This is a genomic window from Arcanobacterium hippocoleae (assembly GCF_040360365.1).
Lineage (GTDB): Bacteria > Actinomycetota > Actinomycetes > Actinomycetales > Actinomycetaceae > Arcanobacterium_A > Arcanobacterium_A hippocoleae_A.
Genome location: NZ_CP136412.1, coordinates 1,729,182 through 1,786,852 on the forward strand (window position 1 = coordinate 1,729,182; position 57,671 = coordinate 1,786,852).

The window sequence follows — 57,671 nt, forward strand, 5'->3', positions numbered from 1 at the left end:
AAAAGATGCATTTGATTGCGAAACCGTTCCCGGCAGGAACAGAAGTTACTTTCACTCTGCATTCTGACCCAATTTTGCTTGGCACAGTACGTGCTGCGGATGATGGTGCGGCAGTTCTGGACACGGTAATGCCGAATGTGTCTGCTGGTAAGCACACAATCGTGGCGAGTGCAGTTGTTGCTGGGAAGAAGATTGAGCTGCGGCAAGAGGTGCAAGTAACTGCAAAGTCAGATCAAACACAGCCATCTCAGCCTGCTCTTGATCAGTCAAAGGCTGATTCGGATAAGAATACCGGCAGCGGTTTAGCAAAGACCGGCGCTGGAGTGCTTGGTCTGCTCGTGATGGCAGGATTCCTTGGTGCGACGGGAATCTCGCTTATTTCACGCCGTCGTGATATCTAATCTGTTGCAGATAAGAAATCATAACTGAATCAAACTCGGGGAATTGGTTAGCTCGAAATTAATACGAAGCTGACCAATTCCCTGTTTTTCCGGTTTTAGATCCGCTGGATGCGGTGAGTGCGCAAATCTTTGCAGTAATCAGGAAACAGACGCAATTTTTCGAACTGTTTTTGGAAAAATATTCGCAATTTTGTGACGGTGCGTCGCCAGTATTTGAATCTATTCTCAATACTGGGTTACACTGCAAACAGTTTTTCGCGTTAAAATCGCGATTTCTGAACAGGTAATTTTGCATGAAAACTATTTATGAGCAGAAAGTTTAAGCGGCACATGCGAATTTTTTCATGATTTGCGGGTTTATTGCGCTCGGGTTAGCAGGTCTCGGTGTAGTTTTGCCGCTGCTTCCAACCACGCCGTTTCTGCTGCTCTGTGTTTTTGCTTTGCACGTTCCTCTGTAAAATGGCATAACTACGTGTTAAATCATCGGATTTTCGGACAATATTTGCGGGACTATCAAAACCATGAAATGACTACGGGGAGTAAAACTTCAACAATTCTCCTGATGTGGGCAGGAATGGGCCTTGGAGCATGGCTTTCAGGTTTTCGGCCAATCGTGGTTGTTTTGCTGGCGGTAATCGGTACCGGTGTGACAATTCACCTGATTTCGCTTGGGAGCCCGAATCGGGATTGCCGTCAGCTGCAGCAGAAAGATAATTCGAAAACCGCGGCTGATTTTTGAAAAGCGCGTTTCTCATATTTCCAGCTTGCTTCAGCTTGCGCAGCTAATGAGTGAAGCAATAATGAGACTGCAGCTGCAGGAGCGGAAAACGGCACAGCGGCTGATAATACGGGGACAAGATTGGAGAATATATGGGCGCTAACGATTTAGCAGCGGCAATTACGGGTGTCGCTGATATCATCACGCTCTATGGGACAATGTGGATTTTAATCGGGACGGGTCTCTATCTAACTTGGCGTACGAGATTTGTGCAGATTCGTTTCTTTAAACATATGGTAAAGACTGTGCTTGGATCGCGTTCCGGAGCAAATGGCGGGATTTCCTCTTTCCAAGCATTCTGTATTTCACTTGCTGCACGTGTCGGCATTGGGAATGTTTTTGGTGTGGCGGCGGCACTGCTGATGGGCGGCCCGGGAGCTATTTTCTGGATGTGGATTGTGGCGCTTATGGGCATGGCGACAGCATTTTTGAGGCGGTGCTGGCCCAGATTTTCAAAGTACGTGCGAACGACGGCACTTTCCGCGGCGGCCCGGCATACTATATTTCACTCGGTTTGCAGGCAAAACCGCTTGCCGTGATTTTTCCCTGATCACTGTGATTACTTGCGGTGTGGTGATTACTGGAGTGCAGTCGAATGCGATTGCGGAAACGTTAGCGTCTTCAGTAAACACGAATCCGGGGATCACCGCGGCAATTCTTTTTGCTTTCTCGGCGCCGGTGATTCTCGGCGGGATCCGCTCCGTGGCCCGGGTAACTGAAATTATGGCTCCGGTAATGGCATTAATTTATATTGTGCTCGCATTCGTTATTGTGATAATTAATATCGGCGAGTTTCCGCATGTTATCGGCACTATTTTCCATTCTGCTTTTGCTCCTGAACCTCTGGTCGGCGGGATGAGCGGCGGAATTCTCGCCGCAATCATCAACGGTACAAAACGCGGTCTTTTCTCGAATGAAGCCGGTCAAGGTACTGCTCCGAATGCTGCGGCGACAGCGACGGTGAACCACCCGGTATCTCAGGGGCTGATTCAGTCGCTTGGCGTGTTTGTTGACACGGTGATTATCTGTACAGCGACGGCGTTTGTAATTCTCGTTGCAGGTCCGGAAGTTTGGACTGCGGCGGGGGTAAATCCGGCAAATCTCACCACGCTTGCAATCGCACATTCACTTGGTGATTGGACAATCGTGCCGATGGCGGTAATGATTTTTGTACTGGCTTTCTCCTCAATTATCGCTGCATATGTTTATTCGGAAGTGAACCTCTGCTTTGTTACCCCGTCGAAGATCGGACCTTGGGTAATTCGGGTAGTGTCAATTACATCCGTCGTGATGGGCGCGCTGGTGTCATTAAATGTGGTGTGGGCGACGGTAGATATTGCAATGGCAGTAATGACGATTATGAATCTTGCTGCGTTGATTGCGCTTTCGAAGTGGGGAATAGCTGCGCTGCAGGACTATGAGAAACAATTAAAGCGCGGGGTGGAAGAACCGAAGTTCATCGCGAAAAATCTGCAGCTGCCAGGCGGATTAACAACCGGAGTTTGGGAGTAATTGCAAACTAATTACTGATTCGCGACGGCAAATACTGCGATGGGCGGAAGTTATGCGAATTAAGGCCGCGGATCAAAAGCGCGCAGCAAAACTTTTGAACCGAAATTATTCAGTGCAGCTGCCAGTTGATTGGGGCTGCACCTTGCGCTGCAAGCAGGGTGTTTGCTCGGGAGAATGGTTTTGAACCAAAGAATCCGCGGTTTGCGGATAACGGCGATGGATGTGCCGAAGCGATGATGGGAGTATTTTCCAGCAGCGGTGTAAGTTCTTGTGCCTGCCGCCCCCAGAGTATCGCGACTAACGGTTTTTGCCGGGCAACTAATGCTTTAATCGCGTATTCGGTAATTTCTTCCCATCCTTTGCCGCGATGTGAAGCCGGCGCTCCCGGACGGACTGTGAGAACTCGATTCAAAAGCATCACACCATTTTCACACCATGCGGTGAGATCTCCATGCTGCGGAATTTGAATCCCGAGATCGCTGAAAAGCTCGCTGTAAATATTATTCAGTGAACGCGGGAGCGGATGAACATTGCGGGCGACAGAAAAAGATAGCCCAATTGGGTGTCCGGGCGTCGGGTATGGGTCTTGCCCGACGATAAGCACACGCACATTTGCAAGCGGATATTTGAAAGCGTGGAAAACATTTTCTCCCGACGGCAGGTATGTTCTGCCTAATCCCAGTTCCTGCCGCAGAAAGTCTCCCATTTGATGAATTTTCGGTGCGATAGGTGAAAGTGCTTTTGCCCAGTCCGGAGCCATTATTTTGTCTAATGATCCGGCAGTATCTGAGCGTTGAGTACTATTGATGCTGCGGCAGGTATTGTCAATATTGGCGCCGTCGTGATTTTGCAGATTCTTCCCGGTTAGAGCGGAATTTCCGGTTTGGGGGAAATTTTCATCTTTCATGTTTTTAATTCTAGCTAATTTCAGTTGGAATACTGCGGGGAGAATCTGAATTAATTTGTACTAATTTGTATTAGGGAGAAGCAGAATCTTTTGGAGCGAACACGGTATTAGAGCAGATACAGCAGGGACAGTGAGAGTGCAGCGTGTACAGCAGGAACGCAGTTTACATAAGTATGTGTAAACGGTATGTTCAACAAATGAGTGAAAAGAACAGCGGCAGAATCGAAGCGAAGTCGGCAGATAATACAGGGAGATTAAGCGGTAATGGGAAATCGTGAGAAAGCAGAGCTGGAAGCAGAAATTGAGTTAGAAGCGCAAATGGAGCTGGAAGCGCAGCCTGAACCTGCGAATCGGAAAATACCGCAAGCAAGTCAAACGAATTCAGCGCAGAATGAATTGCCTGATTTGCAGGAGAAAATTTTGGAAATCGAGCGGGGGTGGTGGAAAATTGCCCCCACCCGCGCTGATGCGATCGCGAAAGTCCTGGGGTTTTCCGAAGCGCGGTATTATCTCATTCTCGGTGTTTTACTTGACTCGCCAGAATTTTGGAAACTTGATCCGCCGCTTGCAGGCAGACTCAAAAATCTTCGTGATAACAGATTAGAAGAGCGTCAAATACGTTCAGAAAACGAAAACTAGGGTAAGCTGAGCCTGTGGCAGATATTCAAAATCATTATGAAACAGACGAATTTGACGAACTCGCAAAACAGCGCCAGACCTATGGCGCCCATCGTGTGCGTCGGAAAAAATACGGCTGGTTGATTGCGGTTATTTTAATCGCCGTTTTGGCTCCGGTTGCCGGCGTGCTTGCCGGCGAATGGCTTTCACACAGTGAAGTTGCGCAGGAAACTATTTCGCAAGCTCAAAAGGGAAAGTCGGATCGTGTAAAGTCCGATACTGCGGATAAAGAGCAAAACACAGCCGGTGATACCGGCACGGATCAGAAGGCTGATTCGAAAGCCGCGGTCAATTCAGAAGATACAGAAGATTCAAAAACCGCTGCCGGCGCGCAATCTGAAAAAGAAAAAGAGAAAACTGTGCCTTCTCCCGAACCGAAACCGGCACCGGAACCGGTAATCGCGTTAAATACACCGCTCTCGGTACTTAACGCAACAAATATTAGCGGTCTTGCCCGAGAGAAAACACAGTTGCTGCGCAATGCGGGATTCACAAAAGTGAGCGCGTCGAATTACACCGGTCCGGGAATTCAACGGTCTACGGTCTACTATGGAGACGCAGCGCTCGCGGATACTGCAAAGAAAGTTGCGGCAAGTCTGGGGATTGCGGCGGCTGTTGAGAATGCGAATATGGTCCGGGCGGGAACAATCGTTGTTGTTTTGAAGTCGCGGTAAATTTTTCTCCCGCTGCCGATAATGTGTTCAGCGGCGGGATAATGCAAATATAGCGCGCCGGTTCTTAGCTTGCAGTGAAAACTTTTTAATGGATGAATACTTATCTTGCACTCGCGCCGTTAGAGTGCCAAAATCTAATTAGCACTCGCGTTAGGTGAGTGAAAGTTTTCGTCGATGAGGTTTGTGCGGAAGCGAGATGTGAACGCTTTCAAGGAAGCCGTCCGTCGCGGGCATCGGCAAAATATCGAAACTCCAACAGGAGGAAAGAAACAGGCATGAGCAAGCTGATTGCATTTGATGAAGAAGCACGTCGCGGGATGGAGCGCGGTCTCGATACCCTCGCAAACGTTGTAAAAGTTACCCTCGGTCCGAAAGGCCGGAATGTGGTGCTTGAGAAAAAGTGGGGTTCACCTACAATCACCAACGATGGCGTTTCAATCGCAAAAGAAATCGATCTTGAAGAACCATTCGAAAAGATTGGTGCAGAGCTCGTAAAAGAAGTTGCAAAGAAGACTGACGATGTTGCCGGCGACGGCACCACCACTGCGACCGTGCTTGCGCAAGCACTCGTAAAGGAAGGTCTGCGCAACGTTGTGGCAGGAGCAAACCCAATCGCACTTCGCCGCGGGATTGATCTTGCAGTAGAAGCAGTGGCAAAGCAGCTGCTTGAGAATGCGAAAGAAGTTGAAACTAAGGCTGAAATCGCTGATACGGCAGCAATCTCTGCGGGAGACCGTGAAATTGGTGAATTGATTGCGGAAGCTCTTGATAAGGTCGGTAAGGAAGGCGTTGTGACCGTAGAAGAGTCCAACACTTTCGGGACTGAACTTGAGTTAACCGAAGGTATGTCTTTCGATAAAGGCTACCTTTCCCCATACTTTGTTACTGATGCTGAACGTCAGGAAGCAGTACTTGAAGATGCATACGTGCTTCTTGTCGAGTCCAAGATTTCAAATGTGAAAGAACTTCTTCCGCTTCTTGAAAAAGTAATGCAGACCGGTAAGCCGCTCGTAATTATCGCCGAAGATGTAGAAGGCGAAGCACTTGCAACCCTCGTGGTAAACAAGATTCGCGGCACTTTCAAGTCTGCTGCAGTGAAAGCTCCAGGTTTCGGTGATCGCCGCAAGGAAACCTTGCAAGATATGGCAATTCTTACTGGCGGTCAGGTAATTTCTGAAACCGTCGGCTTGAAACTTGAGACCGCTGATATCGATCTGCTTGGTCAGGCACGCAAGGTTGTGCTCACCAAGGATTCCACCACTATTGTGGAGGGTGCAGGTGCTGCGGAAGATATTGCTGCACGTGTGGCTACGATTAAGTCGCAGATTGAAAAGAGCACTTCTGATTACGATCGCGAGAAGCTGCAAGAGCGTCTGGCAAAGCTTGCAGGCGGCGTTGCCGTAATCAAGTCTGGTGCTGCTACCGAGACTGAGCTGAAAGAACGCAAGCATCGAATTGAAGACGCTGTACGCAACGCAAAGGCAGCCGTCGAAGAAGGTATTGTTGCCGGCGGCGGCGTGGCGCTAATTCAGGCAGCCGACTCGGCATTTGAAAAGCTTGATCTTGACGGCGACGAAGCTACCGGCGCAAATATTGTGCGTGTAGCAGTGTCTGCGCCGCTAAAGCAGATTGCAGAGAATGCAGGGCTTGAAGGCGGAGTAGTGGCTGAAAAGGTGCGTGCGCTTCCTTCTGGTCACGGTCTGAATGCAGCAACCGGGGAATATGAAGATTTGCTTGCAGCAGGTGTGAATGATCCAGTGAAAGTGACCCGTTCGGCACTGCAGAATGCAGCTTCTATTGCCGGACTCTTCCTCACCACTGAGGCAGTTGTGGTTGACAAGCCAGAACCTCCGGCAGCTCCGGCAGCTGGCGGCGACGATATGGGCGGAATGTACTAAGCCATTTCAAGTCGATAATTTGTTATAACACAAATATTCAGGGGCGGATTTCTAATATTTGATCCGCCCCTGAATATTATTTTTCTATATTCCAATATTGCTTTCGTGGTTTTGCTGCGTAAATTAACGACGGAGATACAAACACTGCGTGAGCGGCGGTAAGAACTAGATTTCGTTACTGGCGGCGGGAACTTGTTTTCGTTACGTAAGCGGCGGCAAGAACTCGGGCTGCGGTTTTCATCTTCGAAACTGCTCACGTTTCCGCAGGTCGCAGGCTCGCACTAACGACGGCTTTCCCGTCGTTAATCAAAACCATCCATTTCGCCACCGCTTACGTTTAAAAATACAAATTTCGCCATCACTTACGTTGACTCATAAGCACATTTCGCCACCAGTTACGTTACCCGAAGCAGATTCTGCCGCCGGCTACGTAAACCGAAACCGATACCCGCGGCATAAACAAAGTGCACAGAAGCCATGATCAGGCTAGATTGAGTGCTTGCTCGACCTGGCCGAATCATGGCTTTAGTGTCTGGCCGAATCATGGCTCTAGTGTTTACCGGAACTTTTAATTCGTGTTTACTTTTCCAATGCCGCTATTTCATATCGGCTTCTGGGTTGTCTGAATCTGGTGGGGATGCAGGAGCAGTATCGGATTTTCTGGGAGGAGTAAACGGGGTGCCGGTGCTTGGCGCCGAAAAGAACTCTCCTGCTGACCTTTGCTGCGGTGCCGGCGGAAAGCTGCCCTGACTTTGCCATGCTGTTTGCGGATGCTGCGGCTGATATCCCGATGTTTGCGCATGGTCATATTGGTTATTCTGCTGGAATGCATTCCCGGAATAACTATTCGCTGAATACTCGCTATTGTTGGGCGAACCGTTAGGCATATCATTTTTCGGAGCGCTGCCGTAATAATCACCGTAAGGATTGCTATGCGGGTTCCCATGAGCGCCGCCGTAAGGAGCAAAGTAAGAATTATCGGCAGAATATGGACTGCCGCCGGAAGTTTTCTTGTCTTTTTCCGCTTATTCCGCAGCATTAAGAAAATAATCAGTGCTGCTGCTAACACAAGAATTGCTATCGCTGTGACGGCAATAGTATGCAAAATGGTACTTCCTGTTCCCTGGTTATCGGGGCCGGATTTGAATCCAAGAGCGGAACCATTATCCGGAGCAGCTCCGGCGGTTTTATCAGGAGATTTCAATCCTTCCACTTTCACGCCTTTGAGAAGTGCGGTAAATTTTGTAAATCGCGCCGTGTTTCCGGATATTTCTGCACCGTCGGCACTAATAATTTTGCCGGGCATTTTTACGGTAAAAGAAAAATCAAAATCAACAAGTCCGAGTAAACCTAACTGGTCTTCGTCAACGAAACTGGTTTTATCTCCGTTGAGATAAAAGATGTATGTGTCGTCTGTCTCAACCAAATTTTTTCCATCGATGATGGGATGTGAAGAATTTGCAGTAATTAAACAGTCCAGTTCTCCATCGGCGGAGTTATCTTTAACCGTGAGTGTGCCGTTTTCGTCATTGATTGCGGTATCAATCCCGGCCTGTTCGGTGAGTCCCTGGCAGCTTAATCCCATCTGCTGCATCATTCCTGTGTCGTCGGCAAGATGTATTTCCATTGCAACCTTGCCGCCGGGTTTAATTTCCATAATTCCCTCAACTTCACATGCTGTGAGCAGCAGCAGCGCTGGAAAAAGGAAAACAAGGAACTTTTTAAATCTCTGTGATGTTTCCATACTGTTCAGACCTTAACTGAGTTCGGTAAGTTTAATTGTGATTTAAACGGGGAGCAGGGCGACGGTTTTATTTGAAAATCAGCGCCTTTCAAATCCGCTCCAGTTGAATTCATGCTAACAGACTTCTTCTGCGAAAAGAGTTCTTTCTTAGTGAAAATCTTGCTTTCGAGCTGTTGCCGTATCAGAAGTTTGCGATAATGAGAGCACGGACGTGCAAAATGATGGCATAATATTTGAAAGTTTGTCTAAAGTCTAGGTGGTGTGCCTCACGGAAAGTTCCGTTAACGTTATTAATCCCGAGGAAACAGCGATTTTCGAAGTCAATAGTCCCATTATTTTGCAGTTCAAAGTAGCATAATTGTTTTCGGAACAATTCCAGAAACACGTCGCCAAATTTCTAGGAGGAAATGCGATGGCAGAAAAGACGTTCACCGTCGAAGAAGTGCGTGCGGGTGCTCCGTCAATCGCACCAGCTGATTTAGTTGAATGGGTAACCGAGATTGCTAATCTCACCCAGCCAAAAGATATTTACTGGGCAGATGGTTCCCAGGAAGAATGGGATCGCTTAACAGGCGAAATGGTTGAATCGGGGATGTTTACACGGCTCAGCCCGGAAAAGCGTCCGAACTCTTTCTTGGCGCGTTCTCTTCCGTCCGATGTGGCTCGCGTGGAATCCCGTACTTACATCTGCTCTGAAAAGGAAGAAGATACCGGCCCAACCAACAACTGGGCAGATCCGAAAGAAATGAAAGAAACCCTGATTGGTGAAAAGGGTGTATTCCGCGGCGCAATGGCTGGCCGGAGAATGTACGTTATCCCATTCTCAATGGGTCCGCTTGGCGGTCCAATCTCGCAGCTCGGTATTGAACTGACTGACTCCCCATACGTTGTCGTTAACATGCGCATTATGACCCGCATGGGTGAAGGTGCACTGAAGCTCATTGGTGAAGGTAAGCCATGGGTGCCGGCAGTTCACTCGGTAGGCGCTCCGCTTGCTGAAGGTGAAGCTGATGTTGCATGGCCGTGCAATGACGAAAAGTACATCACCCACTTCCCGGAGACCAACGAAATTTGGTCTTTCGGTTCCGGTTACGGCGGAAATGCACTCCTCGGCAAGAAGTGTTACGCACTGCGTATCGCTTCCACGATGGCACGCCGCGATGGCTGGATGGCTGAACACATGCTCATCCTGCGTCTCACCGATGAAAAGTCCGGCAAGCAGTACCATGTAACTGCTGCATTCCCGTCTGCATGCGGTAAGACCAACCTCGCTATGCTCCAGCCGACCATCGAAGGATACAAGGTGGAGACCGTTGGTGACGATATCGCTTGGATGCGTCCAGGTCCAGATGGCCGTCTTTATGCAATCAACCCAGAAGCAGGCTTCTTCGGAGTAGCTCCAGGAACCTCATATGACACCAACCCGATGGCGATGGAATCGATGAAAGAAAACGTTGTCTTCACAAACGTTGCACTCACCGATGACGGCGATGTTTGGTGGGAAGGTATCGACGGCGAACAGCCAGAGCACCTTATCGACTGGCAGGGTAACGACTTTACCAAGGCTGACTCTGAAGCCGGTAAGAAGGCAGCTCACCCGAATTCCCGCTTCACTGCTCCGGCAGCACAGTGCCCAATCATCTGCCCTGACTGGGAAGCTCCGCAAGGCGTTCCGGTCGACGCAATTCTTTTCGGCGGCCGCCGTGCATCGAATGTGCCGCTGGTAGCAGAATCTTACGATCAGAAGCACGGCGTATTCGTCGGTGCAACGGTCGCTTCCGAGCAGACCGCAGCAGCTGAAGGTTCAGTTGGTTCTCTCCGCCACGACCCATTCGCAATGCTCCCGTTCTGCGGATACAATATGGCTGACTACTGGGGCCACTGGCTCGAAATGGGCGAAAAGCTTGGCGAGAAGTTCCCGAAGGTCTTCCAGGTGAACTGGTTCCGTAAGGACGAAGACGGCAAGTGGCTCTGGCCGGGTTATGGCGAGAACTCCCGTGTGCTTGACTGGGTAGTGCGTCGCTGTGCAGGAGAAGTTGAAGCTATCGACGGTGTAACCGGCCGTTACCCGAAGTTTGAAGATTTCAATCTTGAAGGCGTGGATGTGACCGAAGAAGACTGGAAGAAGATGTACACCATCGATCCGGCAGCATGGTCCGCTGAAGCAGCAGATTCTGAAGAATACTTCAAGCAGTTCGGCGACAAGCTTCCAGCAGAAATTGCTGCAGAGCTTGAGAAGCTCAAGGCTCGGATTGCTGAAGCAAAGTAAATGCAGCTAAGTGAGTTAGCTGCGGGCAGCTGTTCGATTCCATAATTTATTGGTTGAATAACTGCTCACCGGCTTTTCGCTTGGAATGCGGGAGTTAGAATATTTATCTAACTCCCGCATTCCAATATATTCGAGATGTAAAACACCTAGGAAAACTTACCGCAAAGTGATTACAATCAAATTAGTTGCCAGTTAGTATTCGGCAATGCAGAGCAGTTTCTCGTGTTGATACACACTGCACGATTTAGGCGGGAGTAGACTAATTAACCACGGAATATTGCAAATCCCAGGCTGGACCCACGTGTATTCAGGTAAGGTCCGCGACCTTTTTGTGCCTACAACCTATCAATCGCCTTACGGCCGTGAGATTGTATTGATGGTTGCTTCTGATCGAATCTCCGCTTACGATTATGTGCTGCAAAATCAAATTCCAGGAAAAGGTGAATACCTGACGTTTCTGAGTGAATGGTGGTTTCGGCAGCTTTCAGGATTAGTGCCGCATCATTACATTTCCAGTGAAGTTCCGGACGAAGTATTCGGGCATGCGATGCTCACTGCACGGCTAAAAATGTATCCGGTCGAATGTACTGTGCTGGGATATCTTTCTGGAAGCGCATGGGAGGAATACGCTGAAACAGGAGCAGTGGGCGGAAATAAACTTGCTGCCGGGATGAAACTTTCCGATAAACTCCCGGAGCCGATTTTTTCCCTGCAAGAAAGGCGCGTATCGGCAGCCATGACGAGAATATTTCTTTCAGTGCACTTGTCGAATTGGTTGGCGCAGATAATGCGGAAGCAATGCGGCAATACGCTTTCGACATTTACCGGCATGGTGCAGACGTGGCGAAAAAGCACGGGCTGATTCTTGCCGATACGAAGCTTGAATTTGGTGAACCTTCGGATGCCGGCGAAGAATCCGTCGTGCTCGGTGACGAAGTTCTCACTCCGGATAATTCGCATTACTGGTTCGCTGCCGACTATCAACCCGGTAAGAAATCTCTCGGTCTGGATAAAGATTTAATCAGCACTTGGTTAGTGCGTGACGGAAGCGGCTGGAATCCGTCGTTAAACACCACTCCGCCGCCGTTGCCGGCAGATATTATTGCAGAGACGCAGAAACGCTATCTGCGCGCCGTAGAGAGTATTACCGGCGTTAAACTGTAAAATATCTGTCTTAAATTACTGCAGCCGGCAGGTTTCCAAAAATGGTCACCGCAAAGATTCTCTTTAAGTTTCCTTTACTATTAGCAGTGAAATATTAGTCCGATATCGGAGGTACAAAAATGGATTACAGACTTGAAGAAATCTACGAAGAATCGCTTCGCCGCAATCCGACCCAACCTGAATTTCAGCAGGCTGTCCGTGAAGTTATCGAAAGCGTAGAGCCGTTGCTTCTCGCCCGGAAAGATTACGCTGACGCTTCAATTCTCGCCCGCATTATTGAACCTGAACGGCAGCTGATGTTCCGTGTAGCATGGCAGGATGATAACAATGCGGTGCGAGTGAATCGCGGCTACCGGGTGCAATTTAATTCGGCACTTGGGCCGTATAAGGGCGGCTTGCGGTTCCACCCGTCGGTTACGCTTTCCGTGATTAAGTTCCTTGGCTTCGAGCAAATTTTCAAGAATGCGCTTACTGACCAGGGAATTGGCGGCGGAAAAGGCGGATCCGATTTTGACCCGCACGGCAAGTCGGATAACGAGGTAATGCGTTTCTGCCAAGCCTTTATGATGGAGCTTTCACGCCATATCGGCGCAGACTGCGATGTGCCGGCTGGCGATATCGGTGTGGGCGGCCGTGAAATCGGCTATCTCTACGGGCAGTATAAGCGCCTGACAAATCGAAATGAGGCCGGTGTTATTACCGGTAAAGGTCTTGGCTGGGGCGGATCACTTGCCCGCACCGAAGCTACAGGTTACGGTCTTGTTGCGTTCGCGCAGGCAATGCTTGCCGAAAAAGGTGATTCGTTCGACGGAAAGAAAGTAGTTGTTTCCGGTTCCGGCAACGTGGCAACTTACGCAATTGAACGCGCGCAAAAGCTCGGAGCAAAACCAATCTCAATTTCTGATTCCTCCGGTGCTGTTTATGATCCCGACGGCATTGACGTTGAACTGTTGAAGCAGGTGAAAGAAGTTGAACGCGGCCGCGTATCTGATTATGCACAGCGCCGTCCAAATGCCGAGTTCCGTGCAGGACAAACTGTTTGGAGTATTCCTGCCGATCTCGCACTTCCGTGTGCAACCCAAAATGAAGTTGATGCTTCAGATGTACAGGCAATGCGTGAAAATGGCGTAAAACTGATTGCAGAGGGGCAAATATGCCGCTCACCCCAGGCGCAATTGAAGTTGCACAGCAGTCTGGGATTCTCTACGCTCCTGGTAAGGCAGCTAATGCTGGCGGTGTCGGTACCTCGGCACTTGAAATGCAGCAGAACGCAATGCTCCGGCGCTGGGATTTTGACACAGTCGCAAATAAGCTCGACGCAATCATGCTCGATATTCATCGCAACTGCCTTGAGACTGCAGAAGAGATGGGCAAACCGGGAGACTACATGGTTGGTGCAAACGTGGCTGGTTTCAAGAAGGTCGCCGACGCAATGCTGGACCAAGGTGTAATCTAAGCAAACATGATAAATTTCCGGCGGTTTCTTTTCGCCGCTGCGAAAGATTTAATCTGCCGTGAAATATCTGGGAAATAATGCGCGGCGGCGGAAGGTAACTCAACTGATAGTTGCATTACCTTCCGCCGCTTTTTATCTTTCGGCTCGGATAGAGATTCCGATAAATATTCCGATAAATATTCCGATAAATACTCCGATAGAGATTCTGATCCAAAGCACTTAGCTGAATTCAGGGGCTGCGGAAAACTACGCTCATTTAAATCCGCAGCACAAGATAGAATACTTTCATGATTAGAAGAACAGATATCGAATTAGGCAGAGCAGCACTTCGGAATTTTTCTTTTGGAAATGAACTATCAGATAAAGATTTTAAAACGGCAGTCCGATACGCACTGGAAGAATTTGCTGCCCGTCATCCAGGCGGCGCCGTCGAAATTCGGATTCCGTGGATTGGCGCAGTGCAGGCGATTCAAGGTTTACATCATCGCCGCGGGACACCGCCGAACGTGGTGGAAATGGATGGCAGAACTTGGTTAAATCTCGTTTTGACCGGGAAAGCTTCGGATGCAAGCAAAATCAGTTACTCAGGAACTCGTGCGGATCTTTCCCCATATCTGCCGTTATCGCAAGTGTGCTAGAGATATTGTTCTTACGCAGCTTGCTGCAGGTGCCGGCAAAATTTTCACCCAAATCCGGGCAAACGTCTCTTTGACCGCAGCGGAAATTCAGCAACCGAAACAGTAAGGATGCAAGTGCTGTGCGGCACGCCAATGCAAGCACTGCGGTTCTCAGTGTGCCTGCTGGTACTTATTAGCGAAAATATAAACGAAATCTGGTGTTGGCAGGTAAAGTGCATTTCACAATTTACCTGCCAACACCAGATTTTAATCTTCTAAATCCGCTGGCGAATCTTATCTTGATTCCCAAGAATCGTCCGTTTCGGATTCATCGTCGTCGTCGATATCATACTTTGCTGCATACTCAGCATATGCATCGTAATCTTCGTCAGAATCGTACTGATTGTAATTTCCGTAATCTGAGTTCGCACCACTGCCATGACCTGCTAGCTCGCGTTCAAGTGCGGCGTAATCAGTATCAGGGCTGAAGTACTTCAAATCACGTGCAACTTTGCGTTGTTTTGCTCGTTGACGGCCGCGCCCCATCGGGTCGACCCCCTCTTGTTTCTCGAATCGGACTGAAAAGCAGCCCGTGACCATTTATTACTTCCGTGAGAATAGGATACCTTGAATTGCGCGCGCTTTCCACGTAGCTCGGCAATTAAATCCCTATACTTTCGCCAAGAGCGATTCAAGAAAGTCTCTGAATCGCTTAACAATAGCCGATAGACATGGTGAAAAACTAATATCGACTATTAATTACTGGTGAATATTGGTTAGTGAAGTGAAAAGAATATTTATTTTCCGAGTTTGCGCAGTAAAACTAGTGCCAGCAAACCTGCGAGAGCTATGCCGGCTTTCTTTAACGCTTTCGGATCTGCGTTGATTAAAGCATCGCCAAATTCCTTTGCCTTAATCCCAAAATTCGCTGCACGGTGTTTTGCTTTCTCCTTGAATTCTTCACTGAGAACTTTCGGATCAAGACGAGAAGCGAGTTCATCTACAGTTGCAGTCAATTCAAGACGTAGACGTGCAAGATCTGCTTCAACTTCTGACACGCTGCGGTTATCTTCAGGGTCAATGTCATAATCGGCGGGACGCTTCATTTGCGCTGCCAGACGTGCTTTCGCAATCTCTTCGGCTTCTTTTGCTTTAAAAGTTTGCATCTTATCGTTCACTTGCCGATTCCTTTCTTCACTGCAGCCAAGTCCTTTTCAAAACCGTGTTTTGGATTTGGGTTATGTTTTGCAGAAGACTTGAATAATGACACACCAACAATGATGAGAATAATTATGATAAAGAGAAGAATTCCCGAAACAATCAGATATGCAAGCCACATTGGCAGAATTAAAGCAAAAGCATGGACTGCGGTCAGCAGCAGCCCGCCAAGCAGGTAAAGACACAGTATCCCGGCAAGTGCGAATAGCGCTCCGCCAGCTCCAAGTTTGGTAATCTTGGCCTTGCCTTGCAGCACTGCAAACTTAATTTCATTACGGACGATTGCTGAAAGCTGCGCCGTAATCTTTGCGATAAGTTCGCCAATTGATGTTGCCCCTGAGCCGAGTTTGGACTCAGTGCCCTTTACTTCATTTAAGTGATCATTAGTGGTCACAATAAACTCCTTAAAACGTCTATTAAAACCAACTCTACTTAGGTTTGCAATAACGTTCTACCCAGATAGTAAATTTCTGATTTTTATAACGGGAAAATTGTGAAAGACGAAAACGGCAAAAGCCGCGGACAGCAAAATGAAAGCGGAAAAGAATCTATCTGCAATTATTTTTTCAACCTCGATGTGCGAGACTGCGTGAGAATACTTTTCCAGCTAACCGTTTAAATGCCGCAATCATTTGGTCAATCTGTGAAATTCTGCAGATTTTACAGAGAATAATGTAAACCAGCGAAATAATGACTGAAGTAATCAAAATAGTAAGGATCGCAATCCCGATATTTGCTGAAATTTTTACGATGCCAATAAAGTGCATCGTCACAAGCCCAATAATTGTGCTGATTGCGGCAACAACTGATAGCTGCAGGTAGGTACGCAGAATATACCAGCCGCCAATTCGCCCAATGAGTCTGCGCGAATACCAGGCAAGCAGCAAAAGACTGGTAGAATTCGCGATAATAAATACTGTCTGGATTCCAATCAGCGTATATTGCGGCGGAAGCCCCAAGCAGAGCAGCGCGCCGCAGGTATTGATTATTTGCGCCGGAAGAAGCATAAAGAAAGTGCCTTGAGTGGCATTAAATGCATAACAGATATTTTTAAAGGCGAGGATTGCTCCGCCGGGGATTACTGCGAAAGCTGTTACTGCAAGCACTCTGCCAAGCGAATCGATTTCATTCATCGTGCCGTTTGGAACAAAAATTCGTGCCAACGGATACGAAAGTACAATCATTAAAGTAACAGCCAAGAAATTGAATATTCCGAGCGTATTTGCTGTCTGAGCTGAAATAATGCGCACATTGCGGTAATTCTTAGCTGCCGCTGCACGTGAGACTTTTGTGAAAGTTGCTGTCGTAATTGATAAGGCGATTAGGGATATCGGAAGCCCGTAGAGTGAACCGGCGACTGTATAAGCCGCATTTCCCGCTACTTTCGTGGCGTCGATTCCTGCTGCGATTCCGCGTTCAAAAGCGGCAGCGTTAATATTCGAAATCACAACTACTGGAATTGTGCCGACGAAAGTTGTCAGGAGCACCCAGAATGAGTTTCGTCCGGCAGTGCCAAGCCCAACTCCGCGCCATTTAAAATCTGGACGGTAACGAATTCCGGCTTTATGCAGCGGTATAAAAAGCACCAAGGCTTGTGCGGCAACACCGGCTGTTGAAAAAATGACTAAGAGTGTAGAGCGAATCCCTTGCCATGCGGTAATATCCTGAGTTTGCGCCGGCGTCGGCGAACCAAAGACGGCAAGCAGGAAAAGGAATCCAATAATTGCTGCGATATTATTTACGACGGGTGCCCACATATAAGGGCCGAACTTTTCACGCGCATTAAGCACTTGCCCAAGCACCGCATAAAGCCCGTAAAAAAGATTTGCGGAATACACCAGAAAGCGAAAATCACCGTCAGCTCATACCATTGCGCACTGAGTGTCGAAGCAAAAATCTTCACTACGATTGGTGCAAGGAATGTGAGTATCGCGGTGATAGCTGCGAGAATCACGATGCTGATTGTGATGAGTTTGTTGATAAAACCAAGGTCGTCTTCTTTATTCCGCGCAGCAGCTTGCACAATCGACGGCACCAGTACCGCATTAATCAATCCGCCGGCGAGAATGTTGAAGACAATATTCGGAAGCTGGTTTGCAATATCGAAGCTGGAAGCGATAGGGGAGTTAAGGCCCAAAATCATTGTAATCAGAATCGGGGAACGGACCATGCCGAGAATTCGTGAAACGAAAGTTCCTGATGCCATTAGCAGCGAGGATTTTGCGAGTGACGTTGATATTCCGGATTTGCGTGATTTCCGAGCAGAACTCTGCGGCTGCTCCTGCGGCGGCTTCTGAGATGGCTTCCGCGGCGATTTCTGCGGCGGTGCAGAAGAATCAATATCACGTGCAGTGTTCGAAGAATTTTTCTCCGAAGTATCTTTCTTAGCCATTCGAATCCTTTTATAGTTCCGATTTTGTTTGAAATCAAACTTCCATCATTGCATATGCGGCGGTGCATGAGAATCAGTTTGCCGGTTCTCACTCCAGCGATGCAAAAGCGAAACAAATAGTAGTTATAAATACATACAGCGAAAGCCTAGCTTGAATAGCTGCAGGATTCACATTTTGGGCGCAGTTTCGGGAAATTCAAAGATTCAAACTAAAGTATTAGCCAAATATGCGGGATATATGGCACTCTGGAATAGTGTTTTCTCTTTATTCAGTTACTGAAATTCCACTTGCCCATCAAGTCAGTTTTGATCCCGTTATCGTTGCCCGAGAAGCGAATATAGATCGTGTGGGTTCCTTAACTGCCTCACGTGTCTGGGATGTGAATGCGATAAGCGGATTCCGAGGTGACTTGAATAGTGATTCGGGAAATTTGCTCGGTTCAGAGTTGCGGCAGTCGATTGAACGGCGAGTAGTTCTTTGGCTTGATCTGATTGATGTGAACCAGCTAAAGCAAATCCAGAACCGCTTCGGTGCTGATGTTGTCGTAGCAGCTGGCGAAGTGTGTGCTCCGGAGCATGGAACTTTGCGTCGTTACGGCGACGTGCGTGAGGTAGTCCCAGTGGTAATTAATCCGTCGAAACTGCTCAGAAAGCTGGTTCAGGGGAGCGCGGAGGAGGTTGCATGGGTCCGCAAGCAGCTTGAAGGTATTGATTCGAAAACTGTCTCTTCAGCGAATTATGCGCTTCTTTGTGCCGTCGAGGTAGATATTATTACCCGTCCGATATTGCATCGGCTAATGTATTCTCCGACGTTTATCGCATATGCAGTGGTTTTTATTTACTCATCCCTGCGGGCTTTACCGGTAGTTTTTGTGCCGCATTTTCAAGGAAATGTGTGGGTTCTCTGGGGATCGATGTTATTTCGGCGGTTCCGTACACTTGGGGAATTATTGAAATTTTTCGCGGTAAAACCTGGATCCGGCGGAGTGTTGGTTTAATAGTTACAATTTTCACATTCATGTTGCCGTATGTTTACTTCTGGATGCATGGGCGGCACTATCCGTTTTTGTGAATGTGATAGTGGGCGCAATGATTGCCGGGGCGGTATTGATTGAATTTTATCGTTGGCAGCGTGACCGTGAAGTGAAAGCAGTGCTGCAGAAAACAAGCGCCGACTTCGCGGCTGATATGTTTTAACTTTCCGGTGCTGATTTATTCGGCTGATATCTGTGTTTTCGCGGCGCAGACGGTGCCTTATTAGCTATCTGGCTTTGATGTGCGGCTTTTTGTGTGCGGCTTTGGTGTGTGAGTTCGGTAATGCTGCGTTTTATCCGGGTTACGCTGTTTGTTTTCCTGCCTGTGATGTTTCTCTTGCATAATCCGGTTTTCTGAAAACTATTTGTTTAATGGTTCCGCATATTTTGTTGGTGTTGGTGTTGGTGTTGGTGTTGGTGTTGGTGTTGGTGTTGGTGTTGGTGTTGGTGTTGGTGTTGGTGTTGTTTGGGCGGAAAGCGGTATTTTTGCATAAAAAGCCTGACCGCTGTGCAAAAATCGTTTGGACCCGGATAATCGGCCCAATTAAAAGGGCACCCGCATTAATAATTATGCCGCGAATATCGGCTTACGGGAAGTCTTATTATCAATACAGCAGCGAATCAAAAACCAGTTTTTATTCTTGGGAAATATCTGCTGGGTTAGCGAACTGGGAAATATCCGCCGGATTAGCAAACCGGGAAGATTTACTGGATTAACAAACCAGGAAACACGCGCCAGCCTGGCACATTCCGCTAAACCTAACCAACCAACCCTGAGCAGGGAGGGGCACAAGCCGGAATGAAACTAGAACAAGACAATGCAGCGCATTAAAAATACTTTTAAAAACACTTTCCAGAAAAACAAGAACTGCCGCACGCCGCACCGGACACCTGCACGCCCTATACGCAAAAAACAAAATACGAAGCGCGTGTTTAATCAAACAGCGAATTAAACAGCGAACTGCGCAGCGAATTCGGATAATTTCACCGGTAGCGGCGGCGTATTTTACGTTTGTGCTAGTTCGCTGCCGATTCTTTATCAGGGCGATTAGCAATAGTGCGGATTACACCCGTCGCCATAAACCATATGCCGGTAACCCAGAAAACAATAGCGGCCGGCAGCGAAGTGTTCGGGAAAATTGCAATCATCGTCCCCATTGAAATTATCCAGGCAATAACGGCAGCAATATTAATCGCCATATACTTCTTCACGCGGAATGGGTGTGTGTAGTAGGTCGGCACAAGCGTGAGAATCGCCAGTACAATCACCACACTCACGTTTACGACGGCATTAAACTTCAGCACCCACAGAATTGCTGCCACAATATTCCAAGCTGCGGGAAAACCAACGAAATAGTAATCAGTGGATTTCCAGTTTTTATTTGCGTAACAGAACATTGAAGAAACAACCACAGTAATCATCATCACCATTGCTACTGGTTTTGGGCCCAGCGGGAGAGCAAGATACATGAATACTGCCGGGATGAATGTCCAGGTGAGATAGTCGACAGCGATATCGACAATTCCGCCGTCGAACCACGGGACAACTTCCTGAACGCAAGCTTTGCGTGCCATTGTGCCGTCGACAGCGTCAACAATCATTGCGATACCAAGCCAGAGCCACATCCATTTAAACTCGCCGTCTCCCATTGCGAGCACTGCGAGACATGCGAAAAAGAGCCCTGACAGGGTGAATGCATGAACACCCCAAGCTTTGATGATGCTGAGTTTTGAATACCGCTTCACTGGATTCGTTTTCGTGGAACACTGGTTGGTCATTTCGTCATTAGCCATAGTAGATATCCTACGTGAGGATCGTTGCCGGAATGTAGTTCTGTGAGCGCTTTTATTCGGTATTTTTCTCTGGAGGAAGATTTTCGGCGGCGGATTTTGCAGTGGGGAATTTTCTGCGGGTGATTTTTAGTTTAGCAGCGGGATTTTTGCAGGGGCGGTATGAGGATTTGGTGTGAGGATTTTACGGATCTTGAGAGATGGTGAGGCGTTCTGGGTTCTGTTTCGCTGATGGCCGGCTGTGTTTTATGCTGCAAATTTTCGGCACAATGAGTTTTGAATTTTGAATTTTGAGTTTTAGGTGCAAGACCGGCTGCGGGTTCGTTTCGAGGTTTAAGTGCGGGATTATGCTCCGTGTGGTTATTTTTGCAGTGATGTGTTTTACGTTGCTAATTTTTATGCAGTTTCGATTTCCATTATTGGCAAACTGGTATTAAACTATCCTAAGTAATCGATATTTGCGGAAATCTTTTCCAGATTTCTTGCATTGGGCCTCTAGCTCAATTGGCAGAGCTGCGGACTTTTAATCCGTAGGTTGTGGGTTCGAGTCCCACGGGGCCCACAGAGTAAATATCCCTGTTGAACTGGTGAAATGTTCAGCAGGGATATTGTTTTTCATTTTCGGGCGGAACGCAGGTTTGGGATTTTCCGGGTTTTTCTTCGCGTTAGTGCAATGAAGCTGGTATTTCTTCGGATGGAAAGCGGTATTTTTGCATAGATCAAGCCTGACCGCTGTACAAAAACACCGTTTGGAACCGGTGAAAAGAAACCACTCGAACCCGCTAAATTGAACCAAACTAAAAAGGAGCTTTACATTTTCGAGCTGTGGGAGTGCATCCGTCGGCACTAAGATGGGCACAAAGTGACGTAACCGGCGGCAAAGTTTGCGCGAACACACGTAACTGGTGGCAAAATCCGTATTTTTTAACGTAACTGGTGGCATAACCCCCGTGAGTCCACGTATCTAATGGCAATGTGCCCGTGAGATTACACAACTGGTGGTAAAATCCGTATTTTTTAACGTAACTGGCGGCGAAATCGGCGGTTTTGATTTCTGACGAGAGTGCTGTCGTTATTGCGAGCCTGTGACCAGCACAAACGCAAGCACTTTCGACGGCAAAAATCTCAACCCGAGTTCTTGCCACCACTTACGTAACGAAACCGACTTCCCGCCACCAGTTACGTGGTGTTAGTATGTCCGTCGTTAATTTAGGCGACGAAAATAAGTTCCCGCCACCACTTACGTAAAGTTTTCTGCTTCCCGCTTTGCCTTCGCTTTTTATCCGCTAAACTTCCTTATTTGCATTGCTGTCTGATTTGCCTGATTCGCCAGATTCACTAAATTTACCCAATTCTTTATCTTCAATCGATGAAAGTGTTTTTGGGCGGCCGCGTTTGGGAATCTGTTTTGCATCCTTTGGAAGCCTGCCGGCTTTTCGCAGGCTATCGCGCAGCAGCACTTCGATTTGCGCATTTACAGAGCGAAAATCGTCGTTTGCCCAGCGAGCTAGTGAATCATAGATTGCTGGGTCTAAACGAAGTGAGATGACTTTTCGATTCGCCATAGTTGGTGCTAACTTTTCTAAAAATCAGTCTGAAAAATAAAGATAGTCTAGGAGTAGATACCGCCAGCATTGATTACCGGCTGCGCATTTCCGTCGGAGCAAAGAACTACGAGCAGATTTGAAACCATTGCTGCTTTGCGTTCGGGGTCAAGCTCGACGATATCTTTCGCTTCAAGCTCTTCAAGTGCTTGCTGCACCATTGATACCGCACCTTCAACGATTGTTTCGCGTGCATCGACGATTGCAGATGCCTGTTGGCGTTGGAGCATTGCTTGCGCGATTTCTGGGGCATAGGAAAGTGAGGAAATACGTGTTTCGATAATCTCAAGTCCGGCAACTGCCACTCTTGCAGCTACTTCTTTTGCCAATTCTTGCGAGACTTCATCGGTTGAACCGCGCAGTGAGATTCTGCCGTCGACGGGTGAATCGTAAGGGTGCTGCGTAGCGATATGGCGAAGTGCTGATTCGGCTTGTGATTTTATGAATTTTTCATACTTTTCTACTGAAAATATTGCCTTTGCGGTGTCGGCAACTTGCCAGACAATAATCGCGGCAGTGTTGATTGGATTTCCGTTGAAATCGTTTACCTTTGCCTGGTTGGTTTCGAAGTTTTGCACACGTGCGGAAACTTTTGCGCGTGAGGAGAGCGGTACAGTATAGGAAAGCCCGGTTTGCCGCAAAGTGCCGATATATTTTCCAAAGAACTGGACCACGCGGGTATGACCAGGGCTGACGATAGTAAAACCGGTGCTGGCGAGAATCAATAGCACGAAAGCGGTAATTGATATTCCCATTCCGATTCCGTCGGAAATTTGCGCGGGCAATCCTGCGTCTTCAGCACTAGCTAGTGCAATAGCTGATTTGACGAAAAGAAATATGTCCAGTGTGAGCAGTACGAGAAAAGAGATTAGGGCAATTAGGCTGAAAGTTGGGTTTAGCGCCCACACGCGGCGTTCAGTAATTTCAACTTTTGCTCCTTCGTGTCCGACAGGTTTGGCGGATTTAGTGGTTTTGGGATCGTGGACGGATTTGTTCATGGGATTTGCCTTTCGGTTCAAAACATTTTTCGTGCTGATATTTTGCGGTCACTATTTGGATTTTGGTGCAATATATCTCGCAACAATTTGATATTAAAGTGATATCACATTAATTGCTTCGCGGCAAGGCTGATTCATCTCAGGGTGTGTTGCAGCAGAAAGCGGCTATTCGTTACGTAAGTGGTGGCGGGAAGTTGGTTTCGTTACGTAAGTGGTGGCAAGAACTCGGGCTGCGATTAATGCCGTCGGAAGTGCTGGCGTTTGTGCTGGTCACAGGCTCGCGATAACGACGGCTCTCCTGTCGTTAATCAAAACCGCCGATTTCGCCGCCAGTTACGTGGACTCATAAACACTTTGCTGCCAGTTACGCGTGTTTGCGGGCATTTCGCCGCCAGTTACGTTGAGTCGCAAGTACTTTATCACCAGTTACGTGAAATCACGCGAACTTTGCCGCTTGGCTTGCACTTAGCCCCTAGCCCTCACACTTAGCCCGGATCGGACACTAACGGCACGCCGCCATAAGCAACGATTTTTGGCACTTAGCCCCACTTAGCCCCGCGCTTAGCCCCTATTGTCCCGAATGATATGCCTGAGTTGGGAACAAAAATCCCCGAACGATATGTTCGGGGAATATTTTGTGGCTCCGACCGGCGTCGATCCGGTGACCTTTCGATTTTCAGTCGAACGCTCTACCAACTGAGCTACAGAGCCAGATAGAAAAACACCCGGTTTCCCGGGAATTTTCCAGCGACCCTGACGGGACTTGAACCCGCGACCTCCGCCGTGACAGGGCGGCGCGCTAACCAACTGCGCTACAGGGCCTTAGTTGTGCACTTAGCATGCACTATAAGGTTGGTTTTTTCAAACCGTACCCCCAACCGGATTCGAACCGGTGTTACAGGCGTGAAAGGCCAGGGTCCTGGGCCGCTAGACGATGGGGGCTTGTTCATTTTCTGAACCGAAGTTCTTCTTTCGAACGGATAAAAGCTTAACGAGAAAATCAGTAAAATGCAAAATCGATAAAGCGTGCCCTCTGTCACACTAGAATTTTAATGTTTTTCTGTGCGGATTTGAAGTATATTTTCGCACGTATTTTGGGGAAATTTTGCTGAAATGATGGGTGGAAGCAGAAATTCTTGAATCGAAAAATTCTTAAATCGGAATATGGCGTTTTTCGACATCTGGTTTGCGGTTCAGAATGCGAAGTTGGGATTTATCTAAAATATTTTAACTGTTTAATACGCGCTGTGTTTCGGGAGTCGAACCGTCGATTATTTTGCCGGATGTAAACTGTCAGGCGTTTGCAGGAGCCGAGTATTGCTCAATGTGCGGTACATGCCCGCCAGTGTTAATCGTTAATTTTCCAAGCGCTTTGAGCTATCGGAAATTATTTCACAGTTTCTTGCGGTATCTGGATGATATAGGCGGTCGAGGAGCAGGAAAGGGGGCAGGGTTGGGAATAAGAAAGTTAATTCGGCGGGGTGCAATCAGGTGAAATCAAAACTTGCTGTGAATTGAAACTCTTGATGAAGCAAAATTCGAAACTCGAAACTCGGAATGAAAGATGAAATAAGTCATGAAATCTATGTTTAGTGAGACGCTTTTCGTTATGTCGCTTTTCAGTTTTCGCTATCTCGCTTTTATCTCTTCCCGCTGTGTTTATTTCGTTGTGTTTATTTCGTTGTGTTTATTTCGCCGTGTTGATTTCCGGCTTGGCGATGTCAGGCTTGCTGGTATTGGTCATACTGATATTGATTGTGTTGATATTGGTCATACCGATATTGGGCATACCGATATCGGGCATACTGATTTCCGTTGTACTGGTAGCGGGAGAAGCGCCTGTGAGTACAGATAAATCATTTTGCTGTTGGCGCGGGATGGTTTCTAGCGGTGTTTGCCGGGGTTGCGGGGAGCAGCTCAGCATCAATCCGACAATTAGAATCGCCGCGCAGCGGTTTCCGGGGTTACGGGGATTGCCTGCGAGCGGAGATAAATCATGCTCTTAGAGAGACGCGTTCCCGTCGTGATGTTAGTGCATTAGCCTATAGACATGCAGTTTTTATTCAAAACAGGTGCGGAGAAGTTCTTCGCGTTCACGGCAGGTGTGCTTACAAGTGTTGAAAGTAAAGCGAAGATTTTCACCGCAGCCGGAGCAACCGAGGCAGCCGGAGCGGGCGGAGCAGCCTGGGCAGAGCCAGCAGCAGGTGCAGAGGGTGCAGCTACCGAAGCAGTCGAAACAACTTTTGACCTCCTCCAACTAATCCTTTCAATCGGTTTAGGAGTTGGCGCCGGCGTGATTGTCGGCTTAGTAATTGTCGCTGTTTGCCGTTTCGCAGGAAAACATCACCCGTATCTAAAACCGTTTTTCGAAGCCTGCGCGCGTCCGCTTACCGCGCTTTGTCTGGTGCTTGGGGCAACAATAGGTTTCCGAACACTCGAAAGCGTGAAAGACGCGGCTAATCCCGGTTGGTTCGCCACAGTAGAACATCTATTTTTGATATTACTTATTGCTGCTGGCACTTGGCTTGTAGTGGGCGCAGTGAATGGAGCCGTCGAGCTAATTCATAACCGAATGCTCGAATCGTCAGAACGACGGGCAGCGCGGGTGCGTACCCAGACCCAAATTCTGCATCGGGTGATAGTAGTGGTGATTTGGGTGCTCGGTTTTGCGGGAATACTGCTCACATTCCCATCGGCACGAGCTGCGGGAGCGTCGCTTCTCGCATCTGCCGGTCTTGTTTCGGTAGTTGCCGGTCTTGCAGCGCAAACAACTTTAGGGAATGTGTTTGCCGGCCTGCAGCTCGCTTTTTCTGATTCGATTCGCGTCGGCGATATTGTGCATTACAAAGGGAATTACACTACCGTCGAGGAAATTACACTTACTTACGTGGTGCTTGCAGTCTGGGACGGCCGGCGGATTATCGTGCCTTCTTCGCTGATGACAACCGAGCCGTTTGAAAACTGGACTCGCCGCAAGCCGGATATGATCGGTGAAGTTACCTGGGAAGTTGATTGGTCGCTGCCAATCGAAGCAGCACGGAAAGAATTTATGCACCTGCTTAATAATACCGATTTGTGGGATGGCAAAACGGGGGTGCTTTCAATCAATGATGCAACGGCGAATGCGCTGATATTGCGTGCCGTGGTGTCTGCGGAGGACTCGGCAACGCTCACGGATTTGAAATACTATCTGCGTGAAAAAATGGTGCTTTGGATTCAACGTGAGGCGCAGCAGGCGATTCCGCATCAGCGTTACGGAGAATATCCTCCGGTGAATATTGCTGAAAGTCAGCAGATTACGAACGGGATATTGGAGGAGCGGCTGCAGCGTGAACAGCCGGTTGTTTTTATGCCGAAAGGTTCCCAAGATCGCGGCGGAGTTTTTTCGGAAAAAGATTCGACGGCAGTTATTACACTCACTGAGCTGAAGAAATTGGGAGTTGTTTCGGAAGATTCCGCCGCCGCGAAAAGCGCCTTGCGGGATAACGGGAAAAGCCCGCAGAATCAGGATCAGGATGATACGCAAAAATTTCGCAGGTGCCGGTGCGGTACGGGATAAACGATGACGTGCGGGATGAGGCGCATGATACTGCGCAAGAAGATCGGGAAAGAATACCGCAGTTGGATCAGACGATAGTGATGCCGCGGGTTTCTGGAATTTCCCGTGACGGTTTTACTGAAAATTCTGCGGAACAATCAGGTGTGAAATCAGAAAATCAAACAAAACAGATTCGCAAAATTACTGATACCGGAGTGCGGGAAGGGCACGAATCTTCATTGTTTAGCGGATCTCCGGAGGCGGAGGAACGGAAAAAGGAATTTTCTGGTCCCGGTGATGACGTTTATGAAGAACGGAATCGGAAGATTGCGCAGACTAACGCTAGCGGTGAGATTCATCCGGTGAAAGTTCATGGCGACGGCAGTGCAGCTGAAGTACAGAATCCTGGCAGCGAAGCAAACACGGAACGGAACGAAGTTCAAGAATCGAAAGAAACTTTGAAATAAAACTTGAAAATAAAACATTGATTAGTTCGGAACTAATCAACTGTCGGAAAGTGAAAATGAGTGGAATGACCGAGAAAATGACTGAGAAATTGAACAATGTAAAGAACAGCGTGACAAAAAGCGACGAAGAATGGCGGGAGCAGCTGACGGTTCCCGAATATCGCGTGCTGCGGGAAGCCGGTACTGAGCGGGCTGGCAGCGGGATACTTCTTGGCGAGAACCGTCCGGGAACCTATTTTTGTAAGGCTTGCGGAGCAAAACTCTTCCGTTCTGAAAAGAAGTTTGAATCTTTTTGCGGCTGGCCGTCGTTCTTTGATCCGGATGAGAATGATGCTGTCCGTTATTTGAAAGATTACTTGCTCGGATATGAACGCATCGAGGTGCGGTGTGCAGCTTGCAATTCTCATCTTGGGCATGTTTTTGACGATGCGCCGCAGACTCCCACCGGAAAACGGTACTGTATGAATTCGGTGTGTCTCACCTTTCATCCCGATGGCGAACCGGAAAGCGCTCGAGTGCGAGGCTAATACGAGATCTGCGCAAGCAGCCGCTGGGTGTGAAAATTTGGCCGCAGGACTGGCCTATCCGGCAGATAAGCCGCGGACGCAAATTGGTTTCCTGTACAGATATGGAGCGGAACTAGTTTCGAGCAATGCTGTGCATTTGCCGATTTCCGACCGCCGTTTATCACTCGCAGAGGTCGCGTTAAATTAATTAATGCACTGCCGGAAATCTGTTTCATCCCGCACGGGCGTTCATTTCTTGCGCACCGGAATTTTCCGGATATGCAATTTTCGCTGCGGCGATTGCCCTCGCTGCAGCGAAAATAAATATTCCGGCGTCAGCGCTGTGCAAGAATCGCGTGAATTAAATCTGCCACTGGATTTTCAGTATTTGGCAGCAGATATTTTGCTTTCGCAAGCAGGTCGGGAGTGGCGCCGGGAGCGGCCACGGAAATCCCCATTGTGTCCAGCCAGGAAACGTCGTTTCCGGAATCTCCTGCGCCAAGACCGGTGTGTGAATCCAGCCCGAGGGCCTGCTGCGCTAGTGTGATGCCGTCGAGCTTGGAGATATTCGGCGGTGTGAGATCAAGGAACTCCGGGCCGCCGCGCACCGCACTTGGGAAATAATTCATAATTTCCGGTTCAATCTCTGCAATCCGATTCGGGGCTGCGGCGAAAGTAATTTTTGTCAGATTTTTCCATGGAATCTCATCGATTTTCACATGCCGAAAATCTCGTTTCCCATTTGAATTTTCGATTGCCACTTGTGAAACATGCGGAATAAACGGTTCGTGCGCATCAACCATTACTTCGTCGACAGTTTCGATGAAAAAAGTTACGTTAAGTTTTCGGGCTGCGGAAATAGCGCGGCGTGAGACTTCTTCCGGAAGCAGTTTTACATCGACGAGCCGGCTGTTCACTCCATCCCAGACTACGGAACCGGTAGAGGCGACAATCCACCCTTTCACACCGGCATCTTCGAGAATATATTTGCTCCATTCGAGTGCGCGTCCGGTAGCGATGATAATCGGGATTCCGGCTGCAGCAAGTTTCCGTAAGGCGGCATTGGTTGTTTCGGTGATTATGTTCTGCGTATTTGTGAGAGTGCCGTCGACATCAAAAACAAAGTGTGTCGGCTGTGCGGCATCCCAGGGAGACGGTTGAAATCAAGCAAAGTCGGTTCGTTTTTCATCATCATTAATTTTAGGTGAAATTTGTGCCGGAGCGCTGAATCAGTAGCTAGATTCCACTGCCGGCGATAGAATGGGGAAAATCACATATTTTTTCTGAAGTGAAGTATTTAAGTGAAGCATTTAAGTGAATTATTTAAATGAATCGTAAGCGGATAATTTATCTGTGAGCTGCGAACGTGCAGGAATAAAACATGGGAGGGCAAAAGTATCCGCAGAATCAAAAGTAAAAGTACAAGTACAAGCGCAAGGCAGAAAGCACTAAATGTTTTCGGGAACAAAGAAGCAAACCGGGAAATAAAAACAAAGAAGCAAACCGGGAAATAAACTGGAAAACAAACAGAAATAAACCAGAAAATAAACCGCAATTTACCAGGACTGAAAACAAAATTCACAAAGAAATGGAGGAAGCGAACATGAGCGGCATTCAACCCCGCAGACCGGCACAGCTAAAACCGGAGCAGATGGAGCTGATTCAAGGAGAGGCGGACACTGCATTCAGCTCAGAACTAGCACACACCTGCGCGCAGGTAATTATCCCGCTGCCGACGGCGCATGCGCTTGATACGGAAACAATTGCGCGCGTAAAAGCTTTAATTCAAACTGAAGGCGTCGATTTGCTGGCTGAAGCATGGGTGACATCTCCTGAAGATTCACTGCCGGGAATTCTCTGGCGCGGGTATTTGCTCCGCGAATGGATTCGGCGTTTTCCGGATGAAGCTATTGGGCGTTATACGGCAAGCCGAAAGTATTTCGCGGTGCAGGAACCGGAAAAGCTTGATCTGGTTCGCGAACCGCAGGATTTGCAGGCAGTATGGGATGAAGTCTTTGCCGGGGATTACCGCGGAGATTTTGCGCAAGTGCTTCGAGATTCTGCCCGTTTTTGCGATTTTCTCGGATCCGTGATTCCGGGTTGGGTTGCGGATGAGACGCATCCGCTTGCCACTGCAGTCACTCTTCGCGAAACTGCACTGCTGCGAGTCGCGTCCGAATTCCTCCATGCAGGCGAGCTGCTTCGCGGCGGTAAACTCAGCTAGTTTACCTAGTGTTTACCAATATTCTCAGATAGAAAAATCCGTGAAAATACTAGGATTAATCTGCCATGATTAAGGTTATGAGCGACGAGCAACTAAATCTTGAAAATAACCCGGCTGAATCGGATGACGACGGTACAGTACCGGGCACGCCGGATACCCTAGACCGCATCGGCATCGATATTAATGCCGAAGGCGGCGCGAAAGCGGAAAAGCGCGTTGATGCTGAAGTTAATTACGCCCCGAAAAAGAAACGTAATCTTAGTGAACGCGCCGATTTAGAGCTCGCGAAAGTGCGTCTTGGCTCAGCTGTTTCTCCGCGTTCTTTAATGGAAATGGCGAAAGCGGCAGCTGCGAAAAACGATTCGAACGCTGAGGGCAGCAGCAAGAAAAATACCGGTGAAACACCGCTTCCGGAAGGGCGTTTCGCTGATCGGGAACTTTCTTGGCTCGCTTTTAACGAACGTGTGCTGGAACAAGCAGAAGATCAAGATTTGCCGTTGCTTGAACGCGCTTGGTTCCTCGCTATTTTTGCTTCAAATCTTGACGAGTTTTATATGGTTCGCGTCGCTGGTTTAAAGGCGCGAATCGAAGCCGGTGTGGCAATGACGAAAGCTTCCGGTCTTGCACCGCGGCAAGTACTTGCAGGGATTAACGAGCGGACACACGAACTGATGGAACGTCATGCTCGGATTTTTGCCGACGATATCCAGCCGAAACTCGCCGCAGAAGGAATCCAGATCCGCCATTGGAACGAATTGGATGAATCAGCAAAAGAACGGTTAAAGAAGTTTTATCAGAAGCAGATTTTTCCTGTTTTGACCCCGCTTGCTGTTGATCCGGCGCATCCGTTCCCGTACATTTCCGGGCTTTCGCTAAATCTTGCCGTAATATTGCAAAATCCGAAGACCGGAAAAGAGCTTTTTGCACGGGTGAAAGTGCCGTCGTTACTTCCGCGTTTTATCTCAGTCGATTCTGAAGGCCGCCCGTACCGTCCGGAGGAAGTACCGCTTGACGCGGAGGGGCGCACAGTATTTGTCCCGCTTGAAGAAGTTATCGGAGCGCATCTTTCCGTGCTGTTCCCGGGGATGAAAGTATTAGACTATTCAACATTCCGTGTCACGCGAAATGAAGATTTGGAAGTTGAAGAAGACGACGCTGAAAATCTTTTGAAAGCGCTTGAGAAAGAACTGAAGAAACGGAAATTTGGTCCGGCTGTGCGTCTTGAAGTAGCCCAGTCGATGAGCAAACATGTGCTTGCGCTGCTGATGAAAGAGCTGCAGGTGCGCGAGGCTGACGTGCTGCGCTTGCCGGAACCGCTTGATTTAACGGGTTTGAACGAAATTCATGATCTTGACCGCACCCATTTAAAGTATGAAAAGTTTGTACCGGTTACTCCGCGCGGTTTTGCCGAATATGAGTCGGCGAGCCCGCAAGATGTTTTTGAGTCGATTGCAAGTCACGATATTTTAGTGCAGCACCCGTACGATTCGTTCTCGACATCGGTACAGCAGTTCATTCAGCAAGCCGCGAAAGATCCAAAAGTGCTTGCAATTAAACAGACGCTTTACCGCACCTCAGGCGACTCACCAATTGTGGATGCACTGATTAAAGCAGCTAATGCGGGGAAACAGGTACTTGCCGTCGTTGAAATTAAAGCCCGCTTTGACGAGCAAAACAATATTGAATGGGCGCGCAAACTTGAGAAAGCCGGCGTACATGTGGTGTACGGTATCGTCGGGTTAAAAACACACTGCAAGCTCTGTTTAGTAGTGCGGCAAGAAGGCGAAGGACTGCGGCGCTACTGCCATGTGGGTACTGGGAACTATAACCCGAAAACGGCCCGCGGTTATGAAGATATTGGTTACTTCACCGCCGATCGGGAAGTCGGGCAAGATTTGACCCGCCTGTTCAACCAGCTTTCCGGGTACTCGCCGAAAGTAAACTTCCATCGCTTGCTTGTGGCACCGGTCGGTGTGCGCGATGGAATTCTCAAATGTATTGCGCAGGAGACGAAAAACAAGCTTGCCGGGAAAGAAGCGTGGATTCGCCTGAAAGCCAATGCGGTGGTCGATGAACGGATTATCGACGCGCTCTATCGGGCTTCGCAGGCAGGGGTGCCGGTAGAAATTCAGGTGCGCGGTATTTGCTGTTTACGCGCAGGTATTCCTGGGCTTTCCGAAAATATTAAGGTGCGTTCGGTACTTGGCAGATTCTTGGAGCACTCCCGTGTGTATGCGTTCCATAACGACGGCGATCCGCAAGTATTTATCGGTTCTGCCGATTTAATGCACCGCAATCTTGATCGGCGTATTGAAGCGTTAATTTCGATTCACAATCCGGAGATGAAAGCGTTCCTGATTGATCTTGTTGCTGTTGCCTGTGCTGATACTACTGCGTCTTGGCATCTGCAGCCGGATGGTTGGGTGCGTGTGGCGTATGATGTGCAAGGGAAACCGCTTGTGCATGTGCAGGATCTTTTAATGCGGCGTGCCCGCGCGAGCCTTTCCAGCGGGCGGAAAAAGAACCGTTTTCCGACGGTTCCGCGTGTGATGAAGTTTCAACCGGTAGTAAGTGAAGGCAGTGCCAAGTGGCAGGAAAACGAATTGCAGATGTTGGAATCTGGGCAGCAGGTGCAATCATCTGGCGTGAGCAGCCAAAAGGAGCTGGCAAAGGCGCTGGAAAAGGACGGATTGAAGTCTTGGTTGTCCACCGTCCGCACCAGCGTGACTGGTCTTTTCCGAAAGGGAAGCTAAAGCCGCATGAGACAATGCGTGCCTGTGCGCTGCGGGAAATCCGTGAGGAGGCGCGCGTCGATATTGTGCTTGGGATTTCCCTCGGCTGGCAGGTTTATGAAACGGCTGCGGGGAAAAGAAAGCAGTGCATTTCTGGGCGGCGCAGGTAGTTGATTCGCGGTCCGCGATTTTGCGTGCACGGAGGAAAACGAAGTCGGCACCGAAGCATGAAATTGATCGGATTGAATGGTTTTCAGCAGCGAAAGCACTCCGGCTGCTCACTCATGAACGCGATGTGCAAATGCTGCAGAAACTTGTGCAGTATTATGAGCAGCGGCAGCTTGATACACGTACGCTGATTGTGGTGCGTCATGCGAAAGCGATTAAACGCAGTTCCTGGAAAGGCGGAAAAGGTGCAGAGCATACCCGGCCGCTGAGTGCTTCCGGCAAACTGCGGGCGCAGGAATTGGTTGGTGAACTTTCCGCATATGGGATTAGTTCGCTTCGGACTTCGCCGTGGCGGCGCTGTGTGAGCACATTTCAGCCGTACGCAGAGATTACTGGCGTGAATTTACGGCGGAAGAATGGAATGACCGAGCGTTCATACGCAAATGACACAAAGTGGGTTTCAAAGTATTTCATGCAGATGGTGGCGGATTTGCAAAAGAATCGTGCAGTATGTGTGCATCGTCCGACGCTGCCGGGATTTTTGGTGCAAATTAAAGAGTTTTCCACGGCAGAGCAGTTTGCGAAGATTCGGCGGAATGATCCGTGGCTTGAACCAGGAGAAATGCTTGTGCTGCATCTTACAAAACGTGCGGATGTAAAGCGGAGAATTGTGCAAATTGAACGTGTGAGCAGTGATCTTACGAGTTAACAGCGGAATTTTTCACAGCGTTCGAGACCCTTATTTGCGCGAAAAAGCGAAGTTAACAAACTGTTAACCTGCCGTGCGTTTGAAAGTTAATTTTAGCGGTTACCGTAAGTGACAGTTGGAGGAAAATCCTCCAAGGAAGCAGGAATGAAATCCTGTTCGAGACTCAAAGGAAACCGAATCTTGAAAATTACACGCGGTACTCAGATTCTCGCAGCGGCAAGTGTACTCACTTTTGGTCTCGCTGCATGCGGCAACTCTACAGACAACAAGAATGCGGACGCTCCAGCTAAGGATAATGAAAAAGCTTCAGCGCTGTCCGGCACAATCAATGGTTCCGGTGCAACCTCGCAGCAGAAAGCACAGCAGGCATGGCGTGATAACTTTACGATGGCAAACCCGGATGTTGTAATCAATTACGACGGCACTGGTTCGGGTACTGGCCGTGAACAGTTCATCTCCGGTAAAGTCGCGTTTGCCGGCACTGATTCACTGCTTAAGGCAGAAGAAGTGAAAGCAGCTACTGAACGCTGCAGCAGCGAACCGCTTGAACTTCCGCTCTATATTTCCCCGATTGCTGTGGCTTTCAACTTGCCGGGCATTGAGCACCTCAATATGAGCGGCGAAGTTATCGCAAAGATTTTCGACGGCAAGATTAAAAAGTGGAACGATGCAGCTATTGCAGATTTGAACAAGGATGCAAAGCTTCCGGATCTCCCAATCATTCCGGTGAACCGTGCAGATGACTCCGGTACTTCCAAGAATTTCCAGCAGTATCTTGCGGCAGCTTCAAACGGTAACTGGAGCTATGAGCCGGACGATGTGTGGCCGGTAAAGGGAACACAATCCGCTGAAGGTACTTCCGGCGTTGTTTCGCTCGTAAAGGGCACTGAAGGTGCAGTAACCTATGCCGATGCTTCCCAAATTGACGGTCTTGGTTCCGCAGCAGTGGAAGTTGCCGGCGAATTCCTTCCGTATTCTCCGGAAGCGGCGGCAGCCGTCGTTGACGGATCTGAACCGGCGAAAGACGCAACAGATCGGCTTCTCGCTTACGATTTGAAGCGTGACGGTTCAATTAAGGGTGCATATCCGATTGTGATGGTTTCGTACCTTGTTGCTTGCAGCGAATATAAGGATGCAAACGACGGGAAGCTTGTGAAAGCATATTTCAACTACATCGCTTCAAAGGAAGGCCAGGAAGTAGCTACGAAGGCTAAGGGCGGTAACGCTCCAATTTCTGACGCACTTCGCGCTAAGGTTACGGCAGCATTAGATCAGATTAAGGGCTAATATCAGCCGCACCACACTTTAAGTTTTAATCAATAGTTTTGAGCGTGGGCAAGCCATTCGGTATGCTCACGCTCAAAGCGCGAAAAGGATGGAGCCAGCGTAGTGGCACATAAATCCGATTGGAATCTCAAAGGCGGCGCGAAAGCGCGGAGCACTGACAAAGCCTACGGTGGTTTGGTGACGTTCGCGGCTTCGTTCATTCTGATTCTGCTCGCAGCCGTCGCAATATTTTTGCTTCTCTCTTCGAAAAACGCGCTGTTTGCAAGCAACGATACGATTCAGCAGGAAGTCGGCTTTGCAGCCGGGATGACTTTCTGGCAATTCGTTGGTGCAGCACTCTTCGGGACGCTCCTTGCCTCGGTTATTGCACTGGTAATCGCAGTGCCGTTTGCTGTGGGCATTGGGCTGTTTATTTCACATTACGCTCCGCGGAAAGTTGGTACCGTCGCAGGTTATGTGATTGACTTACTTGCCGCAATCCCATCAGTAGTTTTCGGCTTGTGGGGGATGCTTACGCTTGAACCGCTGATGCGTCCGATTTTCATGTGGATTTCCGGCGTGCTCACCAAGATTTTCCAGTTCCTTTCCGGCACGGTTGAGGTTGTTGGAGAGAAAGAGGTTTGGAGCGGAGGGCTTCCGGGATTCACGTACATGGCGCAAAATTTTGAATGGTGGCCGATTCGTCCCGACGCCGCAGTATTTACTCCGCCGGCGCGAAATATTTTGATGGGCGGAATTATTCTTGCGATTATGATTTTGCCGATTATTACCTCGCTTTGCCGGGAAGTGTTTTTGAAAACTCCGCGATTGCAGGAAGAAGCCTCGCTTGCGCTCGGCGCCACCCGTTGGGAAATGATTAAAATGGTTGTGCTCCCGCATGGACGTTCCGGGATTGTTTCCGCATCAATGCTCGGTTTAGGGCGTGCGCTTGGTGAGACGATGGCGCTGCTGATGGTGCTTTCGCCGGGTTTGAAAGTTAATTTCGACTTGCTGAAACCGGGGCAGCATTCGACGATTGCCTCGCAAATTGCGTTGCGTTTCCCGGAATCCTCCGGTTTAGGGTCTGATTTCCTGATTGCCCTTGGTCTAATCCTCTTCGTGGTGACTTTTGCGGTGAACTTTATTGCCCGCGCGATTGTAGCGCGCTATTCCGAATTTTCAGGAGCGAACGAATGAGTGCAAATACTGTAACTGAAAATAAGACTGTGAAAGATTCAAAGAATCAGAAAATTCTGAAGTTCGCAAACTCAAAGCCGGAAGCAGCAGGGAAATCTTTCCTTTCACAGCAAAAGCATCTTCCGGCATGGTTCAACCTGGCGGCGCTTGCTGTTGCGCTTGTGATTGCGCTTCTTTTCAATGTGTTAATGAAACCGGAAGCGGACTGGGTGAGTGCCGGAATCTGGACTGGCCTGATTTTCCTCGTGATTGCGGTGATTTTTGGGTATTCAGTGGAAGGGCGCCGTTACGGTGCAGACCGAGTGGCATCTTCGCTGATTATCGGGACGTTTATTCTCGCCGTAATTCCGTTGATTTCTTTACTTTATACGGTTCTGCTGCAGGGATGGGCGCGGATGAGCGCCGGCGGTTACCTCACTGCTACTACCGCCGGAACTTCAATTGCAGGAAGCGTCACCGGCGTGGGGCATGCGATTCTCGGTACTTTTATTATTACTGGGGTGACGGCGCTAATTTCGGTACCGCTCGGAATTCTTACCGCGGTTTATCTTGTCGAATACGGCAAAGGTCCATTCGCCAAAACAATCACTTTCCTGGTCGATATTATGACGGGGATTCCCTCAATTGTGGCTGGTCTTTTTGCTGCAGCAATGTTCCCGCTGATTTTGCAGGTGCTTACGGGGAGTCCTGAATTTAAAACCGGATTTTCCGGATCCGTCGCACTTGTCGTGTTGATGACGCCAATCGTGGTGCGGAATACGGAAGAACATTTACGGCTTGTGCCAAACGGCTTGCGTGAATCCTCTTATGCGCTCGGTGTGACGAAAGCGCGAACAATCAACAAGGTGGTTTTACGCACTTCAGCTTCCGGCATTATTTCCGGCGTAGTAATTGCGATTGCGCGTGTGATTGGTGAATCAGCACCGCTGATGATTACTGCCGGCACTACCGATATTTACAATATGAACATGTTCGACGGACAGATGCTCACGATGCCGGTATATGTCTACTACCAGTACAAGCAAGGAAATATGGAAAACGCTTGGGGCGGGGCGCTGTTGCTGATTCTGATTGTGCTGCTGCTGAACCTGGCTGCACGTTGGATTGCAAAGAAGTTTGCACCTGCAGGTGAAGCGTAATGCGCTTAATGCTGCATTTAATGCCCGCAGGTTTTGCCGGCGGATTTAACGCTGATGAAAGGATATGAAGTGTCTCAAGGAATTCAAGCTCAGAACTTAAATATTTACTACGGAGATTTCCTTGCCGTAGAGAATGTGAACGTAGAAATTGCACCTAATTCGATTACGGCGCTTATTGGTCCGTCAGGCTGCGGTAAGTCTACTTTCTTACGTTCGCTGAATCGGATGCATGAGGTGATTGCCGGCGCGAATGTGAAAGGTTCGGTTTATATCGACGGTGAAGATATCTATGCGCCGGGAGTAGACCCAGTACAGGTGCGTCAGCACGTCGGAATGGTGTTTCAGCGCCCGAACCCGTTCCCAACTATGTCAATTGCGGACAATGTGCTTGCCGGAATGCGGTTAAATAATAAAAAACTGCCGAAGGATGAGGCGGAACGGATTGTCGAAGAATCTTTGCGCGGTGCGAATCTTTGGGAAGAAGTTAAAGACCGCCTTGATCGGCCCGGTTCTTCACTTTCCGGCGGGCAGCAGCAGCGTCTTTGCATCGCACGTGCAATTGCGGTCCGGCCGGAAGTACTTTTGATGGATGAGCCTTGTTCTGCACTTGACCCGATTTCAACTCTTGCAATTGAAGATTTGATGCAAGAGCTGCAAAAGGATTACACCATCGTGATTGTGACCCACAATATGCAGCAGGCAGCGCGTGTTTCGCAAAAAACTGGTTTCTTCAATATTGAGGGGACCGGCAAACCGGGGCATCTTGTCGAGTATGACGATACTGAACGGATTTTCTCAAATCCGGCAAAGAAAGAAACCGAAGATTACGTTTCAGGCCGGTTTGGGTGATTTATTTTCCGCGGGTATTACCGCAATATTCAAGAATTAAAAATGCTATTGCTGCAGTGCATTAGCGATTTTTCCGGGCTGCGCTTCGGTGCTGCGATTGGTGTGATTCTTTTAGTTTGCGTGAATGCGTTTCATGGGGTGTTAGCTGTAATTTCTCCAGCCGGCACCCCATGAATTTTTACCTGTTTTCGCTTTTATATCTATCGGTTATGTCTATCAGTGTGCAAGTATTTTTGCTCACGGTGCTTCCAATGCTTCCGCTGAAGTTTGCGCGGCGTGCGGGCCTGGTGATAACAATGCTGCTGAGCTGCCGAAATAGGCTGCTCAGCAGCATTGCCGTCGGAAAACTTCCAGCGTAAATTATGTATGGCGCGAATGCGTGAAATGGCACGAATATGCGAAATCTGCACAGCGTGATTTACGCAATCCCATGCAGTAATCCGTAAGTCACAATCGCGACGGCTGCAGCAGCTGGAATCGTTAAGAACCAGGCGGTCACGATATTGCCGGCCACGCCCCAACGTACTGCAGATTTCCGTGTGGTTGCGCCCACGCCCATAATCGCAGCGGTAATTGTATGCGTGGTAGAAATCGGTGCGTGCCAGAGGAACGCAGTGCTGTAAAGCACGCCAGCAGCTACCATCTCCGCGCCGAACCCGTGCGCCGGATCAAGTTCGATAATTTTCGAACCGAGAGTTTTCATAATTCGCTTTCCGCCGGTGAACGTGCCGAGTGAAATTGCGAGAGCCGCACAGAGCTTTACCCAAAGCGGGATACCGCTGCCGTTCCAATATCCGCCGGCAGCGAGCGCGAGAACCACTACACCCATTGTTTTCTGTGCATCCTGCAGTCCGTGTCCGAGCGCCATTAATGCTGCCGAAACGGTTTGCGCGTGGCGGAAATTGCGCATTGTGCGCTTATAGGTAGCATTGCGGAAGAAATACAGCAGCACTTTCATTACGAGAAATGCGAGCAGAAATCCGACCACCGGCGAAAGGAACATGGGGATAACTACTTTTTCGCCGATAACCAGCCAATGTACATCTACCGAAGCTGCCACACCGGCACCCATTAATCCGCCGATCAATGCGTGTGAGGATGAGGAGGGCAGCCCGAGCCACCAAGTAATCAGATTCCAGGCGATTGCACCGACCAGTCCGGAAAGTACAATAATCAAACCGTGATTATCTCCGGGCGGAGCAATAATACCTGAACCAATCGTTTCTGCCACGCCAGTACCGAGCAGTGCGCCGATAAAGTTCATTACCGCTGCCATTATTAGCGCCTGGCGCGGAGTGAGCGCACGGGTGGCGACGGAAGTGGCGATTGCATTTGCGGCATCGTGAAAGCCGTTCGTGAAATCGAAAATAAACGCAATTACCGCTACCAACGACACCAGAAAGAGAGTCATTGAGATGTCCATGCTTTAGGACTCCTTGATTGCAATGCTCTCAACAAGCCCAGCAAGATTTTCGAATGAATCAATTGCGGATTCGAGCGTATCGACCACGAATTTCATCTTCAGCACTTCCATCGGCTGTGAATCTTCAGCATTGAAGAGTCGGGAAATTAGCGAACGGTAAATTGTGTCGCCGTGGTTTTCAAGCTGGTTAATCCCAACCCAGTAGGCACGGGTCTGCTCGTCGAGCTTCTGCAGATTACTCAATGCTTCTGTAGTGGTTTCGGCACAATCGTTGATGATTTGTACAAGTTTCAGGGCTTCTTCCGGAAGTTCATTCACTCCGTAAAGCACAATGCCGTCGCCAGCTTCGTCAATCAAATCTACACAATCATCCACAAGTGCTACGAGTGCATAGAGATCCACTCGGTCATAGGGGAGCACAAAGCTGTTATTGATTAAATGCTGGACTTTATGGTTTGCCTCATCTGCCAGATTTTCCACATCGTGGAGTTTCAGATTTAAGTCGGCACGTGCTTCAGGTTTGGCTTGTGCTACCTGCGCGAGAATATTGGCTGCTGAGACGAGGTGTTTCGCCTGTTCGCTGATGAGCTGAAATACAGCTTTGCCACCACCAAATTTGGCCATCGTGATTCATTCCTTAGCTATGTGAACTACTTACAAGTAAACAATAATTTAACTTTTCGTTAATTTTACAGTTGTGCGAAAAATCAGACGGTCCAGTTGTTTTAGAAAACAGTGATGTGAAACTCGGTGTACTCTTGATTAGGACTAAATCCCCACAAAGAGTGTCGATTATACTATCCTTAGAAAATCTTGTGTCGTTTTGCGCTTCCGGTGAGAAAATCCGGAAACAGCGTTTCGGATTTCCAAGCTGAAACACGGAATTGCCAGCGGCAGCGGGCAAAGACGGCAATAAACACGACAGCAATAAATACGACGGCAATAAAAATGGCGGAAATAAACAAAATAACACGCCTAATGCCGGTAAAAATGGAGAAAGTCTTGACGATAGCGAATCAAATATCAGGAAGCTTTGCGCTTGGCGGAAGCGGTAAATCTGCCGTCGATGCAGATTCCTTGGAAACGCAAGCTGATAGCGGAAATACTTTTCACAGAACGGTGCGCAGGCGGCCGCGGAAAAACCGGAAGTGCTTGCACCCGCAGGAAGCCTGGAAACTTTACGCACAGCAATCGACTTCGGTGCAGACGCAGTGTATTGCGGTGGAAAGTCGTTTGGAATGCGGGCCGCCGCAAAAATCTTTCGTTGGAAGATTTTGCACAGGGCGTTGCTTATGCTCATGAGCGCGGTTCGCGTGTATTTGTGACGTGTAATATTTTGCCGAATTCGGATGAAGTTTTGGCGATGAATGAGTATCTGGGGCAGCTTGGTGAAATTGGCGTTGATGCGTTAATCGTTTCCGATATCGGGGTCCTGATGGCTGCGCGGCAAATGGCGCCGAATACTGAAATACATATTTCCACTCAAGCTGGGGTAACGAATTATCAAGCTGCGAATGCGCTGCATCAGCTGGGTGCTTCACGTGTGGTGCTTGCCCGTGAATTGAGCCTTGAGGCGATTCGGCAAATGCGGGCGAATGTGTCTGACGAACTGGAGATTGAAGCTTTTGTACATGGTTCAATGTGTATGGCTTTCTCTGGGAGATGTTTAATTTCACAGCACACCACCGGGCGTGACGCGAATCATGGAGATTGTGCACAGTCGTGCAGATGGAAATATCACGTAGTTGAAGAGAAGCGCCCGAACCAGTTCATTCCAGTAGAGATTACCGATCAAGGGACGTTTATTTTTAACTCGCAGGATATGAATTTGCTTAACTCCGTACATGAAGTAATCGACGCCGGTGTGACAAGCCTGAAAATTGAAGGCCGGGCAAAGGGCGCATACTACGTTGCGGCGATGGCGAATGCTTATAAAACCGCGGTAAATGAATATATGCGGCAACGCGGTTTTGAAGATGCCGACGGTAATGAGCTGCGCCCGTTTACACAGGAGGCGTTGCGGGAGGACACGGCTGCGAAGAGAGCCGGGGCCGTCGCATATCCGGAATGGCTGCGGGAAGAACCGTTTAAGGTGACACATCGTGAATATTCCACGGGGTTTTATTATCCAGACGCGCCGGCTTCAGAGAATGTAGTTACGGGCGGATATATTAATGAATGGCGTTGGCTTGGCGAGGTCCGCGGATATGATCCGGATCGGAAACGTTTGACGATTTATGCGCGAAATAAGATCGCTCCAGGGATGGAGATTGAATTTCTTGCTCCGGGAGAGCACCGGTGGTGATGTCAGTGCCGGATACGGGTTTGTTGGACGAAAAAGGTAAGCCGGTGGAGCAAATCAATCATCCGGCACACGAGTTTTCACTTCCGTGCGATTTGGAGATTCCGGGTGGTGCGATGATTCGTGCTCGGATGAAGCGCGGATTTTAGCTGGTTTTTGGGTTTATGCTCAGCGGTTTAGTCGTGCTCAGGTGAAGTGCGGGTTTTAGCTGGTTTTCGGGTGGTTTGGATTCGTGCTTGCGGTTTGGGTTTGTGCTCAGCGGTTTGGGTTTGTTCTGGTCACGGGCTTAAAGTTGCGACGGCTCTCCCGTCGTTAATCAAAACCGCGCATTTCGCCACCAGTTGCGTAAGCCCGCAAGCATTTCGCCGCCACTTACGTAAGTCAAAGCAGATTCTGCCAACACTTACGCGGCTCGAAAGCACTTTACCACCGGCTTATATGCAATTCGCGAACTTTGCTGCTTGGCCCGCACTTAGCCCGGTTTAACTGGGAAACCAAAAAATAATGGGAGCTGCAGAAAATTTTGCAGCTCCCATTATCTACACCGAAGACACCGAATCTGAGAGCGCCTGTCGGCGCGAAGGCCGCTCGCAGCGGCAAATTATTGGAGCCCGGGGCTTTCGCAATCCGATGTCTTGATTAATACTCTAATGTCAGTATCTTAATTTGCCAAGATATACGCACAGCACGTATTCCTAACTTTCACGAAAAAATGCACAAACGTGCTCTGGTTTATTCGTGACATACCGCACGCTAAAGCGATAGAGTGTAGCAAACTTGGCGTTTTTTCCGCAGAGACATGGCAGAATGGAGCCGTGACTTCACGAAAAAATGTAGATTTGCCAATCACCACTGTCAAGATTTGGCGCTTTAGCGCGAGTGTTATCCTCGCTGCCGTCGGCTTGCTATTCGCAGTACTTCTTGTACTTTGTTCGGCCGTTTCAAATTTATTTGCGGCATTAATTTTTGCGATTCTTGCAGTTTTTTAATTCTTGGGTGGCCGGTGCTTGTCGGGCTTCCGAATCGGCAGATTTCCCAATTTAGCCTTGTGCTTGTTGCGGTGCTCGGGATTCTTGCTGCATTGCTGAAAGATTATCATTGGATTGCTTTTGTTGCTGCTTTTGGAATTTTGCTTACTTTCGTGTTGGAAATGTTCCGAAAAAAGGTGCGCTGCGCCGAATCGAGCAGATTTCAGGTACCTATTTGGGGATAGCGCTGATTCTTTCGGGGACATTTTGGATTGAGACAGCTGCTTCCGATTTCGGGTTGAAAGTTGCATTGGTGTTTGCGGCAGTTCTTGCGGCTGTAAGCGTAATTAGTATTTTCACTACACGTTCAGTCTTTTTTTAAGTCTGCTCAATGGGCTGGTTTTCGGTTTTGTCGGTACATATTTGCTTGATATTTACTTTTCCGTCGGGGCAGTCGCGGGAATAGCTGTACCAGTTGCTTATCGGCTTTCGTTTGAAGCTTTTAACAATGTCTATCGGGCGAATCCGATATTTCCGGTGCTTACATATGCGGCAATCCCGATGAGTTCGCTTGGGTTTATTGCTTTTGCGACGGCTGAAATTCTTGGATGAAAATTCTGGTGAACATTGCGGTGCAGATTTTTGATTAAAATTCTGTGCTCGTTGGGGTTTGACGCTGCGATTTTTGTGAATCGCAGTACGGGATATCTTGGCCTGCCGCGATTTGTGGAACCTGATTTTCAGTCTTGATGGAGCATGCCCTAGATACCGAGAAATACTAGGGATAGCCTGCCCGTGATGAAGTATGTCGGCAATTGTGATGCGTTCATTTTGCGAAAGATAACGAGAAGAAATCGGCTGGGGCTTATCCATATCAACACGGTACCAATCCGCGCTCGGTTTCTCGTTACGCCCACTGTTTCTGGTCCGCCCATTACTCCAGACCTTGCCCGTACGTTTCGAAACCTCAACAGCCCTGGCTGCTTGCGTGAAATTCAATCCCTCGTTTAATAACTGAACATAATAAACACGACGAGCAGCACACATCAACGAACGCGACGCATACGCAACACCACGATACTCCCGCAACACCCGAAAACACTCCCTCCCACATCAGGTGCTGCAACGACCCCTAGATTCCAAGTTTCCCTTTGAACTCGAGGGGGAGGGAAAAAATAAGCTGGTTTGTTTATTTTCGCAGCCTGAACTAATTCACTTTTAGATTAACTTTTTCGGCTGCGTTATTGTTGGCTAATCTAGAGGTATGGATTCTGAAACCGAAAATGCAACCGCCATTGCGGCAAATAGCGCAACCAATAGTATCGCCGGTGATGCAGCAGATAGCGGGGAAAATTTTTCCGACGGATACACGCTGATTCCGGAAGCTGTATTGCTGGCGGGAGAGCGTGTGCCGGTTCATTTCGGCAATCCATTCCGTGAGGAAGAAGCGCTTATATCCGGACGTGCTTTTGCTGATTTGAGTTTCTTTGAAGTGCTAAGTGTCTCCGGTCCCGACCGGACGAAATGGCTGCACTCGCTCACTACCTGTTCTTTCGAATCTCTTGGCACGGGGATTAGTGCCGAAATGCTTGTGCTGAGTCCAAACGGGCAGATTGAACATGCGGCGGCTGTAATTGATGACGGCGAACGCACCTGGATGATTTTAGATCAGGGGAAAGCTGACGGGTTTGCGCAGTTTCTGTGCCAAATGAAGTTTATGATGCGTGTAGAGATTGCCCGTCACAATTTTACAATTATTGGGTTCGGGGCAGTGCTTGATGATGTGCCGAAAGAGCTTCGTGATTCGGCAATCTTTTCCTGGCAAGATCCATGGCCGGAAATAGCTGCGGGCGGTGCGCATTACGGGATTATGCCGGGCACGCATCCAGGTGCGGAGGTGAAACGGACGCTTTTGGCTTTTCTAATCAAAATTTGCTTGCGCCGCAGTTAAAATCAGCAATTGCCGACGGGTGGAAACCTGCAGGTTATCTCGCATGGGAAGCGGCGCGGATACGCTGCTGGCGTCCGCGGCCGGCAAGTGAGATGATTCAAGGCGTGCTTCCGCATGAGCTTGATTTGCTGCGGACTGCAGTTCATCTTGCGAAAGGGTGTTACCGCGGGCAGGAGACAGTTGCAAAGATTGTGAACCTTGGCCGGCCTCCGCGCCGCCTGACCTATCTTTATATCGAAGCAATGTCAGACACGCTGCCGGAAGCGGGTGCGGAAATATTTCATGGAAAACGGAAAGTTGGCGTGCTGACATCAGTAGCACGTGATTATGAAGACGGTCCGGTCGGGTTAGCGTTGATTAAACGCGCAGTCGATTTAGACGCTGTGCTCACAATCGGCGGTGTGTTGATACCGCAAACGGAATCTGCGGCAGTGCAGCCAGATACGGCTGGGAGCGAAAATGCTGCAGCTGCTGCGATTTTTATTGCTTCACAGCGCGAAATAGTTTCCCGCGAGGGGAAATCGTCAGTTTCCCCGGCGGAGCGTCCGGGAAGTGAATTGCCGCGGCATCGCGGCAGCTAGTTCGATGGTTAAATTGGAGATAGCGGGAAAGACAGCAGAATATGAGAATCGTGATTCAGCGGGTGCGTGAAGCGGCAGTATCCGTCGTGGAAGAAAATTTTGCAGACGGAAGCGGCAAATTTGAACGTGAAGTCGGCCGAATCGGAATGGGGCTTTGTGTGTTAGTCGGAATCACGCATGGCGACGGCGAACTGCAGGCGGCAAAAATGGCACGGAAAATTTGTGAGCTAAAACTTCTTCGTGATGCAGAAAATAGCGACGATACTGCGAGTCGGCGAAGCGTAGAGGAAGCAAATGCCTCAGTATTATTAGTTTCACAGTTCACCCTCTATGCGGATGTGAAGAAAGGGAAGAAACCGAGTTGGTCGCATGCAGCTCCCGGTGATGCGGCGCTGCCGGTTTTCAATCAACTTGCTGCGCAGATACGTGCGCGCGGAGTGCATGTAGAAACAGGTTCTTTTGGTGAAATGATGAACGTACAGCTGATTAACGACGGGCCGTTCACTATCGTGTATGAGTGCTGAACAGCATTTCAATCTAATTGGGCAAATACAGTTTTTGGAAAATTTCATGAAGCTTTCCTCGCTGTTTACGGAGCTGGCGATGTCACGCCAGTGGCGAAATGGCTAGAAGCTCAAGAGCTGGCGCCGATAATGTATAAACCAGATTATTTTCGGATTATTTTAATCCGCGTAATTTCGATTCACGCAGAAATTGCAGAAGCTGCACAAATTTAGGAGCAAAGATTGTTTGAAAGGTTTACTGACCGGGCACGCCGTGTGATTGTGCTCGCTCAGGAAGAGGCACGTTCACTGAAGCATAACTATCTTGGTACGGAGCATATTTTGCTTGGTTTGATCAAGGAGGGTGAGGGTGTAGCTGCAAAAGCGCTTGAGTCGCTCGATATTTCTTTTGAAGCTGTACGTGACCAAGTGGTGGAGATTATCGGTGAGGGGCAGGAACAGCCAAGCGGCCATATCCCGTTCACTCCGCGTGCGAAAAAGTGCTTGAATATGCGATGCGCGAAGGGCTGCAGCTTGGGCATTCCTATATCGGTACAGAACATCTGCTTCTTGGTCTGTGCCGGGAGCAGGAAGGTGTGGCTGCGCAGGTACTTGCAAAAGTAGGTGCGGATGTAAACAAGGTGCGGACCCAGGTTACAAACCTGCTTTCCGGCTACCAGGGCGGAAAAGAAACCGTCGGCGTCGGAGCAGGAAGCCAGCGTGAAGGCATAAAGTCTGGTTCCACGATTCTTGACCAGTTCGGCCGGAATCTTACGATGTTGGCGCGGGATAACAAGCTTGACCCAGTGATTGGCCGGCATATCGAGACACAGCGCGTAATGCAGGTACTCTCCCGCCGTACGAAAAATAATCCGGTACTGATTGGAGAACCAGGCGTTGGTAAGACGGCTGTGGTTGAAGGCTTAGCGCAGGCGATTGCTGCCGGTGATGTTCCGGAAACTTTGAAAGATAAATATTTATATTCGCTCGATATGGGGTCGCTTGTTGCCGGATCACGCTACCGCGGTGATTTTGAAGATCGGATTAAGAAGATTCTGAAAGAGATCACAAACCGCGGCGATATTATTATTTTCATTGATGAGATTCATACTCTTGTCGGAGCGGGTGCAGCGGAGGGCTCTTTAGACGCTGCTTCCTTGCTGAAGCCGATGATGGCGCGCGGTGAATTGCAGGTAATCGGTGCGACTACGCTTGATGAATACCGGAAGTATATCGAGAAAGATGCTGCACTTGAACGCCGTTTCCAGCCGATTCAGGTGGAACAGCCGACGCTGAAAGAGACGGTTGCGATTCTTGAAGGCTTGCGTGACCGTTATGAAGCGTTCCATCGTGTGACAATCACTGATGAAGCACTTGAGGCAGCTGCGACAATGGCTGATCGGTATATTAACGACCGCTTCCTCCCGGATAAAGCAATTGATTTGATTGATGAAGCGGGTGCTCGTCTTGCGATTCAGAAGATGACTGCCCCGGATGAATTGCGCGAATTGGACGAAGAAATTGCGAAGGTCCGTGCGGAAAAAGAAGCTGCGATTAACGGGCAGGATTTCGAAAAAGCTGCAGGGCTGCGCGATCAAGAGCAGAAACTCACTGAAGCGCGTGCAGAGCGTGAACGTGCGTGGAAAGAAGGCGATCTCGACGTTGTTTCTGTTGTCGATGAAGATTTGATTGCGGAAGTTCTTTCAATGACGACGGGAATTCCGGTCTTTAAGCTTACTGAGGCTGAGTCTGCCAAGCTGCTGCGGATGGAAGATGAACTGCATAAGCGGGTAATCGGGCAGGAAGAAGCAGTTAAGGCAGTTTCGCAGGCGATTCGCCGCGGACGTGCCGGACTGAAAGACCCGAACCGTCCCGGCGGCTCGTTTATTTTTGCCGGTCCTACCGGTGTGGGAAAAACAGAGCTGGCAAAAGCTGTAGCCGAGTTCCTATTCGGTGATGAAGACGCGCTGATTACCCTTGATATGTCTGAGTATCAAGAGAAGCATACGGTTTCACGGCTTTTCGGTGCTCCTCCAGGATATGTTGGCTTCGAAGAAGGCGGGCAATTGACTGAAAAGGTCCGGCGGAAGCCGTTCTCCGTCGTACTTTTTGATGAAATCGAGAAAGCACATCAGGATTTGTTTAACTCTCTGCTGCAGATTCTTGAAGAAGGGCGGTTAACAGATTCGCAAGGGCGGATTGTGGACTTTAAGAACACAATCATTATTATGACTACCAATCTTGGTGCAAAGGATATTGCGAAAGGTGTAAGCACTGGTTTCCAATTTGATGCGGATACTGGTTCTTCCTATGAGCGGATGAAGAATCGGGTGAATGAGGAGCTGAAGAATCACTTCCGTCCGGAGTTCTTGAACCGTGTGGACGATATTATTGTGTTCCCGCAGCTGCAGCGCGGCGAGATTTTGCAAATCGTAGATTTGATGATGGCACGGCTTGATTTGCGTCTGCATGATCAGGGAATGAGTCTCGCGATTTCAGAAGATGCAAAGCAGCTGTTGGCAGACCGCGGATTCGATCCGGTGCTGGGCGCACGTCCGCTGCGCCGGGCAATTCAGCGTGATATCGAAGATGTGCTTTCTGAAAAGCTGCTTTACGGCGAATTTAAGGCAGGGCAGACGATTGTGATTGAGGTGGATAAAGAGGATATCCCGATGAGTTTCACTTTCGTCGGGCAAGATTCTGATTATCAGCTTCCAGAGGGTGTCTCGCCGGTGAAGCCGACGAAAGAAATGTCTGAAGAGACGCTTTAGACCGAGTGAATTTTTCTATGCTCGATTGTAATTCGAGTTAATTATTACGACGGCGGAGAAGTGATTTTTCCGCCGTCGTTTGGTATCCGAAAGCAAAATCCGGCTTCGGTTGAATTAGTACAAGTTTACGGAGCTTGCCTATTCTGCGCTGCCGGCGATGGGAAGTTGCTTTTGTTGCGTAGGAGGCTGCAGGAAGTTCGGCGCCGGTTTTTATTTCCGGGAGTGTTTGTGTTTATACTGGTCATAGGCTTGTTGGAGCATAGGCTTGTTGCAGCGGCGGGATTGCCGTCGTTAATCAGAACCGCACATTTTTCTGCCAGTCACGTAATTTTGCTCCGATTTTGTTATCGGTTACGTGCGCGATACTGGTCTTGCCGCCAGTTACATAATTCGGGTGCCAGCATAATCTAATTTTCCAGGATAGCCAATTTCTAATCCGCCAACTCGGTTAGTAAGAACACACTAAATCGACTTAAGTCAAGTTTTATTTTCAGTTTTCGATTATGAGTCTAAAATGAGGGATATTTAGATTCTAATCATGAATCGAGAGGAAAGTTATGAATCAGAACTCTCTGCCGCTCAGCCGGTCGCAGCGTCTTGAACGTTTGCCGTTCACTAAACAGCTTGGAAAACTTTTGGGAGCTTCCGGTATCGGCTGGGCTCTCGATGCGATGGATGTTGGGCTGATCTCTTTCGTTATTGCGGCTCTTGCACAGCAGTGGAACCTCAACGATACTGAAAAATCGTGGATTATTTCCGTGGGGTTCGTCGGTATGGCTGTGGGCGCCAGTCTGGGCGGTTTGCTGGCAGATAAGATTGGGCGACGCTCTGTATTTGCGATTACTCTTCTTGTCTATGGCCTTGCTACGGGAGCGTCGGCATTTGCGGGAAGTGTGGCTGTGCTTCTCGTTTTCCGTTTCATCGTCGGCATTGGGCTTGGTTCAGAGCTGCCCGTGGCTTCCACCCTTGTCAGCGAATTTGCTCCGAAAAAGATACGCGGACGTATTATCGTCTGGCTGGAAGCTTTCTGGGCTTTGGGGTGGATATTATCAGCGCTGATTGGCACGTTTGTTGTCGCCGGATCGGATGATGGATGGCGTTGGGGATTCCTGATCGGCGCAATTCCAGCAATTTATGCCATTATTATTCGGATGCACACGCCGGAATCCGTACGTTTCTTAGAAGCACGCGGGCGTTGCAATGAGGCAGAAGTAATTGTTCGTGCATATGAGCAATCTGCGGGAGAAAAGTATATTTACGATGAAAAACCGCGGAACAATCGGGAGCGCGGGCAGGAATATGAAAATTCTGCCGCTGTGAATAATGCGGCTTCCGGCGCGGCAGTTGATCAGTATAATGCAATAGATTGTGCTGCGCAGACTATTTCGATTTGGGATAAGGGGATTCGGAAACGCACGATTGCGCTATGGACAATCTGGTTTATGATTAATTTCAGCTATTACGGTGCTTTTACCTGGATTCCTTCACTTTTATCCGATCAATTTGGTGATTTGACGAAGAGTTTCACATTTACGCTGATTATGACGTTTGCGCAGATTCCGGGCTATGCTGCGGCTGCATGGCTTATTGAAGTTATCGGACGCCGGCGCACGTTGGCGCTTTTCTTAGCAGGATCGGCGATTGCAGCTATTTTGTATGGCAATGCCGGATCTGAAGCAATGATTATTATTGCCGGTATTTTGCTGAGCTTTTTTAATCTCGGGGCATGGGGAGCTTTATATGCTATTGGTCCGGAACTCTATCCGACGAATGTGCGCGGTACTGGTACTGGAGCTGCTGCTGGCTTTGGGCGGATTGCGTCGATTCTGACCCCGCTTTTGACGCCGGTTTTCATTCATCTGGGCGGGTCATTGCTGACGTTTGCTGTCTTTTCGGCGGCATTTGCGATTGCGGCATTATGTGCGTTCCTTTTGCCGGAAAAGAAAGGGAGGCAATCAACTGACGCTGCGTGATGCAGCATAAAGCGCGCAAAATCTATACTGCCGTCGGCGCATTAGCTGCAGCTTTTTCCCGTGCTGAAATTTGGTATTCTACATACTCGTTGCAAACCGCCATAATGGCAATCCCGCTGAGAATTGCCAGCGAAAGTGCTAATGGGGAAAAATATGCCATTAGCAAACCAGTAATTGGCGGCATTGTCAGTGATCCAACATAGGCGAATCCCATTTGCAGTCCCATTGCCCGCGGGGTGTTCTCAGCTCCAAGACGGCGGGTAGTTTCCTTGATAATTGTTGGATATATTGGTGCGCAGCCGATTCCAAACAATGTGAATCCGGCAATCGCCGTGCTTGCAATCGGGGTGGCGGTAACGATTAATGAACCTGCCAAAATTAACGCTAAACCAATTCGCAGCAGCTGCGGATTAGAAAAACGTGCGGTTGCAAAACCGGAAATGAAACGTCCGACGGTAATGCCGATATAGTAGGCAGAAGCTCCTGCGGCAGCAAGTGAAACCGGAAGCCCATGATATTCTGCAAGGAAAGTTGCTGCCCAGACTCCGGCAGTTAGTTCGAAACCGCAATATGCTGCGAATCCGGTGAGGATTGGGAAAATTAGCGGGAGTTTCCACCATGGAAGATTTTGTTCCGTAACATGTTCAATGCTGCTGGTTGCATCGATGGCTTCTTCTTCAGCGCTGTTCCAAGTCCAACGTGTACTCACTAATGTGATGAGTAAAATAAACTGCAGGATTGCGATGGTGATATAGGCTGGGCGCCACTGATTCTGCCAGTTGAGCCAAAAACTTACAATCAGCGGGCCGGCAGCGGCGCCGACTCCCCAAAATGCGTGCAGCCAGTTCGTGTGTTTTGCAGAATAGTGCAGTGAAGTAAAAGAGTTAATTGCGGCGTCAATTGCGCCTGCGCCGAGTCCGAGCGGGAGCGAGAGAATGCAAAGCCAAATGAACGACGGGGCAAATGCGAAACCAAAAAGTGTGATAGCAGTTAAGAGCACTGAAATGATTGAAACACTGATTGTGCTGAGACGTTTGAGTAAATAGCCCGAAGCGAATGAAGCAATAATTGTGCCGCTGGAAACAATCAGGGAAAGCAAACCTGCGCCTGAGGCAGAAACTTTGAGATCCGGGGATATTTGCGGCCAGGCGGCGCCGGTAATTGCGTCGGGCAGCCCGAGCGAGATAAACGAAGCGTATATAACTGCAAGGAGAATTGTCATTATTTAGTGCGAGTGCTTTCTGTTGGTAGATCGAATATTTTCGACGGCTTAGATGAGGGAAAGTTTCTGGTGATTTCCTTTGGTTTTCTCCGGCGGTGCAAAATCTGAAGCTGAAACGATTATGAGAAATTCTCGTGCGGATTAGCGGATGTTTTCTATTTTGGCACGGAAATGTACGCGGCGTTTATTCCATTACCTCGATAGTACCGATTTGGAATCGATTTCAGAAGTTTATGTGACTGAGACGATTCGGCGTGCATGCGGCAAGAGCTGCAGCGCCGTCTCCTGCATGTAACCATAGCGCCGGCTTTGCGCATATCCGCTGAATGTTTGCAGTCATATTTGAAATTCATGTTTGGATGTGCATAATCATTGCGTTTAATCCAGTCTAAAAATACGTGATTGCTTTTTATCCGGTAGCGGAAAAATTTCCATCCCGCCGAATGTATATTTTTGTCATTCTCGTTTTATGATTGACCTAGGTCCCAACTATGTGACTGCAGACATCTCGCGGTACACTTTCCGTGAGAATATCATTTGGATAAAAGCAGAAATAATGCTTTCCACGCCCAACGAAGGGAATATTTGATGACAAAATATGTTTACGCGTTTTCTGAAGGAGACAAGGATCAGAAAGATCTCCTCGGCGGCAAAGGTGCAAATCTTGCAGAAATGACTAATCTTGGTTTGCCGGTACCTCCGGGTTTCACTATCACCACTGAAGCTTGCCGTGCATATCTCGGTCAAGGCGCTGTACCGGAGACTCTTGATGTTGAAGTTACGGCAGCAATCCGGAATGTTGAAAATACGATGGGGAAGCGGCTTGGCGACCCAGAGAATCCGCTTCTCATGTCGGTACGTTCCGGTGCAAAATTCTCCATGCCGGGCATGATGGAAACTGTGCTAAACATTGGTTTGAATGACGATTCTGTGCTCGGACTTGCAGCGCAGTCGGGTAATGACCGTTTTGCTTGGGATTCTTACCGGCGGTTGATTCAAATGTTCGGCAAGACAGTAATGGATATCGACGGGGATCTTTTCGCAAATGCACTTCATGGTTTGCAGGCACGCAAGGGTTATAAAGGCGACCTTGATATGACCACTGCAGATCTCAAAGAACTTGTGGCGGAATACAAGGAAATTGTGAAACGTGAAACTGGAAAGGATTTCCCGCAAGATCCGCGGTTCCAGCTTGATATGGCAGTCGAAGCAGTGTTCCGTTCATGGAATACCGACCGTGCGCGTCTCTACCGCCGCCGTGAACGGATTCCAAACTCTCTGGGAACAGCTGTGAACTGCCAAACCATGGTGTTTGGAAATATGGGCGACGGTTCCGGCACTGGTGTGTGTTTCACCCGTGACCCTTCTACCGGTCATTCCGGCGTATACGGTGATTACCTGGAAAATGCACAGGGTGAAGATGTGGTTGCTGGTATCCGCAACACTCTCTCCCTTGCGGATCTTGAGCAGATTGATAAAAAGTCCTACGATGAACTTCGCGGAATTATGGATAAGCTCGAAACTCACTACCGTGATATGTGCGATATCGAGTTCACGATTCAGCAGGGGAAGCTGTGGATGCTGCAGACCCGTGTGGGAAAGCGTACCGCTTCAGCGGCATTCCGGATTGCCGAACAGCTCGTTCAGGAACGTCTGATTACCCGCGACGAAGCGGTAACCCGTGTAACTGGCGAGCAGCTCACCTCGCTGCTTTTCCCGCAGTTTGATAAGAAAGCAGAAAAACTCAGCTTTCTAAGGGAATGCCGGCTTCCCCTGGTGCTGCCGTCGGCGAAATTGTGCTCAATAATGAGCAGGCTGTGCAGCGGACCTTTGAAGGCGTAAAGGTAATCCTGGTCCGCTCAGAAACCAATCCGGATGATCTGCAGGGAATGATGGCGGCTTCCGGTGTGCTGACTGCCCGCGGCGGTAAGACTTCCCATGCGGCTGTGGTGGCGCGCGGTATGGGGCGCTGCTGCGTGGTTGGTGCTGACGATTTACTCATTGACGAAGCTGCGGGAACCGTCTATGTGAAGTCTCAGGATAAGACGCTCCGTTCGGGTGATGTGATTGCTATCGACGGCACTACCGGTGAGATTTTCGCGGGTGAAGTGGCAGTTACCGATTCCCCGGTAATGACATATATTTCGCATGGTCTTGAAGCCGGTCTTGCAGCTGCGGAAGATGATGACACGAAAGAACTCGTGCAGGCAGTGCATCAGATTCTGATTCATGCTGATTCCAAGCGGGAATTAACTGTGCGGGCAAACGCAGATAATCCGGAAGATGCAGCGCTTGCGCGTTCTTTCGGTGCGGAAGGGATCGGGCTTTGCCGGACCGAGCACATGTTCCTTGGGGATCGCCGCAAGCTTATCGAGCAGGTGATTTTGGCAAAGAATGAAGCGGAGCAGGAAGAAGCTTTCAAAGCGCTCGTGCCATTGCAGGAGGGTGATTTCATCGGAATTTTTGATGCGATGGACGGCCGTTCGGTAACTGTGCGGTTAATTGATCCGCCGCTTCACGAGTTCCTTCCGGATCTCACTGAACTTTCAGTGAAGCTGGCGGTGAAAGAAGCGCGCGGTGAAGAAGTTACTGCAGCAGAAAAGGATTTGCTTGCTGCAGTGAAAGCAAACCATGAGCAGAATCCGATGCTTGGCTTGCGCGGTGTGCGTCTTGGTTTGAAGCTGCCGGGGCTGATTAAGCTGCAGGTTCGGGCAATTGTGAACGCTTATGTGACGTTGAAGCAGCAAGGTAAGGATCCGCGTCCGGAAATTATGGTTCCGCTTATCGGTTCGGTGCGTGAGATGCAGGTGGTGCGTGATATGGCGCAGCAGATTATTGATGAAGCAGCTGCTGAAGCCGGATTCGAAATCAAGATTCCAATCGGCAATATGATTGAACTGCCGCGCGCTGCGGTGACGGCAGAAGATATTGCTCACGAATCGGACTTCTTCTCATTCGGAACTAATGATTTAACCCAGACCGGATGGGGATTTTCGCGTGATGATGTGGAGAGTTCTTTCTTTAACGAATACTTCGATCTTTCCGTGTTCGGGACTTCGCCGTTCGAATCAATTGATACGCACGGTATCGGTGCGCTGGTGCAGATTGGTGCAGAAAAGGGGCGTTCCACGAAACCGGAGCTGAAACTTGGCGTATGCGGTGAGCACGGCGGCGATCCGGCTTCGATTCATTTCTTTGCAGAAATCGGACTCGATTATGTTTCTTGTTCGCCGTACCGTGTGCCGGTGGCGCGGCTTGAAGCGGGCCGTGCGGCAATTTCGAACGAATCTGAGCTGGCAATAGAACGCAGCGGCAAAGATCGGCACACTACTGCGTAATATGTGCTGCGAATATGCACGGAATATGTAGTTCGTGGCGGGCTGCGGTGCTTTTGATGGCGGTTGCAGGCACTGCAGTGTTCCATAGCTTCCGGTAATTCGCGGTTTGCAGTATTAGCGCCGGATTTGTGCAAGCGCTGAATCCGGTTTCATACTGCGCAGCAGATTTGCCGTGAGCGGTGCAGTTTGAGCGGGCAGTTTTCCTTTTTGGAGGGGCTGCCCGCTGAACTATATCTGCAGCGAAATTCTGATTTTTACTGAATGTTTGGAAAATAACTTCCGAAAACAAGCAGGAGTAGCAATTGCGGTGAATGATCGTGCGGAATGAACCGATTTAGCTATGCGGTGAATCACTGGCACAGTGCTGCAGTGTCTGGAATTCTTGGAGTTGAGATCATTCGGCTGCATTTGATGAGATATCTGTTTTTACGGATATTTTCTCCGGCAGGCGGCTGAGAAATCGAAAAATTCGGCAGGATGCCGTCGGGATAACGGCAAAGTGCTCTTATGGAAGGAAACAAAATGGGTTTTGATGAAACTTTGAAAAACAAGGCAGAAGAGTTCGCTGGTACTGCAAAAGAAAAATTTGGTGAAGTTACGGGCGATGAGCACACTGCAGCTGAAGGCCGCGCAGATAAAGCGGAAGCGCAGGGTAAAGAATTTTTGAACAAAGCTGGTGAGAAACTGGAAGAGGTGAAGGAATCTCTTTCCGACGCGGGTGCGAAAGTTGCTGCGAATGTTGAAGCAGGCGTAGAAAAAGTGAAAGATATTTTCGGAAAGAAAGATGGCGAGTAATTCTCGCGTTAGTTCGCTTTCGTCAAGTCTGGTTTTGACGGTTTCACTTAGCTGGGCGCGGCTGTAATTTTGGAAAATAGATTGCAGCTGCGCTCATTGTTGTTTTGCCCGCGGTGATTCCGATATTAGTGCGGATTAATGAACAGAATGTGCCGTTTAGTTTTCCTGTTGCTGCGGTTAGGATTTGCTGCGGTTAGGATGTGAGCGGCAAGACCGCATCCATCCATCTGCTAATTGCGGCGAATGCTTGTGCCCGTGCGGAATAGCGGGAAAGTGTTACGTCGTGAATTGCGTTTGGGATTTTTCAAGGGTCAGCGAATTTGTGAGATTCAGGCAGCGTTTCCAGATTTGGTCTACGCGGAGTACGGCGTCCGTTGAAAGCTGTTCGAAAGACCATTCGCTGCTGCCGCTGTAAGAGCGGGTAGAAGTGAGGGTGAGTACCGGTGCGGTAATATTCAATCCTTGTGCCACGCGTTCGTGTCCGCGCAAAATTGCGTTTAGCCATCCGGCGCGCACTGGGAACGACGGAAAGTGGCGGTATTGGGTGTCTGGCTGCCAGCCGTCGGTAAAAAATGGGTCATTATGCGGATCTGATTCAGTATCGATTAAGGGGTCGTCCAAGTGGTTGCCGGTGAGTGCACGCTGATAGAAACCGTTGTCAGTGCTTGGGATAACTGTGGTTGGGTCAAGCCGTGAGAGAACTTCGATTGCCGGATGGCTTGCTTGGCGTACTGCTGTCGCAGCTTGAATTTCGAGCCAGGGAGAGTTGAGTACGAGTCCGGTGAGGGCGCCGGGATGGCGGTCGGCCCAAAGGGAAGCTGTTAATCCGCCGGTGGAGTGTCCGTAGAGAATAAACGGCGTATCTGCCGGCAGTTCGCTGTAGATTGCGTCGCGTGCAGCGTGGATGTCGTCGTCATAAAAGCTGAGATCGGTGGTGTATCCCCACATTTGTGCAGGCAGATGTGAGCGGCCGTATTTTGAAAGGTCAATCGCATAGAATCTGCCGCCAAGAGCGGAAATTGCGCGGGCAAGCTCAATTTGATAGAAATAGTCGTTCCAGCCGTGGATGGCGAGGAATGCGAAGCGCGGTTTTTCGGCGTCAGTATTTTGCGGTGAATTTAGGTTTTTGACGGCATGATTGATTCCGGCATGGCTGCTGTGCTGCAATTTTGCGTAATTATTGGCTTCCGGATCTTTTTCGGGCAGGTGGCGCACAATCGTAGTGATTCGCCGCCCTTCAAAATCCGGATGAAGTGCGAAGCTTGCCATTTCAAATCCGGTACCGAGGATATCTGCTTGCCATTTTATCTGCTGCTCACTCATATTTTCTATCTTGCCAGCTTTTCCCATGTTTCGGGTGATAGGTGAGGTAAATGTTACAACTGTGAAAATTGGGTTCTGTGTTCCAATTTATAAAATTGTAATGTAGTCTCGATGTTGAAGTGTTAAATTTTGGATTCTTGTCAGATGCCTCGATTCTGTACATGCACGATATCGAAAACAGCGCAATATATAGAACAAACCGGGCGAAAAATTGCTTTTTCTGGAGGGTAATTCGTGAAAAATGCGATGAAGAAAATGTTCGCAGCAGTCTCAGTTATTGCTGTTGGACTCGCTTTTGAAGCTAATGCTTACGCTGCTCCTGCCGGCGGCAGCGGTAATGAGAGCGTAGCGCAAATCGAACTTGCGCTTACAAATCTCGCTGCGCAAAGTTCGCAAGCACAGGCTGAACTGGCGCAGGCAAGAGCGCAGGAAATTGCAGCGAATGCAAAGATGATTGCCGCTCTTGACGATGCGATTAACACTCAGAAAAAGTACGACGACGCGCTTGCCCGCGTAAATGAAGCGAAAAAGATTTGGGCGGAATCGCCCAGGCAATGTATCAAGATGCTGCCGGTTCATTAACAAATTCTT

Annotated in this window: 47 protein-coding genes, 4 tRNA genes and 9 pseudogenes (2 of these 60 cut by a window edge); 41 read left to right on the plus strand and 19 right to left on the minus strand. The window is 49.0% G+C overall.

Annotation, left to right across the window (positions count from 1 at the left end):
- The 3 genes and pseudogenes from RQN30_RS08925 to RQN30_RS08935 form a co-directional block, all read left to right on the plus strand.
- Positions 1-401 carry the final stretch of a beta-N-acetylglucosaminidase domain-containing protein gene (locus RQN30_RS08925; protein WP_353060173.1) on the plus strand. It extends 3,211 nt beyond the left edge of the window, so 401 of the gene's 3,612 nt are visible here — the last part of the coding sequence; the start codon falls outside the window, past its left edge; the stop codon is at positions 399-401.
- Positions 402-745: 344 nt separating this feature from the next.
- A pseudogene (locus tag RQN30_RS08930) lies at positions 746-1,140 on the plus strand (YbaN family protein).
- A gap of 197 nt (positions 1,141-1,337) precedes the next feature.
- A pseudogene (locus RQN30_RS08935) lies at positions 1,338-2,691 on the plus strand (alanine/glycine:cation symporter family protein).
- A 109-nt stretch (positions 2,692-2,800) separates the two neighbouring features.
- Here RQN30_RS08935 and RQN30_RS08940 read toward each other — a convergent pair.
- Entirely contained in the window at positions 2,801-3,598 is a 798-nt protein-coding gene (locus tag RQN30_RS08940; protein ID WP_353060174.1) for a uracil-DNA glycosylase, read from the minus strand.
- Between the two features lie 264 nt (positions 3,599-3,862).
- Between RQN30_RS08940 and RQN30_RS08945 the strand changes: the two genes are divergently transcribed.
- From RQN30_RS08945 to groL, 3 genes are all read left to right on the plus strand, one after another.
- Positions 3,863-4,237 carry a DUF3263 domain-containing protein gene (locus RQN30_RS08945; protein WP_353060175.1) on the plus strand — a complete coding sequence of 125 codons (375 nt, stop codon included), beginning with the start codon at positions 3,863-3,865 and terminating at the stop codon, positions 4,235-4,237.
- A gap of 14 nt (positions 4,238-4,251) precedes the next feature.
- Positions 4,252-4,950 carry a LytR C-terminal domain-containing protein gene (locus RQN30_RS08950; RefSeq protein ID WP_353060176.1) on the plus strand — a complete coding sequence of 233 codons (699 nt, stop codon included), beginning with the start codon at positions 4,252-4,254 and terminating at the stop codon, positions 4,948-4,950.
- A gap of 275 nt (positions 4,951-5,225) precedes the next feature.
- A complete protein-coding gene (groL, locus tag RQN30_RS08955) occupies positions 5,226-6,848 on the plus strand; it encodes a chaperonin GroEL (protein ID WP_353061826.1) in 1,623 nt (540 codons plus the stop codon).
- 601 nt (positions 6,849-7,449) lie between these two features.
- Here groL and RQN30_RS08960 read toward each other — a convergent pair.
- A complete protein-coding gene (locus RQN30_RS08960; protein ID WP_353060177.1) occupies positions 7,450-8,592 on the minus strand; it encodes a hypothetical protein in 1,143 nt (380 codons plus the stop codon).
- A 412-nt stretch (positions 8,593-9,004) separates the two neighbouring features.
- Between RQN30_RS08960 and RQN30_RS08965 the strand changes: the two genes are divergently transcribed.
- The 4 genes and pseudogenes from RQN30_RS08965 to RQN30_RS08980 all read left to right on the plus strand — a co-directional run bounded on the left by RQN30_RS08965 (position 9,005) and on the right by RQN30_RS08980 (position 14,119).
- Positions 9,005-10,861 (plus strand): phosphoenolpyruvate carboxykinase (GTP), encoded by a 1,857-nt coding sequence (locus RQN30_RS08965; RefSeq protein ID WP_353060178.1) that lies wholly within the window; start codon positions 9,005-9,007, stop codon positions 10,859-10,861.
- Between the two features lie 331 nt (positions 10,862-11,192).
- A pseudogene (locus RQN30_RS08970) lies at positions 11,193-12,025 on the plus strand (phosphoribosylaminoimidazolesuccinocarboxamide synthase).
- 119 nt (positions 12,026-12,144) lie between these two features.
- A pseudogene (gene gdhA, locus RQN30_RS08975) lies at positions 12,145-13,481 on the plus strand (NADP-specific glutamate dehydrogenase).
- Between the two features lie 287 nt (positions 13,482-13,768).
- Complete coding sequence (locus RQN30_RS08980) at positions 13,769-14,119, plus strand: sterol carrier family protein (protein WP_353060179.1); 351 nt, start codon at positions 13,769-13,771, stop codon at positions 14,117-14,119.
- 273 nt (positions 14,120-14,392) lie between these two features.
- Here the strand turns inward: RQN30_RS08980 and RQN30_RS08985 are convergent, their stop codons facing one another.
- The 4 genes and pseudogenes from RQN30_RS08985 to murJ form a co-directional block, all read right to left on the minus strand.
- Entirely contained in the window at positions 14,393-14,644 is a 252-nt protein-coding gene (locus tag RQN30_RS08985) for a DUF3073 domain-containing protein (RefSeq protein ID WP_353061827.1), read from the minus strand.
- Positions 14,645-14,895: 251 nt separating this feature from the next.
- The gene (locus tag RQN30_RS08990) at positions 14,896-15,276 is read right to left on the minus strand and encodes a DUF3618 domain-containing protein (RefSeq protein WP_353060180.1); all 381 of its coding nucleotides are present in this window, start codon (positions 15,274-15,276) and stop codon (positions 14,896-14,898) included.
- Entirely contained in the window at positions 15,273-15,710 is a 438-nt protein-coding gene (locus tag RQN30_RS08995) for a phage holin family protein (protein WP_353060181.1), read from the minus strand. Before RQN30_RS08995 ends, RQN30_RS08990 begins: the two co-directional genes overlap by 4 nt.
- 172 nt (positions 15,711-15,882) lie before the next feature.
- A pseudogene (gene murJ, locus RQN30_RS09000) lies at positions 15,883-17,708 on the minus strand (murein biosynthesis integral membrane protein MurJ).
- A gap of 347 nt (positions 17,709-18,055) precedes the next feature.
- Here murJ and RQN30_RS09005 point away from each other — a divergent pair.
- Together RQN30_RS09005 and RQN30_RS09010 are read left to right on the plus strand one after the other, a co-directional pair.
- Positions 18,056-18,706: a hypothetical protein gene (locus RQN30_RS09005; protein ID WP_353060182.1), complete on the plus strand. Its 651-nt coding sequence runs from the start codon at positions 18,056-18,058 to the stop codon at positions 18,704-18,706.
- A 401-nt stretch (positions 18,707-19,107) separates the two neighbouring features.
- Positions 19,108-19,236, plus strand: coding sequence for a hypothetical protein (locus RQN30_RS09010; RefSeq protein WP_353060183.1), 129 nt, complete (start codon positions 19,108-19,110; stop codon positions 19,234-19,236).
- A gap of 523 nt (positions 19,237-19,759) precedes the next feature.
- On the opposite strand, the gene RQN30_RS09015 is transcribed toward RQN30_RS09010, so the two are convergent.
- Complete coding sequence (locus RQN30_RS09015; protein ID WP_353060184.1) at positions 19,760-20,536, minus strand: CDP-alcohol phosphatidyltransferase family protein; 777 nt, start codon at positions 20,534-20,536, stop codon at positions 19,760-19,762.
- A gap of 486 nt (positions 20,537-21,022) precedes the next feature.
- On the opposite strand from RQN30_RS09015, the gene RQN30_RS09020 reads away from it, so the two are divergent.
- A tRNA-Lys gene (locus RQN30_RS09020) sits at positions 21,023-21,095 on the plus strand.
- Between the two features lie 724 nt (positions 21,096-21,819).
- On the opposite strand, the gene RQN30_RS09025 is transcribed toward RQN30_RS09020, so the two are convergent.
- From RQN30_RS09025 to RQN30_RS09050, 6 genes are all read right to left on the minus strand, one after another.
- Positions 21,820-22,098: a type II toxin-antitoxin system antitoxin gene (locus RQN30_RS09025; RefSeq protein WP_353060185.1), complete on the minus strand. Its 279-nt coding sequence runs from the start codon at positions 22,096-22,098 to the stop codon at positions 21,820-21,822.
- A gap of 47 nt (positions 22,099-22,145) precedes the next feature.
- Entirely contained in the window at positions 22,146-23,135 is a 990-nt protein-coding gene (locus RQN30_RS09030; RefSeq protein WP_353060186.1) for an SPFH domain-containing protein, read from the minus strand.
- 638 nt (positions 23,136-23,773) lie between these two features.
- Positions 23,774-23,846 (minus strand) — tRNA-Phe (locus tag RQN30_RS09035).
- A 37-nt stretch (positions 23,847-23,883) separates the two neighbouring features.
- A tRNA-Asp gene (locus RQN30_RS09040) sits at positions 23,884-23,957 on the minus strand.
- Positions 23,958-24,004: 47 nt separating this feature from the next.
- Positions 24,005-24,077, minus strand: a tRNA-Glu gene (locus RQN30_RS09045).
- A gap of 745 nt (positions 24,078-24,822) precedes the next feature.
- Entirely contained in the window at positions 24,823-25,059 is a 237-nt protein-coding gene (locus RQN30_RS09050) for a hypothetical protein (protein ID WP_353060187.1), read from the minus strand.
- 126 nt (positions 25,060-25,185) lie between these two features.
- Between RQN30_RS09050 and RQN30_RS09055 the strand changes: the two genes are divergently transcribed.
- The 3 genes from RQN30_RS09055 to msrB are packed head-to-tail and all read left to right on the plus strand — an operon-like array spanning position 25,186 to position 27,667.
- Positions 25,186-26,694: a mechanosensitive ion channel family protein gene (locus tag RQN30_RS09055; protein WP_353060188.1), complete on the plus strand. Its 1,509-nt coding sequence runs from the start codon at positions 25,186-25,188 to the stop codon at positions 26,692-26,694.
- Complete coding sequence (locus tag RQN30_RS09060) at positions 26,679-27,140, plus strand: hypothetical protein (protein WP_353060189.1); 462 nt, start codon at positions 26,679-26,681, stop codon at positions 27,138-27,140. Before RQN30_RS09055 ends, RQN30_RS09060 begins: the two co-directional genes overlap by 16 nt.
- Positions 27,141-27,196: 56 nt before the next feature.
- On the plus strand, positions 27,197-27,667 hold the full coding sequence (gene msrB / locus RQN30_RS09065; RefSeq protein ID WP_353060190.1) for a peptide-methionine (R)-S-oxide reductase MsrB: 471 nt from the start codon (positions 27,197-27,199) through the stop codon (positions 27,665-27,667).
- 314 nt (positions 27,668-27,981) lie between these two features.
- Here msrB and RQN30_RS09070 read toward each other — a convergent pair whose 3' ends face one another.
- Positions 27,982-28,728: an HAD-IIB family hydrolase gene (locus RQN30_RS09070; RefSeq protein WP_353061828.1), complete on the minus strand. Its 747-nt coding sequence runs from the start codon at positions 28,726-28,728 to the stop codon at positions 27,982-27,984.
- Positions 28,729-29,249: 521 nt separating this feature from the next.
- Between RQN30_RS09070 and RQN30_RS09075 the strand changes: the two genes are divergently transcribed.
- The 9 genes from RQN30_RS09075 (at position 29,250) to RQN30_RS09115 (ending at position 38,104) form a co-directional block, all read left to right on the plus strand.
- A complete protein-coding gene (locus RQN30_RS09075; protein ID WP_353060191.1) occupies positions 29,250-29,870 on the plus strand; it encodes a hypothetical protein in 621 nt (206 codons plus the stop codon).
- 65 nt (positions 29,871-29,935) lie between these two features.
- Positions 29,936-32,623: an RNA degradosome polyphosphate kinase gene (locus RQN30_RS09080; protein ID WP_353060192.1), complete on the plus strand. Its 2,688-nt coding sequence runs from the start codon at positions 29,936-29,938 to the stop codon at positions 32,621-32,623.
- Positions 32,569-32,772 (plus strand): NUDIX domain-containing protein, encoded by a 204-nt coding sequence (locus RQN30_RS09085; RefSeq protein WP_353060193.1) that lies wholly within the window; start codon positions 32,569-32,571, stop codon positions 32,770-32,772. Before RQN30_RS09080 ends, RQN30_RS09085 begins: the two co-directional genes overlap by 55 nt.
- On the plus strand, positions 32,748-33,479 hold the full coding sequence (locus tag RQN30_RS09090; RefSeq protein ID WP_353060194.1) for a histidine phosphatase family protein: 732 nt from the start codon (positions 32,748-32,750) through the stop codon (positions 33,477-33,479). The genes RQN30_RS09085 and RQN30_RS09090 overlap by 25 nt, the downstream gene beginning before the upstream one ends.
- Positions 33,480-33,659: 180 nt before the next feature.
- Positions 33,660-34,766, plus strand: coding sequence for a phosphate ABC transporter substrate-binding protein PstS (gene pstS / locus RQN30_RS09095; protein WP_353060195.1), 1,107 nt, complete (start codon positions 33,660-33,662; stop codon positions 34,764-34,766).
- Positions 34,767-34,868: 102 nt separating this feature from the next.
- Positions 34,869-35,942: a PstC family ABC transporter permease gene (locus tag RQN30_RS09100; protein WP_353060196.1), complete on the plus strand. Its 1,074-nt coding sequence runs from the start codon at positions 34,869-34,871 to the stop codon at positions 35,940-35,942.
- Positions 35,939-37,081 (plus strand): phosphate ABC transporter permease PstA, encoded by a 1,143-nt coding sequence (gene pstA / locus RQN30_RS09105; protein ID WP_353060197.1) that lies wholly within the window; start codon positions 35,939-35,941, stop codon positions 37,079-37,081. The genes RQN30_RS09100 and pstA overlap by 4 nt, the downstream gene beginning before the upstream one ends.
- Before the next feature lie 54 nt (positions 37,082-37,135).
- Positions 37,136-37,930 carry a phosphate ABC transporter ATP-binding protein PstB gene (pstB, locus tag RQN30_RS09110; RefSeq protein ID WP_491608668.1) on the plus strand — a complete coding sequence of 265 codons (795 nt, stop codon included), beginning with the start codon at positions 37,136-37,138 and terminating at the stop codon, positions 37,928-37,930.
- Positions 37,931-37,978: 48 nt separating this feature from the next.
- Positions 37,979-38,104, plus strand: a complete 126-nt coding sequence (locus RQN30_RS09115; protein WP_353060199.1) for a hypothetical protein — start codon at positions 37,979-37,981, stop codon at positions 38,102-38,104.
- 244 nt (positions 38,105-38,348) lie between these two features.
- Here the strand turns inward: RQN30_RS09115 and RQN30_RS09120 are convergent, their stop codons facing one another.
- A complete protein-coding gene (locus RQN30_RS09120; RefSeq protein ID WP_353061829.1) occupies positions 38,349-39,347 on the minus strand; it encodes an inorganic phosphate transporter in 999 nt (332 codons plus the stop codon).
- Between the two features lie 9 nt (positions 39,348-39,356).
- Positions 39,357-39,977, minus strand: a complete 621-nt coding sequence (locus RQN30_RS09125) for a DUF47 domain-containing protein (RefSeq protein ID WP_353060200.1) — start codon at positions 39,975-39,977, stop codon at positions 39,357-39,359.
- 260 nt (positions 39,978-40,237) lie between these two features.
- Between RQN30_RS09125 and RQN30_RS09130 the strand changes: the two genes are divergently transcribed.
- From RQN30_RS09130 to RQN30_RS09155, 6 genes and pseudogenes are all read left to right on the plus strand, one after another.
- The gene (locus tag RQN30_RS09130; protein ID WP_353060201.1) at positions 40,238-40,408 is read left to right on the plus strand and encodes a hypothetical protein; all 171 of its coding nucleotides are present in this window, start codon (positions 40,238-40,240) and stop codon (positions 40,406-40,408) included.
- A 156-nt stretch (positions 40,409-40,564) separates the two neighbouring features.
- Positions 40,565-41,658: pseudogene (locus RQN30_RS09135) on the plus strand (U32 family peptidase).
- On the plus strand, positions 41,652-41,804 hold the full coding sequence (locus RQN30_RS09140) for a U32 family peptidase C-terminal domain-containing protein (protein WP_353060203.1): 153 nt from the start codon (positions 41,652-41,654) through the stop codon (positions 41,802-41,804). The pseudogene RQN30_RS09135 and the gene RQN30_RS09140 overlap by 7 nt, the downstream one beginning before the upstream one ends.
- Positions 41,805-42,470: 666 nt before the next feature.
- Positions 42,471-42,644 (plus strand): hypothetical protein, encoded by a 174-nt coding sequence (locus tag RQN30_RS09145; protein ID WP_353060204.1) that lies wholly within the window; start codon positions 42,471-42,473, stop codon positions 42,642-42,644.
- Between the two features lie 14 nt (positions 42,645-42,658).
- Positions 42,659-42,868, plus strand: coding sequence for a hypothetical protein (locus tag RQN30_RS09150; protein WP_353060205.1), 210 nt, complete (start codon positions 42,659-42,661; stop codon positions 42,866-42,868).
- A 178-nt stretch (positions 42,869-43,046) separates the two neighbouring features.
- On the plus strand, positions 43,047-43,235 hold the full coding sequence (locus RQN30_RS09155) for a hypothetical protein (protein ID WP_353060206.1): 189 nt from the start codon (positions 43,047-43,049) through the stop codon (positions 43,233-43,235).
- A 137-nt stretch (positions 43,236-43,372) separates the two neighbouring features.
- Here RQN30_RS09155 and RQN30_RS12605 read toward each other — a convergent pair.
- Positions 43,373-43,715 (minus strand): annotated as a pseudogene (locus RQN30_RS12605) (IS30 family transposase); the annotation flags it as partial.
- Positions 43,716-43,887: 172 nt separating this feature from the next.
- Here RQN30_RS12605 and RQN30_RS09160 point away from each other — a divergent pair.
- The 6 genes and pseudogenes from RQN30_RS09160 to RQN30_RS09185 all read left to right on the plus strand — a co-directional run bounded on the left by RQN30_RS09160 (position 43,888) and on the right by RQN30_RS09185 (position 50,402).
- Entirely contained in the window at positions 43,888-44,574 is a 687-nt protein-coding gene (locus tag RQN30_RS09160) for a YgfZ family protein (protein ID WP_353060207.1), read from the plus strand.
- Entirely contained in the window at positions 44,556-45,155 is a 600-nt protein-coding gene (gene ygfZ / locus RQN30_RS09165) for a CAF17-like 4Fe-4S cluster assembly/insertion protein YgfZ (protein WP_353060208.1), read from the plus strand. The genes RQN30_RS09160 and ygfZ overlap by 19 nt, the downstream gene beginning before the upstream one ends.
- A gap of 41 nt (positions 45,156-45,196) precedes the next feature.
- Complete coding sequence (gene dtd / locus RQN30_RS09170) at positions 45,197-45,679, plus strand: D-aminoacyl-tRNA deacylase (protein ID WP_353060209.1); 483 nt, start codon at positions 45,197-45,199, stop codon at positions 45,677-45,679.
- 90 nt (positions 45,680-45,769) lie between these two features.
- Positions 45,770-45,892 (plus strand): hypothetical protein, encoded by a 123-nt coding sequence (locus tag RQN30_RS09175; protein WP_353060210.1) that lies wholly within the window; start codon positions 45,770-45,772, stop codon positions 45,890-45,892.
- A gap of 9 nt (positions 45,893-45,901) precedes the next feature.
- A pseudogene (locus RQN30_RS09180) lies at positions 45,902-48,429 on the plus strand (ATP-dependent Clp protease ATP-binding subunit).
- A gap of 557 nt (positions 48,430-48,986) precedes the next feature.
- Positions 48,987-50,402: an MFS transporter gene (locus RQN30_RS09185; RefSeq protein ID WP_353060211.1), complete on the plus strand. Its 1,416-nt coding sequence runs from the start codon at positions 48,987-48,989 to the stop codon at positions 50,400-50,402.
- A gap of 22 nt (positions 50,403-50,424) precedes the next feature.
- Here the strand turns inward: RQN30_RS09185 and RQN30_RS09190 are convergent, their stop codons facing one another.
- The gene (locus RQN30_RS09190) at positions 50,425-51,624 is read right to left on the minus strand and encodes an MFS transporter (RefSeq protein ID WP_353060212.1); all 1,200 of its coding nucleotides are present in this window, start codon (positions 51,622-51,624) and stop codon (positions 50,425-50,427) included.
- 588 nt (positions 51,625-52,212) lie between these two features.
- Between RQN30_RS09190 and ppdK the strand changes: the two are divergent.
- Both ppdK and RQN30_RS09200 read left to right on the plus strand, forming a co-directional pair.
- Positions 52,213-54,962: pseudogene (gene ppdK, locus RQN30_RS09195) on the plus strand (pyruvate, phosphate dikinase).
- A gap of 522 nt (positions 54,963-55,484) precedes the next feature.
- The gene (locus RQN30_RS09200; RefSeq protein WP_353060213.1) at positions 55,485-55,757 is read left to right on the plus strand and encodes a CsbD family protein; all 273 of its coding nucleotides are present in this window, start codon (positions 55,485-55,487) and stop codon (positions 55,755-55,757) included.
- A gap of 276 nt (positions 55,758-56,033) precedes the next feature.
- Here RQN30_RS09200 and RQN30_RS09205 read toward each other — a convergent pair whose 3' ends face one another.
- A complete protein-coding gene (locus RQN30_RS09205; protein ID WP_353060214.1) occupies positions 56,034-57,080 on the minus strand; it encodes an alpha/beta hydrolase in 1,047 nt (348 codons plus the stop codon).
- A 234-nt stretch (positions 57,081-57,314) separates the two neighbouring features.
- Between RQN30_RS09205 and RQN30_RS09210 the strand changes: the two genes are divergently transcribed.
- The gene (locus RQN30_RS09210) at positions 57,315-57,662 is read left to right on the plus strand and encodes a hypothetical protein (RefSeq protein WP_353060215.1); all 348 of its coding nucleotides are present in this window, start codon (positions 57,315-57,317) and stop codon (positions 57,660-57,662) included.
- On the plus strand, positions 57,614-57,671 hold the beginning of the coding sequence (locus RQN30_RS09215) for a hypothetical protein (RefSeq protein ID WP_353060216.1). The gene runs 689 nt beyond the window's last position; only the first 58 of its 747 coding nucleotides appear in the window; the start codon lies at positions 57,614-57,616; its stop codon lies beyond the right edge, outside the window. Before RQN30_RS09210 ends, RQN30_RS09215 begins: the two co-directional genes overlap by 49 nt.

Coding starts and splice junctions, on each gene's coding strand:
- RQN30_RS09190 (WP_353060212.1), bottom strand. CDS start 51,624: ATGACAATTCTCCTTGCAGTTATATACGCTTCGTTTATCTCGCTCGGG.
- pstB (WP_491608668.1), top strand. CDS start 37,136: ATGAAAGGATATGAAGTGTCTCAAGGAATTCAAGCTCAGAACTTAAAT.
- RQN30_RS08965 (WP_353060178.1), top strand. CDS start 9,005: ATGGCAGAAAAGACGTTCACCGTCGAAGAAGTGCGTGCGGGTGCTCCG.
- pstA (WP_353060197.1), top strand. CDS start 35,939: ATGAGTGCAAATACTGTAACTGAAAATAAGACTGTGAAAGATTCAAAG.
- RQN30_RS08940 (WP_353060174.1), bottom strand. CDS start 3,598: ATGAAAGATGAAAATTTCCCCCAAACCGGAAATTCCGCTCTAACCGGG.
- RQN30_RS09030 (WP_353060186.1), bottom strand. CDS start 23,135: ATGAACAAATCCGTCCACGATCCCAAAACCACTAAATCCGCCAAACCT.
- RQN30_RS09080 (WP_353060192.1), top strand. CDS start 29,936: ATGATTAAGGTTATGAGCGACGAGCAACTAAATCTTGAAAATAACCCG.
- dtd (WP_353060209.1), top strand. CDS start 45,197: ATGAGAATCGTGATTCAGCGGGTGCGTGAAGCGGCAGTATCCGTCGTG.
- groL (WP_353061826.1), top strand. CDS start 5,226: ATGAGCAAGCTGATTGCATTTGATGAAGAAGCACGTCGCGGGATGGAG.
- RQN30_RS09050 (WP_353060187.1), bottom strand. CDS start 25,059: ATGCTGAGCTGCTCCCCGCAACCCCGGCAAACACCGCTAGAAACCATC.
- RQN30_RS09185 (WP_353060211.1), top strand. CDS start 48,987: ATGAATCAGAACTCTCTGCCGCTCAGCCGGTCGCAGCGTCTTGAACGT.
- RQN30_RS08980 (WP_353060179.1), top strand. CDS start 13,769: ATGATTAGAAGAACAGATATCGAATTAGGCAGAGCAGCACTTCGGAAT.
- RQN30_RS09015 (WP_353060184.1), bottom strand. CDS start 20,536: ATGGCTAATGACGAAATGACCAACCAGTGTTCCACGAAAACGAATCCA.
- RQN30_RS09025 (WP_353060185.1), bottom strand. CDS start 22,098: ATGGCGAATCGAAAAGTCATCTCACTTCGTTTAGACCCAGCAATCTAT.
- RQN30_RS08985 (WP_353061827.1), bottom strand. CDS start 14,644: ATGGGGCGCGGCCGTCAACGAGCAAAACAACGCAAAGTTGCACGTGAT.
- RQN30_RS09075 (WP_353060191.1), top strand. CDS start 29,250: ATGAGCGGCATTCAACCCCGCAGACCGGCACAGCTAAAACCGGAGCAG.
- msrB (WP_353060190.1), top strand. CDS start 27,197: ATGAGTGGAATGACCGAGAAAATGACTGAGAAATTGAACAATGTAAAG.
- RQN30_RS08960 (WP_353060177.1), bottom strand. CDS start 8,592: ATGGAAACATCACAGAGATTTAAAAAGTTCCTTGTTTTCCTTTTTCCA.
- RQN30_RS08945 (WP_353060175.1), top strand. CDS start 3,863: ATGGGAAATCGTGAGAAAGCAGAGCTGGAAGCAGAAATTGAGTTAGAA.
- RQN30_RS09160 (WP_353060207.1), top strand. CDS start 43,888: ATGGATTCTGAAACCGAAAATGCAACCGCCATTGCGGCAAATAGCGCA.
- RQN30_RS09205 (WP_353060214.1), bottom strand. CDS start 57,080: ATGAGTGAGCAGCAGATAAAATGGCAAGCAGATATCCTCGGTACCGGA.
- RQN30_RS09125 (WP_353060200.1), bottom strand. CDS start 39,977: ATGGCCAAATTTGGTGGTGGCAAAGCTGTATTTCAGCTCATCAGCGAA.
- RQN30_RS09055 (WP_353060188.1), top strand. CDS start 25,186: ATGCAGTTTTTATTCAAAACAGGTGCGGAGAAGTTCTTCGCGTTCACG.
- RQN30_RS09200 (WP_353060213.1), top strand. CDS start 55,485: ATGGGTTTTGATGAAACTTTGAAAAACAAGGCAGAAGAGTTCGCTGGT.